Raw genomic sequence first — 54,802 nt, 5'->3', positions numbered from 1 at the left:
CAGCCCGCCTGCAGCTGACAACGCGGCCGCGGCGGTGAATTCGGCGTGCGGGTTCGCGCCGTCCCTGACCGGAGGGGGAAGCCGGATCTGGTTCGCGGGCGACCCGGCAGAGGGGGTGATGATCGATGCGGCCCGTGACGGCGCCGAGGGCGAGGACGGCGCGTTGACGCGGTACACCGCGCGCGCGGACGCCGTGCATGCCTTCGCCCAGGACGGCGAGCTGTTCGTGCAGGCCGGCCATGCCGACCGCGACGGCCTGGAGGGCCGGGTCTGGCTGCTGGACGCGGGCGGCGAGCCCACCTTCAGCGGACCGGTGATGGCGCGCGGGCGCGTCGCCCTGGCCTGCCAGGATGCCCAGGGCGCCGCCAACCTGCTGAACGCCGCGCTGGCGTCCGCCGGGGGACCGGCCGACCCGGTGCGCGCCGCGGTGCGCGCCTTCGAGATCGGCGACGGGGTGCCCGAATGGGATCATCCGCGCGTTGACGCCTTTGTCAGCGCCTGCACGCCGGACGCGGCGCTCGCCGATATGCCTGCCGCCGCGCCTTTCGTGTTGATGGCGCAGTACGATGCCGATGCGCGCTTTGGAGACTCCATCGTCCATGAGATGTCCGGCGAAAGCCTGGGCGGGACCCCCGAGCCGATGGTCTACGTCACGCTCGCGAACCTGACCGACGCGCCGAACTACGGGTATGTGCGCACGATGCGCATTCCGATCAGCTGGTCGGATCTGGTGCGAGGCGACGACGCAGTCACGCTGATCTTTCGCTTCGAGGCGATCGAGAGCCGCCAATGGTTGATCGAATCGAACGGCGCGCGCGCACACGGCATGGGCGCAGACGCGCTCTCCAGCGTACGCCTTGCCTGCGCCGACCCCGAGGCCGGCGCGGCGGCGCTGGAGGCGGTGCGCGATCAGGCGGAGACCGGCGCGCAGTGACGGGCCTCACCCGCCGGCGGGCGGGGAGGTTTGGGCCGCTCTGACGCCTGAGCGGCTGAGATGTATCGGGAAGGCAGGGGTGGGGAATGGCCTCCGGGCGGCCAGCCGGCGCCGCGCGTGTCCGCCGCTTGTCCGCCCCCGCCGCGGGCGGGGCTATGGTGGCGCGTCCCGGATATGTCCGGGCGGAAGGCGGACCATGGCCCAGGGCGGAGGATGAGACTGATGAGAGTCATAAGAACGGTAAGAGGACAGTGGCCCTGCGGAGTCTCACCGGAGACTCTCGCCCTCTCCCGCCCGGTGGGTCAGCGCGGGCGCGACGAAATCACAGCAGCCCTGCTGTTTTTGACGGAGGAAGGCGACGCCGGCCCGGGAGCCGCCGGCCAGTCCTGTCCCCCGCCGGGGCGGCTCAATGCTGGCGCAATGGGCCCCGGATATGGGCCAACGCCCAGACTGGGACAACAAACGGGCGCGGAGCCAGTGCTGCACCTGAGCCCAAACCAAAGCCGGAAACACAAGAGATGAGCGAGCCGTCAGGCCCCTATTTCTTCTTGTTGCCCAGATGCTCCAGCCCGCCGACCGATCCGGTTTTCTGGGACGGCTGGGAGGCGTTGGTTTTTTGCTTCTGATTCTTTTCGGCTTTGGGCTTTTTCGCCTCGCGGCCGGATTTTTGTTGGCCTTTGGCCATGGCGTGATCCTTTGCTGGAGGGCAAGGCCCTCAGCCACATTTATATGACGGATCGCCCCGTCCGGTCACGCGATTTTGCTGCAGGCTCAGCCGCCGTCGAGCGTGTTCCACGCCGCGTCATCGGCCAGCGTCGGGATGGCCTGGCAGTCGGGCGCGCAGACATAGCTGGCGCGGGTATTGTTGCGGAACACCTGCACCACGCCGCGGTCATTGCCGGTGACGGAGAGGTCGGCGGTATAGAGCACGCGGCCCGCGGCGTTCAGCGCGATCAGATTGGTGCGCCCGAATTGCTTGCCCGTGATGAAGATGGTGCGCGCGTCATAGAGATTGGCGTCGGCGATGGCCGGATTGCCCACCACAATGGCCGCCGCCTCGCCGGGCAGGCGGATCAGGGCGGCGTGATCGGCGGGCACGCGGAACACCTGGGCCATGGCGGGCGCGCCCGCGGCGGCCGTCAGGACGAGGGCGAGAGCGGCGATACGGGCGCACAGGCGCATGGCGTCATCCTCATTGGAGCAATAGCACTCTTTTCGCGCGCGCGTATGAAGGAAGTCTAAACGGGGCGGTCTGGCGCTGTGCTGTGTTTACCTAACAGAAACCATAATCCACGCAAACGCAATTAACCGAAAATAAAGCATGGATTTTTACCCGGCTTAAATCGTCCTCGTGTTTACTCACATCACGTTCAGAGCGGGTCGGGACGGACTTGAGCCTCTGGGCTGGAAAAAAGAGCAAACGGAGTGGATGGAAATGAAAAACCTGGTTTCGAAATTCTTCAAAGACGAGTCCGGCGCCACGGCCATTGAATATGGCCTGATCGCTGCCCTGATCGCCGTGGCGATCATCACCACGGTCGGCCTGGTCGGCACCAACCTGGAAACGACCTTCCAGTCGGTGGCTGACGGCATCGTCGCGCCGGAGTAATCGGCGCCGCCCCAAGGGGCGTATTTGTCGGCGAACAGAGCCGTCCCGTCACCGGGGCGGCTCTTTTGCGTTCGGGCGGGGTCCGGTGTTGGGGAAGCCTTAAGCCCTGCGGGTACAGGCTGGCGCTGACGCACAGACCTTGAACGGGACGCACAGCCATGATCGCCCATATCCTCATTCTCGCCCTGGCCGGCCTGATGCTCGCCGCGGCCTGGCATGATGCGGCGCGCTTCATCATTCCCAACTGGATTTCCGGCGTGCTGGTGCTGGCCTGGATCCCGGCGGCCTTCACGCTGGACTATGGCTGGCCCGGGGCGGGGCTGGCGCTGCTGACCGGGTTTGCAGTCCTGGCCGCCGGCATGGCGCTGTGGGCGCCGGGCTGGCTGGGCGGGGGCGATGTGAAGCTGCTGGCCGCCGGGGCTTTGTGGTTCGGCTGGCCGGACGTGGTGTCGTTTCTGGTGTGGTCCATGCTGGCGGGCGGGGTCGTGGCGCTGGTGCTGGTGCTGGCGCGGCGCATTGCGCCTGCGATCCCGCAAATGGCCGGACGCCTGACCGGGACAGCCCTGGCGCCGGGCGCGCCTGCGCCCTACGGGATCGCCATCGCGGCGGGCGCGCTCATCACCCTGCCGCGCAGCCAGATTTTCCTGGCGCTGGGGCTGTAGGTTTCAGCCTTTGAAATTGTCCTTGCGCGCGCGCACCGCGCCGTAAACTTCCCAGTCCTTGGCGGTCTCCAGACCCAGCCGGGCGCGCAGGCCCGCATCATCCCAGCGCAGAAACGGATTGGCCGCGCGCTCGCGCTCGATGGTGGTCGGCACCGTCGGCTCGCCCCGCGCGCGCAGGCGTTCCACCCCGGCGGCGTAGTCAATCAGCGCGGCGTTCTGCGGATCGACGCTCAGCGCAAACCTCGCATTCGCCTGCGTGTATTCATGGGCGCAATGGATGACGGTGTCCGGCGGCAAGTCGCGCAGGCGCGCCAGCCCCGCCTGCGCCTGTTGCGGCGTGCCTTCAAACAGGCGCCCGCAGCCCAGCGCGAACAGGGCGTCGCCGACAAACGCCACACCCTCGCTCTCGAACCAGTAGGCGATATGGCCCAGCGTATGGCCGCCCACATCCAGCACCTGCGCCTCCAGCGCGCCGAGCCTTACCCGGTCGCCCGGTCTGACCGCGGCGTCCACATGGCCGATCTTGTCCGCCTCGGCGGCGGGCGCGGTGATGCGCGCGCCATTGGCGGCGCGGACGGTGTCATTGCCGCCGGCATGGTCCCAGTGATGATGCGTGTTCCAGATCTCGCTCAGGCGCCAGCCTGCGGCGCGCGCCTCCTCCAGGATGCGGGCGGGTTCAGGCGTGTCGATGGCGGCGCAGGCGCCGGTCTCGCTGCACACGATCAGGAAGCCATAATTGTCCTGAAGGCAGGGGAATTGGCGGATCTGCAGGGCCATGACGACGCCCTCCTGTGCGCATGCCCTTACGCGGGCGGGATGCAGAGCCTATCATTATACACGACGCTATTGCGAGGCTGGCCTATGCGCACAGACGCGCTGGAAATCGACCGCTTCTACCGCTCCGTGCGCGGCCGCGCCGCACGCGACATGGCCGTGCGGCGGCTGACCGCGCTGTGGTCCCAGGCCAAGGGTCTGGACGTGCTGGGCTATGGCTTTGCGGGCGCGTATCTCGAACCCTACCGGGCCGAGGCGCGGCGCACCGTGGCCTATATGCCGGCAGCGCAGGGCGCTGTGGGTTGGCCGAAGACCGGCCTCTCGCTGACGGCACTTGGCGAAGAGGCGCGCCTGCCCTTCAAGGAAGCCATGTTCGATCGGGTCGTGCTGGCCCACGCGCTGGAGGAGGCAGACGATCTTCGCCGGCTCCTGCGCGAGCTGTGGCGGGTTACGGCGCCGGAAGGGCGCATCGTGGTCATCGCCGCCCACCGCGCCGGGCTGTGGGCCCGGTCCGAGGCGACGCCGTTCGGCCACGGACGCCCGTTTTCGAAGCGCCAGTTGTCCGATCTTCTGACCGGCGCCCTGTTTGAACCCGTGGCCTGGTCGCGCGCGCTCTACGCCCCGCCCTGGCGCTGGGCGTGCGGACCGAAGACCGCATCGGCGTTCGAAAGCGCGGGCGAGCGGGTCGCGCCAGCCTTTGGCGGGTTGATCCTGGCCGAGGCGATCAAGCATGTGGGCGCGGTGCGTCCGGGCGGCTCGGCTGAACGCGTCCGGCGCCCCGCGCTTGAAGGCGCCGCGCGCCCCGCGCTATCTCCCAAGTCAACGCCCCCTGATCACGCCGCGAAAGACACAGCTTCATGACGCTTCAACCCCGCCCCGGCCTTCTGGACATCAAGCCTTACGTGCCCGGCGCCGCTGCGCCCGCCGGCGCGGTGAAGCTGTCGTCCAACGAAAACGCGCTGGGCGCCAGCCCGAAAGCGGCCGAAGCCTTCAAGGCGGCGGCAGGCCGGCTGCAGCTCTATCCCGATGGCGGGGCCACCAAGCTGCGCGAAGCCATCGGCAAGGCGGAAGGCCTTGAACCTGCGCGCATCGTTTGTGGCGCGGGCTCGGACGAGCTGTTGCAGCTGATCGGCCGGGCCTATCTGGCGCCGGGCGATACTGTGGTGCAGAGCCAGTACGGATTTCTCGTCTACCGGCTGGTGGCGCTGCAATCGGGCGCGCACTGCGTCAGCGCGCCCGAGCGCGACTATACCGCCGATGTGGACGCCCTGATCGCGGCGGCCAGGCCCGGCGCGCGCATTGTGTTTCTGGCCAATCCGAACAATCCCACCGGCACGTGGATTCCCGGCTCTGAAGTGCGCCGCCTGCGCGAGGGCCTGCCCGAGGATACGCTGCTGGTGCTGGACGGCGCCTATGCCGAGTTTGTCGATGCACCCGGCTGGGAAGACCCGATCAAGCTGGCGGATGAGTATTCCAACGTGGTGGTGACGCGGACCTTCTCGAAAATCCATGGCCTCGCGGCCCTGCGCTTGGGCTGGATGTATGGCCCGCAGGAAGTGGTCGACGTGATCCACCGCGTGCGCGGGCCGTTCAACGTCAATCTGCCGGCTATAGAGGCGGGCGTGGCCGCCATCTCCGATCCCGATTTCGTGCGCCGCTCCAAGGCCCACAATGACCAGTGGCTGGCCTATCTGGCTCAGCAGCTGGGCGGGCTGGGCTTTGAAGTCACCCCGTCTGTATGCAATTTCGTGCTGGTGCATTTCGAGGATGCGCCCGGCCGCACAGCGGCGGAGGCTGACCGTTTCCTGACCGAGCGCGGCCTGGTGGTGCGGGCGCTGGCGCCGTATGGCCTGCCCAATGCGTTGCGCATCACCGTGGGTCTGGAGGCGCATAACCGCGCCGTAGTCGACGCGCTGACCGCCTTCCGGGAAAGCTGGGGTTAAGCGATCTCCAGCTCTTCCATCGCCGTTTCATAGGCCCAGTCGAGCCAGGGACCGAGCGCTGCGACGTCGTCCGTGTCCACCGTGGGGCCGCACCAGATGCGCAGGCCCGCCGGGGCTTTGGGATGGGGGATGACGTCAAACGCCGCGCCTTCGCGGTCCAGCAAGAGCCCCATGCGCCGCGACACGGCCCAGTGCTCGGCGTCGGACTTGGCGGCCAGCTCGGGGCTTGTGAATGTCAGCGTCACCGAGGTGGTGGAGCGGGTCGCCGGGTCCTCGGCCAGGAAATCAATCCAGGACGCGCTGTCGACCCACGATGCAAGCGCTGCGAAATTGGCGTTGGTGCGCGCGATCAGCGCCGTGACGCCGCCTTCGCGCGCGGCCCATTTCAGGGCGTCCAGATAATCCTCCACGCACATCAGCGAGGGCGTGTTGATGGTGGAGCCGGCATAGATGGCGGCGTCTTCCGCGCCCGCTTCAAATAGCTGCAGCAAACGCGGCACGGGCCAGGACGGACGGTACTCACGAAGGCGCGCCCGGGCGCGCGGCGACAGGACGGCGACGCCATGCTGGGCCTCGCCGCCTAAGCATTTCTGCCAGCTGAACGTGGTGACGTCGAATTTCTCCCACGGCAGGTCCATGGCGAAGGCCGCCGACGTGGCGTCGCAGATCGTCACGCCCTCACGGTCGTCCTTGATCCAGCTGGCGTCCGGGATGCGCACGCCCGCGGCGGTGGCGTTCCAGGTGAAGACCTGATCATGGGCCGGGTTGGCGCGGCTGTAATCAGGCGCGCGGCCATAGGGAGTCTCGTAGACATTCAGCCCGGCGGGTTTCAGCTCGTCGCGCAAATCCACCAGCCAGCGCCGGCCGAACTCGTCGCAGGAAAACACGTCTACGGGCCGCGCGCCGGTCATGGACCACAGCGCGCCTTCCATGGCGCCGGTGTCTGAGGCGGGCAGGATCACCACCTTGTAATCAGACGGGATTTCCAGCACCGCCGCCGTGCGTTCCAGCGCTTCGGCCAGGCGCGCCTTGGGGGTGCCGGCGCGGTGATTGCGGCCCAGCGGCGCAGCCGCCAGCGCGCTCCATTCCCAGCCCGGGCGCTTCTTGGTGGGGCCGCACGAAAAGCGTGCATCGGACGGGCGCAGGCTGGGTTTGGAGCGGGCCATGACGATTCCCCCGGGCTGTCTGGTTTGCAGGCTATTGCGGTAGGCCTTCGCGCGCGCAGCGTCAAATCCTGTCTGGGGCGGCGGCTTGACGCGGGGGCAGCGCAAGCCTACCGGCACGGCCATGATCACCCTTGAAAGCCCCTCAACCGCCCACGCCGCCCAGGGCCTGGAGCGGTCCACGTGACGCCGGACAAGCCGGGTCTCAAGGGCTGGGGCGGGCTGATCGCGCTGGCGCTGCTATGGGGCGGGGCGTTCGCCTTCATCACGGTCGGGGTGGAGACCTTGCCGCCGTCTGTGGTCGCCTTCGGGCGCCTGGCGCTGGCGGCTGTGGTGCTGACCGTGTGGGCGGTGGCGCAGAAGCGCTATCTGCCGCCGCTCACAGACCGGCGCTGGCTGTGGTTTGCAGGCCTCGGCCTGTTCGGCAATGCGCTGCCCTTCACCCTGATCGCCATCGGCCAGCAGACCGTGCCGTCCGGCGTGGCGGGCATCCTCATGGGCATGACGCCGCTGGCCATCATCATGGCGGCGCATTTCGTTTTGCCGGGCGAGCGGATCAATGCCTGGAAGGGGGCCGGCTTCCTGATCGGGTTTTCCGGGATCGTCCTGCTGACAGGCCCGTCCGCGCTGGCGGGCATGCTGGAAACCGATTTTCTGGCCCAGATGCTGATTTTCGCGGCGACACTGGCCTACGCCACCAACGCCATCATGTACCAGCGCATGCCCGAAACCCCGCCCATCACCGTCGCCGCTGGATCGCTGATCTGCGCCTCCGTGCTGACCGTGCCGCTGGTGATCTGGGACGGGGCGACCGGCCCCGCCCTGCAGCCGAGCCTCAATTCAATTCTCGCCGTCATCGCACTTGGCATCCTGCCCACGGCGCTGGCGACCATTGTCTATATGGCCATTGCCCGCAAAGTGGGCGCGGCCTTCATCGCGCTCATCAATTACGCCGTACCGGTGGTGGCGGCGATGATCGGGCTGGTGCTGGGCGAGGCGATGGGCCTCACCGCCTGGCTGGCGCTGGGGATCATTCTATTGGGGATTTTCATCGCCCGGCGCGGCACACGGCGCAAAGACGTCTAGACCGCTTTCACAGCCTGGACCGCTACCGGTCTTGGCGCGGAGCGGGTCAGGCCCAGAAGGGTCTGGAGGCCCGGAATATCCAGCTGTTCAGGATTATTGTCCGAGGAATAGGACCAGCCATCGCGCACGGCCTCTGCGCCCGCTTCCTCCCAGGCCCGGCGCACGGCGTCGCGGCCCTGGGCCACCACCACATAGCGGTCGCCGGCGTCCAGCGTGGAGCGCGAATCGTCCGGCGTGATCATCACCTCGTGCAGCTTCTCGCCCGGGCGCGCGCCGACAATGCGGTGGGGCAGGGCCGGCGCGATAGCGCGGGCGAGATCAATGGTGCGCATGGAGGGCAGCTTGGGCACGAACACCTCGCCGCCCTGCATATCTGACAGGACGGAGAGGACGAAGTTCACCCCCTGATCCAGCGTGATCCAGAACCGCGTCATGCGCGGGTCGGTGATGGGCAGATCGCGCGCGCCTTCAGCCGCAAGGCGCTGGAAAAACGGCGCCACCGAGCCGCGCGATCCCACCACATTGCCGTAGCGCACGACTGAAAAGCGCGTGCCGCCGGCGCCGGCCATGGCGTTGGCCGCCAGAATGATCTTGTCGGACGCGAGCTTGGTCGCGCCATACAAATTCACCGGCGCCGCCGCCTTGTCCGAGGACAGCGCGACAACCCGCTCCACGCCGTTGGCGATGGCAGCGCGCACCACATGTTCGGCCCCGTGGATATTGGTCTGGACGCACTCGAACGGATTGGCCTCGGCGATAGGCACGTGCTTCATCGCGGCGGCGTGGATGACGATGTCGGCTCCGCGCATGGCTTCTGCCACCCGCGCGGCATCTCGCACATCGCCGATCATGAAGCGCAGAAAGGGATAAGCCTCGGGGCTGAAGCGCTGGGCGGTTTCGTACTGCTTGAGCTCGTCGCGCGAAAAGATCACCAGCTGGCGCGGCTTGAAGCGGCGCGTCACAGTGTCGAGAAACTGGTGTCCAAATGAGCCGGTGCCGCCGGTCAGGAAGATGGACCGCCCGGTCAGATCACAGGCTGTTCCGGCGAAGTCGCGCAAGGGCGAGCCGTGCGCATCGCGCGATGCTCCTGCTGATCCGGCCATGAAATGCGCCCCGCAAGTGATTCTCTTTCACGTCAGTCTAACGCTTGACGCCAGCGGGTTAACGCTCCGTTTGTGTTACGGTGCATCAGGGCCTTGGAGCCCGGCATCCTAACGAATTGTCAGCGCTTTGAGCGCCATATTGAACCCGGGCGGCGTGTGTTCGCCCGCTGGAAAGAATCAGACAGGACATGGCGTTTTCGGTCGAGTTGCTTGGCGCATGGTACGGGGCTCAGTCTGCCCGGCAGGTTGCCGGTCAGTCGAACGCTGCGCGCGCGCCGGGAACCGGGCAGGACGCCCAGAGCCGGAGCAGCGCGCAAACCCTGCCGCCCTGGGATGCCCGCGGGTCGATCACGGCGCTTGAAACCCTGCGCCGACAGGTGCTGGGCAATGGCCGCTTCTTCGACGCCTCGCTGACCAACGTCTCCAATCCCGGCGTCAGCCGGGATGAGCAACAATTATTCGCCATGTATCAGGGCCTGCGCGGCCTGCAGTCGCTGGCCGACGCCGCCATGCAGCGCGACGCCAGTGATCTGGACCGCAGCTTCTGGCAGCGCCGGTTCAACGAAGGCCTCGAACAGCTGGGCGGGTTCTTTCAGGATCTGGAGCTGGAAGGCGTGTCGGTGCTGCGCGGCAAGGAGCTGAGCAAGGCCGAGAGCGCACTGGCCATTTCGCGCGGCGCATCGGAATACGCCACCGCCGCAATCCATACCGGCGCGTTTGACGCAGAAGTCGCGGCGTTTCAGGGCGACGCCGCCTTCACTATAACTGTGCGCAAAAACGGCGGCGACACCGATGTGGCCATTGATCTGGCAGAGCTCGGCGGCGCGCCGCGCACGCTCGACAACGTCATTGGCCTGATCAATCAGAAGCTTGAAGACGCCGGTATGCTGACCCGCTTCGGCCGCCAGCGCGTGGGCACGCCCAATGAGTTCGGCGTGATTGCAGGCGATGACTGGGGCTTCAAGATTCAAGGCATATTGACCGAGCGTATCAGCTTTTCCGCGCCGGCGTCTGCGCCCACCGTCTGGCTCGCCGGGGTGAGCGGGACGAAGGAATCAGCCTCCGGCCAGCTCACGCGGATCAGCGGGCTGGACGCAGGCGGCCAGACGGATTTCACCCGCCGGATCGAGGCCGATCCGGATGTGGCCGAAACCACCAATGACAAGGGCGACAGCAAAACCACCCAGACCTCCAATCCGTTGCGCATCCTCGACACGGCGCAGGCGGCTGATGGCGGCATTTATGTGGTGGGTCATGGCGCGTCCGGCGTGGCGGGACAGGCGCTCAAGGGCGAGCAGGACCTGATCCTCCAGCGCTTTGACACCACCGGCAAGCTGGTCTGGACCCGCGCGCTGGGCGCCGCCGAAAGCGCCTCGGGCGCATCGCTGGCGGTGGACGGGCAGGGCAATGTCATCGTGGCAGGCTCGGTGACCGGCGCGCTCAGCGGAACCAACGCCGTGGGCGGCGAGGATTCGCTGGTGGTGAAATTCAACGCCGACGGCGTGGAGCAGTGGGCTCAGCGCTTTGGCGGGCAGGGCGATGACCGCGCGCTGGCCGTCACGGTGGATGATGCGGGCAATGCGTTTGTGGCCGGAGAGACCCGGTCCGGCTTTGGCGGCATGGCCCACCAGGGCATGGTGGACGGCTATGTGCGCGCCCTCGATGCGTCGGGCGCGACGCTCTACACGCGCTCGGTGGAGGCCGGCGCCGGGGTGGAGCGGGTGCGCGCTGTCGCCATGGCCGCCGATGGCGGGCTGCTGACTGCCACCGAGGTCGACGGCCGCGCGGTGTTGGCGAAGTTTGCGCCCGGCGATGACGGGACCGGCGCGCCGGTCTGGCGCCTGGACATGGGTGATCTCGATGGCGGGCGCATTGCGGGCCTGGCCGTGGACGAAGATGGCGCGATCTATCTGGCGGGCTCCGCCGGGGCCGGATTTGCGCCGGGCGCAGTGCTGAACGCCAATGCCGGCGGGCGGGACGCCATGCTGGTGAGCCTTGAAGACGGCGCGGCGCCGACCGTGAGCTATACGACATTCCTCGGGACCGACGGCGACAACAGCGCCGCGTCCGTGAAGACGGGGGGCGGTAAGGTTTATCTCGCCGGAACCACTTCCGGCGCGCTGCCGGGCTCCCAGCAGTCGGGCGAGCGCAACAGCTTCGCCGCCGGCTTTGACGCCGCCACGGGCGCGCTGGAGTGGACACAGCAGGTTTCAGGTCGCGGCGGCCTGTCTGAAGCGACAGGCCTCGTGGTGGATAAGGGCGGGGATTCTGTGCTGAACCGGCTTGGCCTGCCAAACGGCGCCATCGCCTATGCTGACAGCCGGGCGATCAATCAGCGCTCGTCGGTGCGCGCAGGCGATCACTTCTTCATCTCTGTGGATGGCGGGCGCCAGCGCCGCATCGAGATCGGCCCCAACGAGACCATGCGCTCGCTGACCTTCAAGCTGAACGCGGTCATGCTATTCAACGGCTCGGCCGATGTGCGCCGCTCCGGCGCGGGCGACATGCTGCGCCTGACGCCCAAACCCGGCGTCACCATTGAGCTGACCGCCGGCGCCGACGGGCGTGACGCCCTGTCCGGCCTCGGTCTGCCCTCGGGCGCCATCACAGGCAAGGCCTCGCTTCTGGCCCGCTCCGATGACGCCACCTCGGACGCCCCTGCCGTGTTTGCGCTGGAGCTGCCCGACTACATGTCCATCACCGACCGCGGCTCGGCGCAGGCCGCCTATGAGGCGCTGTCGGCGGCGCAGAGCAAAATCCAGCGCGCCTGGCGCGATCTGACCCAGGACCCGGCGCTGAAAGAGATGCTCAAAGGCCCCGCCAACGGCAAGCGCGGCGGAACGGTGCCGGGCTATCTCACCGCCCAGATCGCCAATTACCAGTCCGGCCTCGACAGGCTGATGGGCGGCGGCGGTGGAGAGACGCTGGGGTTATTCTAGGCCGGACCGAGCTTGCGCACCCGGGCCTCGAAACCCGCACGGGCGCGGGCGTAGGCGTCTTCGATCAAAGCCCGGTGCTGATCCAGCCGAGCCTGTTCCGGGCACAGCATGGCGCACCAGCCCATCCAGCCATAGACAGGATGGGGCGTCAGCCGGTTGAGCGCGGTGAAATCCCAGTCCCCGGCGATGATCCCGCCCTTGGCGGGGCGCGCCGGGAGCGGTCCGAACAGGGCCGCATAGCGCGCCTTCGACACCCCGAAGCTCAGCCGCCAGACGCCCTCGCGCGACAGGCCGGACGCTGTGTCGTTAGGGCCATCTGACAGCTTGATGGTGGCGAAATAGGCGCCGTTCGCAAACCGGCGACCCGGATTGTAGAAGTAGGATGTCTCGCCCCAGCTAGCCTTCGGGGCGACGCCCTCAAAGCTTTCCAGCAGCGCTGCGGCGAGCGCGGGACCCGTCATGGCTCAAGCCGTCTGATTGCACGCCAGCGCGCCCACGGCGCCGTAGCGGGCGGCGGACGGGCCGTATCCCGCCTGGGATTGTTTCTGGCGCGAAGCCTCCTCGGCGATGGCGCGCACCAGGCCTTCGGTGAGCACTTTGAGCGCTTCCACCGAGGCGTGATTGCGCGAGAGGGCAGCGTTGAAGTGCTCGGTCGCCGTGCGCAGCCGGCCTTTCAGGGCCGGCGCCAAGCCCGCAAGACGTTCGGGTTCGCGCGCGGCGCGCTGGGTTTCGGCGCGGTAGAGCGTGGCCAGGCGCATTTTCTCGGTCTGCAGATGAACCGCCTCATGGGGGCGGCGCGCCTCGAACAGGTCGGTTTCCTGTTCCAACAGGACTGTCAGGCGCGATGTCAGGCGGATCATCGCTTCGGCGCGTTCGGTCGGGGTCTGGGCGGCGAGCTCGGTGGTCACGATCCGGCCTCCTGATATCTGAGCATTTCACGCGCCAGGGAATCGGCCAGGCCAATACCGCCGGCCCGGGTGATCACCTTGGCGTATTCTTCATTGAGCATGGAGCTGAACGCCGCTTCGCCGGGCCCGCCGCCAAAGCTCGACTGGGTGGTCTCACCCATCATCGCTTCGAGCACCTGGGCCAGGAACACGGATTCGAAGTCTTCCGCCGTGGCGCGCAGCTGATCGGGCGTGCGGGCCTGACGGGCCTGAGCGCCGCCCGGCGCAGAGCGCGCCGACAGCATGGCCGCCTGCATCTGGGCGTCGAGCAGGCCGTCCATCACAGCACCTCGATATCAGCTTGCAGCGCGCCGGCGGCCTTGATGGTCTGCAGGATCGTGATCAGATCGCGCGGACTGACTCCCAGCGCATTGAGCCCGTCGACCAGTTCGCGCAGCGTCACCGTGCCTTGCAGCACGCCCATCTCGCGCATGTCTTCCTGCACCGACACATCGGTGCGCGGCAACACCACCGTTTCGCCGTCCGAGAAGGGGGCGGGCTGGCTGGCGATGGGGCTTTCCGAGACCGTGACCGTCAGACCACCCTGGGCGATGGCGACGGTGGAGACGCGCACATTATCGCCCATCACAATGGTGCCGGTGCTTTCGTCGATCACGACGCGGGCGCGCATGTCGGTCTGCACGCGCAGCTGCTCCACATCGGCGATCAGCGACACCATGTCCCCGCGAAAGCTCGCAGGCCGGGTCAGCGCCACGGTGGAGGGGTTCTGCGCCGAGGCCACGCCGGAGCCGAGATAGGCGTTGATGGTGTCGGCCATGCGCCGGGCGGTGGTGAAATCGGGATTGCGCAGCGACAGGCGGATCTCGTCGCGTCCGGCCAGATCAAATTCCATCTCGCGCTCGATCACGGCGCCGTTGGCGATACGCGCCGTGGTGGGCACGCCGCGCGTCACGGTCGCAGCCTGACCGCCCGCGGCGAAGCCGCCCGCCGCGACCGATCCTTGGGCCACCGCGAACACTTCGCCGTTGGCGCCCACCAGCGGGGTGGCGATCAACACGCCGCCCTGCAGGCTGCTGGCGTCGCCCAGCGCCGAGACGGTGACGTCGATGCGCGTGCCCTGCATGGAGAAGGGCGGCAGCTCGGCCGTCACCATGACGGCAGCGACATTGCCGGTGCGCAGATCGGCTTCGCGCACATTAATGTTGAAGCGCTCCAGCATGGAGTTCATGGCCTGACGGGTGAAGGCGGCATTGCGCAGCGTATCGCCCGACCCGTCCAGTCCCACCACAAGGCCGTACCCGACCAGCTGGTTGCTCCGCACGCCCTCCACATCGGCGATGTCCTTGATGCGCGGATTGGCGTGGGCCGCCGCCGACAGGCTGGCGCACAAGGCGAGGGCGGTCAGGATTTTGACTAGTCTCATCATGGCGCACGCAACTCCGGCAGGCTCCTGTACGCGGACCTGCGAAAAGCGTGCCAAGGTTAACGTCAGAAATACCGCATTAAATCAGTAGCTTGAATTTGCACGGGCCGGCGCTATCTGCCGGTCCGGCCGCGATTAGGCAAATTCTGCCCGGCATACGGGCCGGGCTTAATCGCGCGTTAACCCAGGTTAAGCCAGCTTCTGCCTGACGATTTGCGTCCGGGGTCCCGCCATGAAAGTCAACGCGCCGCGCAGCACTCAGCCTGCCTCGCCGGTTCGCCGCAAGCCGGGCGCCGGGTCCGGACAAGGCTTTGCGCCTGACAGCGCGGCGTCGTCGTCGGCGTCCGGCGCGGCCTCCGGCGTGAGCGGGGCCGGCCCGGTCAACTCCATCGAGGCGCTGATGGCGCTGCAGGGCGCGGGCGATTATCAGGGCGCGCGCAAGCGCGCCACCGAGCGCGCCTTCTCCATTCTGGACGTGCTCGACGATCTCAAGCTGGCGCTTCTGGACGGGTCTCTGCCCCGCGACACGCTGGTGCGCCTCATGGAGACGGTGAAGACCCAGCGCGACAATACCAGCGATCCGCGCCTTGAAGCCGTGCTTGACGAGGTCGAAATCCGCGCCGCGGTGGAGCTGGCCAAGCACGGCCGGCACGGGTGATCACTGTTCAAGCGCCTCTCCTGCCTTGCAAAATTCACACTGGCGCCAAACTTGCGCGCGAGGAGAGTTGGCCGATTGACTTGAAGGGCTTGCTGGATATGCTCCGGCGCGCTCAAGGCAGGGCATGCAGGGAGGTGCTGATATGGCTGTGACCGAGTCCTCGATCGAGCTGCCCAAGGGCTACGCACCCAGCGAAGCCGAGCCCTTCATGAATGCGCGCCAGAAGGAATACTTCCGGCGCAAGCTGTCGGCCTGGAAGGATGAGATCATCCGCGAGAGCCGCTCCACCTTGTCCGCGCTTCAGGAAGATATCGGCGCGCTGCCTGATCTGGCTGACCGAGCCTCCACCGAAACTGACCGCGCGCTCGAGCTGCGCGCCCGAGACCGCCAGCGCAAGCTGGTGGCCAAGATCGATGCGGCCCTGCGCCGGATCGAGGATGACACCTATGGCTATTGCGAAGAGACCGGCGAGCCCATCTCGCTGGCGCGTCTGGACGCACGCCCGGTGGCGACGCTCAGCCTGGAAGCCCAGGAGCGCCATGAGCGCTCCGAGCGCGTCCACCGCGACGATTGAGCCACGCCTCAGCTGAGCTGGGCGCGCATCCAGGCCTCGGCTTCACTCCAGTCGGCAAAGCACCGGGACCTAAAGCCTGCCTTGTGCAGCATTTTCGTCATCATCATCGCATGCATCATATTCGCCGTGCTGTAGACGTAGGCGATGACCACCTGCCTGGGCAGGTGCTCGGCGAAAATCTCCGCAATTGACGCGAACTGCGGCACGGTGTGCTCCAAAGCGCAGTCGCTGTAATCCAGCAACAGCCCGTCGCGCCCTTCCTCGGTCAGGCGCTGGCACAGGCGCGGCGCATTGGCCCGGCTTTCGGCCACGGAATTGCGTCCGCGCGTGCGGATGCACAGCACATTGGCGCCATCAAGGGCAAAGCGTTCAATCTGGAGGGCGCTGGTTGGCATGCCCCTAGAATGGCCAAAGAAGGTTATAAACTTCCTGACCAATCGGCGGGCGCTGCATTTCGGAGATGTGGCCGCGGCCGCCATAGGAGACGCGCGCTTCGGCGATCTTGCGATGCTCGATCGTATTGTCCGCCGCGATGTCCTGCGGGCGCACGATGCCGGAGATCAAAAGCTCGCGCACCTCGTTGTTGATGCGCACTTCCTGACGCCCGTGGATCACCAGATTGCCGTTCCACAACACGTCCACGACGATGGCCGCCGCCGTCATGGAGATGGTCTCCGACCGGTTGACGCTGCCGGACCCTTGCGTGGAGGAATCGGACCCGAAGCGGGTCAAATTCGCCGGATCGATGGCGTCGTTGAAGATGGCGTCCAGAGCGGCTTCGCCGCCGAGGAAATTGGTCAGGTTGGAGCGCTCCGAGGTCTGGCGCGCGCGCGAGGTCTGGTTCTGCACCTGGGCGCGGTCAGAGATTTCGATGGTCACCGTCAGAATATCGCCCACATGGGCGGCGCGCGGATCGCCAAAGAAGGTGGTCGTATTGGCGCTCCACAGCGAATTGACGTTGCGGCGCTGGTGGGCGCGCTCGGCCATCAGCTGCTGGATGCGCGCCGCGCGCGCTGCGTCGATCTGCGCCGGCGTCATGCCCGCACTGCTCACCGCGCCGGTCAGGACCGCCGTATTGTCCATCGGCGACAGGGGCGGCGGCTGGCCGACATAGGACAGCCGGTCGGTGGCCGCGCAGGCGGTTAACAGGACGCCGGCGAGCGTGACGGCGGCGGTGTTCATCAAGGTCGCGCGCATGGCGGCTGGCTCCTAGTTGGTGAAGGTGGGACCCGACGCGACCCGGGCCTGGCCTGGCGCCTCGGCGATCGCGTCGATGGTGCGGTTGGATTGAAGGTTCAAAAAGCGCGCCGTCTGGCCCTCGGACGCATTGTCCAGCGCCCGCGCGCGCGCGGTCAGCACCAGCCCGCCGGCCTGATAGACCAGCTGCACGGTGTCGCCGCGATTGATCAGGACCGGCGCCTGCAGGTCCAGGGCGCGCAGCGGCGTGTCGGCGCGCAGTGTGCGGCGGGCCTCCTGGCCGACCAGCGCGTCGGCGCTCATCAGCGTGTCGGGGCGGACCTGGCCTGCCGCCAGCCGCTCCCAGCGCACCATGTCGTCGGTGATGACATCGCCGCGGGCCACGGCGCGGGTCAGCACCGGGACATCACTGACCGGCTGGACCCGGCCGCCGACGCGCTCGGGCGCGGCGCCCGGCCAGGGTGCGATCTCGGCGCGGAACAGACCCGCGCGCGCATCATGCTCCAGGCTGACCAGCTCGGGCCCGCCCGCGCTGTCCAGCGGGGCGTGAAGCGTCTGGGTGCGGTTGGACAGCTCCACCAGATGGGCCTGGCCGCTTTCCACGTACAGGGCTTCCTCGATCAGGCGGGCGATATCGGTGGCGCTGACCGTGCGCGCGGCGCGCTCCACGGTCACCCGCATCACGCCGCCCGCATTGGCCCAGCTGAGGCCGTGGCGCGCGGCCTCGGCGCGGATAAAGGCCGGATCCAGCGACACGCGCTGACCGGGCGCTGGCGCGCGCGCCAGAATGGCGTCCGCCGCCTCGCCGGCGCCGTCGAACAGATCGCCCAGCGTGATCACGCCATCCAGAGTGGTCAGCCGGTCTTTCAGGATCACCGTGCGCGCCTCGTCCGCATCGGCGGCGGGCGGCGCGGCAAGGGAGAGGACGGCGAGCGCGGAGAGCAGGGCGAGGGTGCGGGTCATGGCGTGCCTTTCCTAATCCTCAGCGCAGGTTCGACGAGGCGGCGAGCATCTCGTCGGCGGCGCTGATGACGCGGGCGTTCATTTCGTAGGCGCGCTGGGCCTGGATGAGGGCGGTCACCTCGGTGACGGCGTCCACATTGGAGCTTTCGATGAAGCCCTGACGCACCACGCCGAAGCCGGGATCGCCCGGCACGCCGGGCTGCGGCGCGCCGGAGGCTGCGCTCTCCAGCAGCAGATTGCCGCCAATCTGTTCGAGGCCTGCCTCGTTGGCGAAGATCACCAGCTCCAGCTGGCCCACCACTTGCGGCTCGGCCTCGCCGTCGAGCAGGGCCTGAACCTGGCCTTGCTGGTTGATCACCATCTGGCGCGCTTCCACCGGCACCACGATGCCGGGTTCCACCCGGTAACCGTCAGACGTCACCAGCTCGCCCTCAGGGCTGAGGGAGAAATTGCCCGCCCGCGTATACGCCTCGCCGCCATTGGGCAGCTGGATACGGAAATAGCCGTCGCCCGAAATGGCGACGTCATAGGGGTTGGCCGTCTGGGACAGGCTGCCCTGTTCGGTGATGCGGTAGACCGAGCCGGCATTGACCCCGAGGCCGACCTGCACCCCGGTGGGCACGATAGTTCCGGCGTCAGACGAGGCCGCGCCGGGCTGGCGCAGGGTCTGGTAGAGCAGATCCTGAAACTCGGCCCGCTGGCGCTTGAACGCCGTGGTGTTCATGTTCGCCAGATTGTGGGCGATCACTTCAACGGCCAGCTGCTGGGCTTCCATCCCGGTGGCGGCGGTGGACAGGGCGCGCATGATGCAGTCTCCAGCTTAAGGAAAATTACGGCCGGCCAAGGCGTTCGATCGCCTTGCGGCTCAGTTCGTCGGCGTCGCGGATCATGCGGGTCACCGACTGATACGCGCGGCTGACCTCCATCATCCGGCTCATTTCAAGGATGGCGCGGACATTCGAGCTCTCGCTGAAGCCCTGGCGCACAACCGGGCGTTCATCGAGGCGCGCGGCGTCTTCGGGCGCCGCATACCGGTTGTCGCCGATCTTGGAGAGCTGGCCCGGCGCTTCGAACACGGCCAGCGCCAGACGCGCGCCGGGATTGCCGTTCTGGATCAGCACGCCGTCTGTGCCGAACTGCACGGGGCCCGCGTTCGGGTCCAGCACGATGGGCGCGCCGCCTTCATCCAGCACACGCGCGCCGTCGGACGCCGTCAGCTCGCCCTGGGCATTGAGCGTGAACCGCCCGTCGCGGGTGAAGCGATCGCCGGCCTGGGTTTCCAGAACAAAGAAGCCCGGCCCGTCCAGCGCCAGATCCAGCGGGCGCCCGGTGGAGGTCAGCGCGCCCTGGGTGAAGTCGCGCGCCATGGCCCATTCGCCGACAAACTGCACCTGCGGCGGGCCGTCTTCGTGGCGCGCGCGGCGGGTCTCGCGCGATTCCAGCATCACGCGCTCGGCCTTGAAGCCGTCCGTGTTGATGTTCGCGATATTGTTGGCCGTGATGTCCATCTCGCGGCGCAGCGTGAGCTGGCGCGACAGACCGATGAGCATCGCATTGTCCATGGGGCGCCTCTCCTTCTGGCGTTGAGCCCCAGCCGCGGGTTCTTGGCGGCCGTTCCTGATCGCTGGCGCAAGCCTCGTGCCATGGTTAATGCATTGATTTCATTGAGGCAGGCCGTGGGCCGCCTTGATCAGATGGTGCAGGCTTGCCGCTCAGGTGTGCACAAGGCGGCAATAACTGCCGGGTGAACGCGCTTTCCCAACGAATCGTTAACCGCAGCGGCGGTTAATGCCCGTTGATCGCAATTGCGCCGCGACAGGAGCAGGCCATGGCCGAGGATGTGGAAAAAGAGGGCGAGGCGGACGGCGCTGAAGGCGAAGCCGGCAAGTCCAAGCCTGATATCAAGAAGCTGGCCCTGTTTATCGGCCTGCCGGCGGTGATCCTCATTCTCGCGGGCGTCGCGGGCGCCTTGCTGTTGCTGGGCGGCGGCGAGGACGAGGTGGATGTGGCCGCGGCCGAAGCCGCTGAAACCGCCGCGCTTGAGCAGCAAACCTATATGGACCGGATGGCCACCGCCTCGCCCCTGGACGAGCCGATCACCGTCTCTCTGGTCGGGACCGGGCGGCGCACCACCATCATCGTATCCTTCCAGGTGGCGTACCAGGATGCCCGCGTGGCCGAGCAGCTGGCCGATCCGATGCGCCGCCAGGTGCTCAGAGACAGCTACCTGGAATTTCTGCGCACGCTGCGCCCTGAAGACCTGGACGGCTCCATGGGGCATTTCCGCTTCAAGGCCGAGCTGGTGCGCCGCACGAACCTGATCATCGCCCCGCTCGAGGTGGACGATGTCCTGTTCGACGAATTCATGATGCAATAGCGGGGAAACGGGCTGTGAGCGACGTCGATCAGGAAGCCATGGCCGCCGAATGGGAGGCGGACGCTGCGGGCGATCAGCCCGACGCCGGCGCATCCGGCGGCGCGCCTGAAGACGGCGACGCGCTGGCGTCTGAATGGGAGGCGATGGTCGGGGACGAGTCCCAGACCTCCCTGCCGGCCCAGAACGGTCAGAGCCAGGAGCGCATCCTCAATCAGGACGAGATAGACTCCCTGCTCGGCTTCTCGGTTTCGGACGACGAAACCAATGAGCGCTCGGGCATCCGCGCCATCATCAACTCGGCGCTGGTGTCCTACGAGCGCCTGCCCATGCTGGAGATCGTCTTCGACCGCCTGGTGCGGCTGATGACGACGAGCTTGCGCAATTTCACCTCGGACAATGTGGAGGTGAGCCTTGATAATATCTCCTCCATCCGGTTTGGCGACTACCTCAACTCCATCCCGCTGCCCGCGATCCTGGCGGTGTTCCGGGCGCGCCAGCTCGACAATTTCGGCCTGCTGACAGTGGATTCCAATCTCATTTATTCCATCGTGGACGTGCTGCTGGGCGGACGGCGCGGCACCTCGGCCATGCGTGTGGAGGGACGGCCCTACACCACCATCGAGCGCACGCTCGTGCAGCGCATGATCGAAGTGGTGCTCAATGATGCGCGCGCCGCTTTTGCGCCGCTGACCGAGGTGGATTTCGATCTCGACCGGGTCGAGACCAATCCGCGCTTCGCCGCCATCGCCCGCCCGGCCAACGCCGCCATCCTGGTCAAGCTGCGCATCGACATGGAAGACCGCGGCGGCCGCATCGAGATGCTGCTGCCCTACGCCACGCTGGAGCCGATCCGCAAAATGCTGCTGCAGCAGTTCATGGGCGAGAAGTTCGGGCGCGACAATATCTGGGAAAGCCATTTGGCGACCGAGCTGTGGTCCACCAAGGTCGAAGTCGCCGCCGTGCTGGACGAGATGCAAAAGCCTCTCGGCGAGGTGATGAAGCTGAAAGTGGGCGACACGCTCCTGCTCGATACCGGCCCGGACGGCGCGATTGAATTGCGGTGTGGCCCGATTCAGCTGACCCACGGGCGTATGGGCCGCATTGGCCACAATATCGGCGTGCGGCTCGACGCCCCGCTCTCGTCCGCCGCCCGCAAATCGGTAATGAGGTTCACATGACGCTCGCAGCTTTCGCTTTTGAAGGACTGGTCTGTCTCCTGCTGGCGGCGGCCGCGATCATGTGCTGGCGCGTGGATCGCCGGCTGCGCACGCTGCGCGAGGGGCAGGACGGCCTCAAGGAGACCATCGCCAGCCTCAATGACGCCGTGGACCGCGCCCGCGCCAGCCTGGCCGCGCTGGACCGGGCCGCGCGCGAGCAGGGCGCAAGCCTGAAGGGCGATGTCGAACAGGCCCGGCGCCTGTGTGACGAGCTTCGCTTCCTGGGCGCCGGGGCTGACGAGCAGGCCTCGCGCCTGTCCGAGCGGTCGCAACGCACCTGTGCCCCGCGCGCCGCCGCTGCGCCGCAAGCCGATGACGCGCGCCGCCGTCTCGAGACGCTCAAGGCGATGAGGTAAGATCAATGCGCGCCGCCCGTCCGCTCCTCCTCCTGTCGGTCGTTCTGGCCGGGCTGCTGGCCCTGAAAGGCCTGTCGCTCGCCGACGGCGCGATCACCTGGCTGGGCGAGGCGTCCGCCTATGCCGTCGAAGATCCCGCGCCCGCAGACGACGAACCCGCGCCGCCTGACGAGTCCGCTGAAGCGCCGCCACCTCTGCCGCCTCTGCCAGACGAGTCCGCGCCCATGGCGTTGCCCTCCCAGGCCGAGCTGGACCTGCAAAGCCGCGTCGCCCAGCGCATGCGCGCCCTGGACCGCCGCGCCGCCGAGCTCGACACGCGCGAGCAATTGATCACCGTCGCCGAGCGCCGCCTGGACGAGCGCGAGGTGCAGCTGCTCGCTCTGCGCGACGATATCCAGACGCTGGTCGATACCCTCAACGCGGCGCGTGACAATCAGCTCGGCGCCATCGTGCAGGTCTACGCCACCATGGAGCCCGAAGCGGCGGCCCCGGTGCTGGAGACCTTGATGGTCACCGATCGTGACACGCTGATCCAGATCGCCGCGGCGCTGCAGGAGATGAATGCGCGTCGCTATTCGCAGATCATGGAGGCCGCCAATCCGCGCTTCGTCGCCGACCTGACGACCCTGCTGGCAGCGCGCGCCCAGCCGCCTCTGACCCGTGCAGAAATGGAGGCGCGACGTGTCGCGGCGGTGGACTGACCTGCGCGCCCTGATCGCCGCAGCCCTGGCGGCGCTGGCGGCGGGGGCCGCGACAGCGCAGGTCCCGGCCAGCGTGTCGGTGGAGCGCACCGGCGCCACCGCGCGCCTGTTGATCACCTTGCCTGAAAGTTCCGGCGGCGCATTGACAGCCGAGGCCGATGTGGCCGCCGGCGCGGTTCTGGTCGCGCGCCTGTCCGAGCCGGTGATTCTGGATGCGGACGCGGTGCGAGATGCGCTGCCGGACATCGTGGCCATGGCCCGGCTGGACGCGGACGGGCGCACGCTGCGCCTGGCGCTGAACCGTGCCGTCGAGCCGCGCGTTTCGGTTTCTCACAATGTCATCGCGCTGGATCTGGCCGCGCCCGGCGCTCCGGCGCTGGCCCCCTTCGTCAGCGATTTCGTCATTCGCCAGCGCGAGGCGCAAGCCGCTCGCGAGGCCGCCGCAGCAGAGGCTGCCGAGGCCGCCGCCGCCCCCCTGCCGCCTCTGGCCGCCAGCGTGCGTGTGGGCGAGGCGAGCGACTGGTCGAGGCTCATCTTCACCTGGCCCGAGCCCGTTGAGTGGACGCTGGAGCAAAGCGCGCAGGAGATGCGCCTGCGCTTTGCCCGCGAGGCGGAGATTGATCTCTCCGACCTTTTGGGCGCGCCGCCGCGCTTCATCCAATCGGTGCGCCGCGAGCGCGATGGCGGTCAGAGCTTCATCCTGGTCTTCCGTCTGGAAGACGGCGCGACCCTGCGCGCCTGGTCCGATGCGCCGGGCGAGCTGACCGTGGATGCAGCGCGCACCCAGTCCGCCGCGAATGCGGCGCTGGCCGCCTTGCAGGCGTTCGCTGACGCCAACGGCGCCGCGCCTGAGGCGCCAGGCGTCGCCGTGCCGGAGCCTGTGGAGCTCCAGCCTGACCTGCAGTCCGAACAAACGCCTGATCCGGAGCCTGCGGACGTGACGCCGGACGCAGTTGAGCCGGACCGGGCGGATATGGATTTGCCTGCCATCGAGGTGCGGACCAATCCGGTGCCTGACGATGGCGTCGTGCAGGTGCGCGTGCAGCCTGCGCCAGGCAGCGTGGTGAGCCTGCACTTCCCCTGGGCGGCGCTCCCGGGCGCAGCAGTATTCCGGCGCGCCGGCGCGATCTGGATCGTGTTTGACGCGGCCGCCGAGCTGGATTTGAGTGCTCTGGACGCCGCGCCGTCGACACGCGTGCGCAGCCCGCGCGTCGTGTCCGGCCCGAACCATACCGCTCTGCGTTTTGAAACCGCGCCGGCGACGCTGGCCGAGGTACGCGCCGCCGGCGCGGGCTGGACGATCACGCTCGCCGATTCCCTGTCCGAGGCGCCGCATTCGGTGCGCCTGGCGCGCGATACCGGCGCCGGACGCCCGTCCGTCTTGCGCATGGCGATGTCCGGGGCGCGCTCCGTGGTCGAGTTGGCCGATCCGGTGGTCGGCGACCGGCTGTTCGTCCTGACCGCGGACGGGCGGATGACCGGCCTGCCCGAAGAGCGCCGTTTCGCCGATGCGGTTATCCTTGCGTCCACCCATGGCGCGGCGGTTCAACCCCTGTCCGACGGCCTGTCGCTGGTCGCGCGGCCCGGCGGGGCAGAGCTGATGCGTCCGGGCGGGCTGACCCTGTCGCGCGCCTCCGATCCGGCCCTGACCGCGGGCTCGGACGCCCCTGTGTCGCCAGGCTTCCTCGATTTCGAGCGCTGGCGCGGTGATCAGCCCTTCATGGAAGGCCGGCGCCATCATGAGCGTCAGGCGCGCGCGCAGGATCCCGAGAGCGTACTGGCGCTGGCGCGCTTTCTTCTCGGCTGGGAGCTGGCGACGGAGGCCGCCGGGGTCGTCCAGCTCGCGGTTCAGCTGCGGCCCGAATACGAAACCACACCCGAGATCGCCGCCATGCACGGCGCGGCGGCCTATATGGCGGGGCGCCTGGGCGAGGCCGAGCGCTATTTCGCCCACCCGGCGCTGGTCAATGATGCCGCGGCGCGGCCCTGGCAGGGCCTGCTGGCGGTGGAGCGCGGCGACTGGCCCCGGGCGCGCCGCCTGTTCGAGGAAGGGCGTGACGCGCTGTTCTTCATGGACCCGGTCTGGCGGGCGCGCATGTCTTCTGCGGCGGCCATCGCGGCGCTTAACAGCCGGGATCTGGCGGGCGCAAACGCCTGGATCGACCGCGCTCTGGCCGAACCGGCCGATCCGCGCGCCCGCGCCGAGGCGGCGGTCGCGCTGGCGGGACTGGCGGCGGCGCAAGGCGATATCGATCTGGCGCTGTCGCGCTATGCGGCGCTGGACAGTGATCCCTGGACGCCCATTCAGGCGCGCGCCCTGCTGGAGAAGACCCGCCTTGAGATGGCCCATGACCGCATCAGCGCGGATGCCGCCGCCGTGCAGCTGGAGGGGCTCCTCTATCGCTGGCGCGGCGACGAGGTGGAGCAGGCGGTGGCCGGCATGCTGGGCACAGCCTATGCGCAGGCCGGGCGGTATGAGGAAGCCTTCGCGATCATGAGCTCAGCCCAGGAACGCTTCCCGGGCAGCCGCGTGGCGCGCCAGCTGGGCGTCGACATGCAGGAGGAGTTCCGCCGCCTGTTCGAAGGCGAGCGGTTTGACCGCATGGACCCCATGCAGGCGCTGGCGCTCTGGTACGACAATCATGCGCTGACGCCGCAGGGCCCGTCCGGTCACCGCATCGTGCGCCGCATCGCGCGCCGGCTGGTGGAGATCGGCCTGTTCGACCGGGCGGCGCAATTGCTGGACCACCAGCTCAGCCCCGACGTGACCATGACGAGCCTGGCGCGCGCCCAGATCGCCGAGGAGCTGGCGCAGGTCCATCTTATGGACGGCAATCCGGAAGCGGCCCTGAACGCCATCGAACGCACCCGCATCGCGGGCCTGCCAGGTGATCTGGTCGCCTCGCGGCGCATGCTCCAGGCGCGCGCGCTGGCGGGCCTCAACCGCCCCGATCAGGCGTTGGAGCTGATCAGTTCCGACCGCTCGCCCGAAGCCGACCGCCTGCGCGCCGACATCGCCTGGGACACCCGGCGCTGGGATGAAGCGGGCCGGCGCCTGGAGGCAATGCTGGGCGAGCGCTGGCGCGATGACGCGCCGCTGGCCGATTCCGAAACCCACGACGTGTTGCGCGCGGCGCTGGCCTATGCGCTGGCCGAGGAGCGTCCGGGGCTGGAGCGTGTGGAGGCGCGCTATGGCGCGGCCATGGCCGCCAGCCGCCACGCCGACGCCTTCGCCCTGGTGTCTGACAGCACGGGCCGGTCCAGTGATCCGCGCCTGTCGGCGCTGGCCAGCACATTGTCCGATGTCGGCGGCGCACGCGCCTGGCGCGGCGGGTTCGGGGCCGGGCGCTAGGTTCGACGCTGGCGGACGCTACATCTTCCTGGCGTCTTCTCGTTCGGTGATCTGGTGGGCCAGCAGCGCCGCCATCAGGCTCATGGAGCGCTTGGGCGTCTTGCCGTCCCCCAGCCGCAATATGTTGCGGTAGAAAAACGCCATCAATGCCAGGCCCTCCACCACGCGGCGCAACTCGTCAGGAAAGGCGGCGGTGAAGACCGGATGGACTTTCAGCTGCGTCTCCCAGGCGGGCAGCCAGTCCCACACTCCACGCAGCAGTTTGGCCGGCGCGTCCGGATCGACGCAGAGCGGCCGGCCCAAACCGATCACCGCCACGCCATCCTCCAGCGCTTCGGTCATCGCTTTGGCGGTGCGGAACCCGCCGGTGACCATGACCGGCGTTCTGGCCGCCGCGATCACCTCGCGGGCATAGGTCATGAAATAGGCTTCGCGCGCCCGTGTGCTGTCGCGCGCCCCGGGGTCAAACACCGGCTCCAGACCCTCCAGCCCCATCATGCTGGGTTGTTCGTAATTGCCGCCGGAAATCTCGATCAGGTCGACGCCTTCCTCATCGAGCAAGGCCACCACGGCCAGACAGTCTTCAAAGCTGAAGCCGCCCTTCTGAAAGTCGGACGAATTCAGCTTCACACTCACCACTTTGTATGGCCCGACAGCCTGCCGCACTGCGCGCACGGTCTCGATCAGCAGGCGGGCGCGGTTCTCCAGCGCGCCGCCCCAGCGGTCATCGCGCTGATTGACGCGCGGATTGAGGAACTCGCTGATCAGATAGCCGTGGGCGCCATGAACCTGCACACCGTCAAACCCGGCATCGGTCAGACAGCGCGCCGTGTGGGCGAAGCGCGCGATGATGTCGGTGATCTCGTCCTCGGTCAGACCGCGCGGCGCCGCGAAGACGCCGCCGGGCAGCTTAACCGCCACGGCGGACGGCCCCACCGGCTCTGGCGCAATGATTTTCGGGCTCTGGCGCCCGGCATGGGAGATCTGCGCGATGGCTGCGCCGCCGCCTGACTTGGCAGCGTCGGCGAAGGCGGTGAGGCCTGCCATCGCTTCAGCGCTTTGTTCACCCTGCACCACGATATTGGCTGGACGCTCGCGAAACCGCCGGTCGATCATGACATTGCCGGTGATCTGCAGCCCGGCCCCGCCAGCGGCCCAGGTGCGATAGGCGCGCGCGATGCGCACTCCCGCCCGGCCCCCCGGCTCGGCCAGGCCCTCGGTCATCGCCGCTTTTGCCAACCGGTTCTCGATTGTCACGCCGCATGGCAGGGTGAAGGGTGTGGCCATCAGGGTCATGACAGGAGACTTTCATGCTGGAACGGATCGGCAAGCAGGGCGGGCTGGGACTGCGCCGCTATTTCGGCCGGCGCATGGCGCGCAAGGTAGGGCGCAGCTCGCTGTCGCGCGACTCCTCTGTCGAAGTGCAGCGCGCGCGCATGGATCATGCCGGCGACCGGCTGCCCGCGGCCAAAGGGGTTGCGATCGAGCGCATCAGCTATGCCGGATTGTCCGCTCTGGCCTTCACGCCGCGCCAGCCGGAGCCGGGATTGATCCTGTTCTTTCATGGCGGCGGGTATTCGCGCGGCTCGGCCCAGAGCCACAAGCCGCTGGTGGCCCGCCTGTCGGCCCTGTTCAACGTGCGCGCCGTGTCGGTGGATTACCGCATGGCGCCTGAGCATGCCTGCCCGGCGGCGGTGGAAGATGGGGCGGCCGCTCTGGCGCTCGCCTGCACTGAAGAAGACGGCCCGCTTCTGCTGGCCGGGGACAGCGCGGGCGGCGGACTGGCGCTGGCCAGCCTCATCCGTCAGCGTGATGCGGGCGGGGGCTTGCCGGACGCGCTGTATCTCATCTCGCCCTGGACCGATCTGTCCCTGTCCGGCGACAGCGTGAAAACCCGCGCCGGCGCCGATCCCATGCTGACGCCGGGCAATCTCAAGGCCGGGGCGGAGCTGTATCTGCGCCGCCTCGACGCGCGCGATCCCGACGCCTCGCCGCTCTATGCTGACCTCACAGACCTGCCGCCGGTCTTCATTCAGGTGGGCGAGGACGAGATCCTGCTCGACGATTCGGTGCGCCTGCACGCGGCGCTGGAGGCTGCGGGCGTGGAGGCGCATTGCGAGGTCTGGGCCGGGATGTGGCATGATTTCCAGCTGTTTGCGCCGCTGATCAGCGAAGCCGATGCGTCCCTCAAGCGCGCCAGAGACTGGCTCAAGCCTCATCTCTCCGCCGACCAGGCCTGAGCATCGCCGCCCGCCAGCGCCAGCGCAAAGCCGGTGGCGAGGCCAGACCAGTTATTGGTGATCACCCCATCGCGCGTCTTGTACCAGCTGGGGCAATCCTCCGCCCAGACCGTGCGGGCGAGGCGCGCCTGCATGCGCGAGTTGAAGCGCGCCTCGGCCTGCGCGGTGACTTCCAGCGTGCGCCAATCCTCGCCGATCAGGCGGCGCACCTGCCGGGCGGCGTATTCGCTTTGGCGCTCCAGCATGAAGATGATGGAGTTGTGGCCCAGATTGGTGTTCGGGCCGTAGAGGATGAACAAGTTGGGAAAGCCGTGAACCGCCACGCCGCGATAGGCGCGCGGGCTGTCGCCCCACACGGCGCGCAGATCCCGCCCGTCCCGGCCCGTCACTGAAATCGTGGGCAGAAATTCCGTCGCCTTGAACCCCGTCGCGAACACCAGCGTGTCGGCGGCGACGTGGTCGCCCCGGCCATTAATGATCTCGCGCGGGCCGATGCTCGCCACACCGCTATCGTCCAGCGTGACATTGGGCTGCTGCAGGGTGGGATAGAACTCGCTGGTCAGCAGGATGCGCTTGCAGCCCGGCGCAAAATCCGGTGTCAGCCTGGCGCGTAAGGCCGGATCGCGGACCTCGCGCTTCAGCCGCGCCAGCATGCGCCAGCGGGTAAACGCATTTGCCAGCGTGCCCGACAGAAAGGCGGCAAAGCGGGTTTCGTGGATCAGGAAGCTGGCGGTGCGGTAAAGCCAATGCCAGCCGGGCACGTGGCGGAAGGCGGCCTTCTCCAGCGCGGTGAACTGGCGATCAAGCTTGTCGATGATCCAGTTGGGCGTCCGCTGAAACACGGTCAGGTGCGCCGCACGCTCCGCCATCTCGGGCAGGAGCTGCACGGCGCTTGCCGCGGCGCCGATGACGGCGACGTTCTGCCCGGTCACGTCGAGGTCCTCGGGCCACTCAGCCGAGTGCACGACTTGACCTTCGAACGTCTCGAGGCCGGGAATGGCCGGGATCACCGGCTCGGACAGCTGGCCCACGGCGCTGATCACGGTTCGGGTGGAGAGCGTGCGTCCGTCGGACAGCGTGACGCGCCAGCGGCCTTCGTCCTGATCAAAGGCGAGGCTGGTGACCGCGCACCCGAACCGCATGCGGCGGCGCAGATCGAAGGCGTCGGCGGCGCGGTCCAGATAGGCGAGGATTTCGGCCTGGGGCGAGAATTTCCGGCTCCAGTCCGGGTTGGGAAAGAAGCTGAAGGAATACAGATGGCTCGGCACGTCGCACGCCGCGCCGGGATAGCGGTTGGCGCGCCAGACGCCGCCGGCGCCGTCAGCACGTTCGAGAATCACGAAATCACTCACCCCCGCACGATCCAGCTGGCGGCCCATGGCGATGCCGGCGAAACCGGCGCCAATGATGACGGCGTCGCAGCGGTCAGGCAGCGGGGCGTCAGATATCGGCGCCGGCATGGCCTTCAGCGTACATCGCCTCGATCAGCGCGCTGTTGCGCGCCGTCACCACATTGCGCCGCACCTTCATGGTGGGGGTCAGCTCTCCGGTTTCCACGGTCAGGGCGGCGGGCAGGACCCGGAATTTGCGCACATTCTCCACCCGGGCGTAGCGCTTGTTGACGCCATCCACCGCCGTCTGCAGCGCGGCGGTGAGGGCGTCGCTGACGCGCGCCGCGCCCGCATCCATCCCCTTGGCCTTGGCGAATTTGGCCAGCCCGTCCTCGCTCAGCGTCACCAGCGCGGTGAGGTAGGGCTTGGCGTCACCCACCACCACCGCATGCTCGATCAGCGGGTCATTCATCAGATCGGTCTCGATATTGGCCGGCGTGATGTTCTTGCCGCCCGACGTGATGATGATGTCCTTGATCCGGCCGGTGATGAAGACGAAGCCGTCCTCGTCCATGCGCACCACGTCGCCGGTGCGCATCCAGCCATCCCGGGTGAAGCTGTTCTCGGTGGCTTCGTTATTCTTCATGTATCCGGCGAAGACATTGGGGCCCCTGACCTGCAGCTCGCCCTCTTCGGAGATGCGCGCCTCCATATGGTCGATCATGCGCCCCACCGACCCCAGACGCACCGCGCCGGGCTGGTTGAAGGCGGTGGGCGCGCTGGTTTCCGACTGGCCGTAGCCTTCGTAGATGACGAGATCCAGGCTGGTGAAGAAGACCAGCACCTCCTTGGAAATCGGCGCCGCGCCGGAGATCAGCATGCGCGCCCGGTCGAGCCCCAGCGCCGCCTTGATCTTGCCCAGCACCAGCTTGCGCGCCAGACCCATCTGCAAGCTGAGGAGGGGGCCTGGATTGCCGCCATTGATGTCCGCCTCGTGATAGCGTTTGGCCACGCCCATGGCCCAGGCGGCAATTTTGGCCTTGGCGCCCGTCGCTTCGGCGAGGCGCCCGCGCAGGGCCTCTTGGAATTTCTCCCACACCCGCGGCACGCCAAAGAACACGGTCGGCCGGGCGGCCTTGAGGTCTTCAGCCAGTGTCTCCATGGAGCGGGCGAAATAGAGATTGGAGCCGGACGCCACGTGATTGTGGACGCTCGCCTGCTGCTCGGCGATATGGGCGATGGGCAGGTAGGACAGGCCGGTATCGCCCTCGCGGTGCTTGAACATCTCCGACAGCATGCCCGCGCTCCACGAGATATTGCCGTGGCTGAGCATCACCGCCTTGGGCGGACCGGTGGTGCCCGAGGTGTAGATCAGTGCGCCGATGGTCGCTTCATTGATCGCCTTGAGCCGGGCGCTGACTTCGTCGTCATATTGCGCCTCGCCCCTGGCCATGAAGGCCTCCCAGCTCAGCACGCCATCGGGCGCGGGCTCTGGCCCCTGCATCATGATGATGTGGGTGAGGCTCGGGCATTCGGCCTTGAGCGCCAAGGCGTTGCGCGCCTGTTCGGCGGTTTCCACCAGATAGACCGGGCTTTCCGAATGCTGGAGGATATAGGCGATCTCCGGTTCAGAGCTGGTCCAGTAGACGCCCGCCGGGCGCCCGCCCGCCATCATGGCGGCGATGGCGGCGATGGTCCATTCAGGCCTGTTGAAGCCGAGGATGGCGCAGGCATCATCGGCCTTGAAGCCCAGCGCGATCAGAGCGCGCGCCGCCTGCCGGGTCTGATCGGCATAGTCGCGCCAGCTGGTCGAGACCCAGTTCGCGCCGTCATAGGCGGTATAGGCCGGCGCGTCCCCCCGCCGCTGCGCCTGATCGAGCATCCGCGCCGGCGTGGAGGGAAACAGCCCGTCCAGAATTCGCGGCAAGTCCTTCGCCGTCGCCTGCATGCCAACCTCCCGTTATCGCGCCCCGTCCGATGACGGCGGGGTCTAGTGCGTCAGTCCCATGATCTTACGGGCTTCCTGCGGCGACGCCACCTCGCGTCCGGCGTTTTTCGCGCATTGCGCCAGCGCCTCGATGAGGGCGCCATTGCCGGGCGCGCGCTCGCCATCGGGCAGGTAGAATGTGTCTTCCAGCCCGGTGCGCAGCATCCCGCCCAGCTCCGCCACGCGCTGGTGAACCGGCCAGATCTCCGCGCGCCCGATCAGGGTCGCCTGCCAGGGATCGCCCGCGCGCTTGTATTTGATGAGCAATTTCAAGAGGTCAGGGTCGCACGGCATGCCCGAGGCGACGCCCATGACGAAGTTGTAGTGCGCCGCCGGGGCCATGCCGTTCTCGATGAACATGCCCACGCTGCGCACGATGCCGACATCGAAGCACTCAAACTCGGGGTGGGCGCCGACTTCCGCCATGGCGTCGAGCATGGTCTGAATCTTGTCCACCGGATTGTCGAACACCATGGGCGGCCAGGCCCAGCTGCCGTCGCTGCGCAGTTTGAGATAGTTGAGCGAGCCGGCATTGCAGGCGGCGATCTCCGGTCTGACTCGCTTTATGCACGCGACGGGGCCCGACACGTCCGGGCCGACAATGCCGGTGGTCTGGTTGATGATCACGTCCGGGCAGGCGCTGCGGATGGCGTCGATGATGGCCGCGGCCACATCCGGGTCCCAGCTGGGGAAATGGCCGACGCCGTCTTCCTGCATGCGGAAATGGACATGCATGACGCTGGCGCCCGCGTCATAGGCCTCGCGCGCGCTGGCGGCCATCTGCTCCGGGGTCACCGGCACAGGATGGGTCTTGGGATTGGTCAGCACGCCATTGAGCGCGCAGGTCAAAACCGCTTTGTCAGTCATGGCTTTACCTCAAGCTTGAGTTCGATCAGCAGCGCGCCGCCATTCGCCTGCTGGCCCGGCGCGGTGTGCACGGCGGCCACCACGCCATCGGCGGCGGCGGTCAGGCGCATTTCCATCTTCATGGCTTCGATCACCGCCAGCACATCGCCCGCCTTCACGCTGTCGCCGGGTTTCACGTTGACTGCCACCACCGCGCCGCTCACGGGCGCCGTCACGCGCGAGGGATCGGCCGCGCCCGCGCCGGCCAGCAAGGCTGGCTCACGCACCACGGCGATGCGGTTGTTCAGCGCCACATGCACCGCGCCGTCGACGTCCTGCAGCGCCAGGCAGCGCCGGTCCACGCCATCAAGGCGGTAGCGCAGGCGCGGGCCGTCACGCTCCAGAAGAAGGATATCGTGGCGGCTATCCCCCATCGTGACGGTCAGCGCGCCGGGTCCGGCCTGCTCCACCATGGGCTCAACGCGTGTTCCATCCGCGTCAAGCGGCAGGGCGAAACGTGTCACCGAACCGGACCGGATCACCCCTTCGTCGTGTCGCGCCAGGAGCAGAGCGGTGACAAGAACGGCCTCTGTGGAGACATCAGCGGGCGCAAAGGGTCCCGCGCCTGCGCCCGCCCACTCGTCGAGGTCGGAAATGGTGATGGCGCCGGCGCGAAAGGCCGCGCTGTCGATCAGGCGCATCAGGAAGTCGCGATTGGTCTTCACCCCCAGAAGCGGCGCCTTGGCGAGCCCCAGGAGCAGCCGGTCGATCGCTTCGTCGCGGTTCATCGAGAAGGCGATGACTTTGGCGACCATGGCGTCATAGGCGGTGGAGATCACATCCCCGGTTTCGAAACCGGTATCGATGCGCACCTCGCGCTCGGCGTCTTTGGTTTCGAACCAGGCGATGTCGCCGGCTTGCGGCGTGAAGCCGTTGAGCGGGTCTTCGGCGTAGAGGCGCACCTCGATGGAATGGCCGTAAGGCTCCATCTGGTCCTGGGTGGCGGGCAGCGCGCCGCCGGTCGCCACGAGGAATTGCCAGCCCACCAGATCCATTCCGTAGACCTCTTCGGTCACGGGATGCTCCACCTGCAGGCGGGTATTCATTTCCAGGAAATAGAAGGCGCCGTCTGCGTCCAGCAGGAACTCGACGGTGCCGGCCCCGACATAGCCCACCGCCTGCGCCACCCGGACGGCTTCCTGACCCATTGCGTGGCGCAGCGTGGGGCTCACGGCGGGCGAGGGGGCTTCCTCCACCACTTTCTGGCGGCGGCGCTGGGCCGAGCAGTCACGCTCGCCGATGTGCAGCACATTGCCATGGGTGTCGGCGAAGACCTGCACCTCTACATGCCGGCCCCGCTCGATGAGCTTCTCCAGCAGCACGGCGTCATCGCCAAAGGCTGATTTCGCCTCGCGCCGGGCCGAAGCCAGCGCCTCGGCGAACTCACCGGCGCCATGCACGGCGCGCATGCCGCGCCCGCCGCCGCCCGCCACCGCCTTGATCAGCAGGGGATAGCCGATGGCGTCAGCTTGTTTGGCCAGATTGGCGTCAGACTGGTCCTCGCCCTGCCAGCCGGGCGCCATGGGAATACCGGACTGGGCCAGCAGCGCCTTGGCGCGGGCCTTGTCGCCCATGGCCTCGATGGCGCCGGCCGGCGGGCCGATGAAGATGATCCCCGCCGCCTCGCAGGCGCGGGCAAACGCGGCGTTCTCTGACAGAAACCCATAGCCGGGATGGATGGCGTCGGCGCCGGTGGCCTTGGCTGCCGAGATGATCGCCTCGATATCAAGATAGCTCTGCGCCGGCGGAGCCGGACCGATGCGCACGGCGATATCGGCCTCGCGCACATGCATCGCGCCGGCGTCAGCGTCGGAATAGACCGCGATGGTGCGCATCTGATTGGCTCTGGCGTGGCGCAGCACGCGCACCGCGATCTCGCCGCGATTGGCCACCAGCACAGAGCGGATAAGGCGGGGGGTCATGGTGTGGGGGCTCCTGGCGCTGTCATCTCCCCCCGCTTGCGGGGGGAGTGGCCCGAAGGGCCGAGGGGGGCGGACGCGGCGTYCCCCCNTCCGTCCGCTTCGCGGACACCTCCCCCGCAAGCGGGGGAGGACAAGTATGCCGTCGCCGTCCGTCCACTCATCCCTGCACCCATGACGCAGGCCGCTTCTCCAGAAACGCCGTCAGGCCTTCAGCGCCTTCTTCACTTTTCACGGCGGCGGCAAACACCGCCGCGGCCTCGTCGATCAGATCACCCGCATCGTGCAGGCGCGCCTTGCGCATCAGGCGTTTGGTGGCGGCGATGGCGTTGGGGGCGCCCTTGCGAATATCGGAGAGCACGCCGTCCAGCGACTCAGTGAGCGCGTCCTCGCCGTCACACACGCCATGCACCAGTCCCAGTGCCAGCGCGGCGCGCGCATCGATCTTGCCGCCAGTGACCGCCAGGCGGCGCGCTTGCGAATAGCCCAGGCGCTCCACCAGGAAAGGCGCGATCTGGGCGGGCACGAGGCCGAGACCCGTTTCGGGCAGTCGGAACAGCGCCGTCTCGCGCGCCAGCGCCACGTCGGCGACGCAGGCCAGGCCAAATCCCCCGCCCATCACCGCCCCGTCGAGGACCACGACCACCGGCAGGCCGGTCTCTGCATAGGCTTTGCACAGATGGCCAAAGCGCGCGTTCACCCGCGCCGCCGGATCCACGCCGTCTGCGCCCGCAGCGCTCTGCGCCGCGCCCATATCCTTGATGTCGCCGCCCGAGCAGAAATGTCCGCCTGCGCCGCGTAGCACGATGGCGCGGGCGCCCGAGCCTTCAGCCGCCTCAAGCGCGGCCAGCAGTTCGTCCACCATGGCGAGCGACATGGCGTTGCGCAGCTCGGGCCGGTTCAGCGTGATATGAACCACGCCGGCGCGGGTCTCGACGCTGAGGGTGTCCCAGGTCTCAGGCATTGCCTTCCACCGGTTTCTTGCGCCGGGGCAATGTGCCTTCCAGCTTGGCGATAATGCCCAGCATGATCTCGTCCGCGCCGCCGCCGATGGAGACCAGGCGCCCGTCACGGAAGGCGCGCGCGATGGGGTTGTCAGCCGTGTAGCCCATGCCGCCCCAGTATTGCAGGCACGCGTCGGACACCTCGCGCGACAGCCGGCCTGTCTTCAGCTTGGCCATGGAGGCGAGCTTGGTGACGTCCTTGCCGGCGATGAAATCCTCCACCGCGCGGTAGGTCAGCGAGCGCAGCGCCTCGACCTCGGTGCGCAGCTCGGCCAGGCGGAAATGGACCACCTGATTGTCCAGGATCGGCGTGCCGAAGGTCTTGCGCTCCCGCGTGTATTCGATGGTCAGGTCGATCTGGCGGTCCAGTGCCTTGAGAGAAGACGCCGCGCCATAGATGCGCTCCTCCTGGAATTGCAGCATCTGATAAAGGAAGCCCGCGCCCTCATCGCCGATGCGATTGCGCTTGGGCACGCGCACTTCATCAAAGAAGAGCTGCGCGGTATCGGACGAGTGCATGCCGATCTTGTGGATTTTCTGCCGCGTGATGCCCTTTTCATTCATCGGCACGATGATCAGGGACTTGTTCTCGTGGGCCTTGCCGTCCGACGTGTTGGCCAGCAGGCAGCACCAGTCGGCCTTCATGCCGTTGGTGATCCACATCTTGGCGCCGGTGATGACATAGTCATCGCCGTCGGAGACCGCTTTCGTGGTCACCGCCGCCACGTCCGAGCCGCCGCCTGGTTCCGACACGCCCAGACAGCCGACATAATCGCCGGTGATGGAGGGGGTCAGGAATTCCCGGCACAGCTCTTCGGACCCGAAATTGGCCAGCGCCGGCGTGCACATATCGGTGTGCACCCCAATGGCCATGGGCACGCCGCCGCAATTGATCAGGCCGAGCTCCTCGGCCATCACCATGGAGTAGGACATGTCCAGCCCCGCGCCGCCATATTTCTCTGGCCAGCGCAGGCCGAGCAGGCCCAGATCACCCATTTTCTTGAAGACCTCATGGGAGGGAAACTCGCCCGCCTTCTCCCATTCCTCCACATGCGGATTGATTTCCTGGGTGATGAATTTCGCGACCGTGTCGCGCAGCTGGTCGTGCTGTTCGGTGAACTGCATGTCTGGTCTCCTTCGGGACGATCCCTGTCCGGTTCGTTGAGCGGCGGCGCGTCAAAACCGCGCCACGCCGAATGTGTTGGGCCGCAAGCTCCGCGCTTCGGCCTCGGCGCAGATATTGAGGCATTCCATGAGGATGGCGCGGGTGTCGCGCGGGTCGATGATGCCGTCATCCCAGAGCCGGGCCGAGCCGAACAGCGCCTGGGACTGCTCGTTCAGCCCCTGCTCGATCATGGCGCTCATCTGGGCCAGACCCGCTTCGTCCGTCTCCTGACCATCGCGGGCATTCTTGGTACGGGTGACGATCTCCATCACCTTGGCCGCTTGCGCGCCGCCCATCACGGCGGTGCGCGCGGTGGGCCAGGCGAAGATGAAGCGCGGATCGAAGCCGCGCCCACACATGCCGTAATTGCCCGCCCCGAAACTGCCGCCCAGCACGATCGTCAGCTTGGGCACGCGGGCATTGGCCACGGCCTGGATCATTTTCGAACCATGCTTGATAGCGCCCTCGCGCTCGGCGCGCGTGCCGACCATGTAGCCGGTGGTATTCTGCAGGAAGACCAGCGGCGTGCCCGACTGGTCGCATAGCTGGATGAACTGGCCCGCCTTCATGGAGCCTTCAGGCTGAATCGGACCGTTATTGCCGATAATCCCCACCAGCCGCCCGCCGATACGGGCGTGGCCGCACACCGTCTCGGCGCCATAGCGCTCCTTGAAGGCCAGGAAGTCTGATCCGTCCACGATGCGCGCGATCACCTCGCGCACATCCCAGGGCGTGCGGTCATCAGGCGGGATGATGCCCAGCAGCTCGTCAGCGTCATGGCGCGGCGGCGCGCCGGCGCCGGGCGCGGTGGCGGCGTCCCAGTTGAGCTTGTCCATGATCTCGCGCGCGCAGGCGAGCGCTTGCGCGTCATCATCGACGATGTATTCGCCCAGCCCCGTCACCTCGGCATGCAGATCCGCGCCGCCCAGCGATTCATCGTCGGCATCCTCGCCAATGGCGGCTTTGACCAGCGGCGGACCGGCCAGGAAGATTTTCGACTTGTTGCGCACCAGCACGACATAGTCCGACAGGCCCGGCAGATAGGCCCCGCCCGCGGTGGACGATCCGTGCACCACGGCGATCTGGGGAATGCCCGCCGCGCTCAGGCGCGCCTGATTGGCGAAGCTGCGTCCGCCATCGACGAAAATCTCGGCCTGATAGAGAAGGTTGGCGCCGCCCGATTCCACCAGATGGATCATGGGCAGCTTGTTTTCCAGCGCGATCTCCTGCGCCCGCAAAGCTTTCTTCAGGCCCATGGGCGCCACCGTGCCGCCCTTGATGGCGCTGTCGGAGGCGGACACCAAGCAGCGCTTGCCGGCCACCACGCCAATCCCGATGATCGACCCGCCGCCCGAGGCGCCGCGCCCGCCATCATCATCATGCATTTTCAGCCCGGCCAGCGCCGACAGCTCCAGAAACGGCGCCCCGCGATCGACCAGGAGCGCCACGCGCTCGCGCGGCAGGATCTGTCCGCGTTCGGTGAAGCGCTCGCGCTTTGAGGCGGAGTTGGCGCGCACCTTGTCTTCGAGGCCGCGCGCCTCGGCCAGCTTCTCCATCATAGCATCGCGTGCGGCGCTGAAATCATCCGAGGCCGGATTGAGGCGTGAGACGATCTGAGGCATCAGCCCTCTCCACGCAGGACGGCCGGGTCCACCGCCCGGTGAAATCCGTTATACACCGGCGCCGCCTCATGGGCTTCCAGCGGCCAGTGGCGTCCGCCCAGAGGCGCGCCGCCATCCACGCGCAGCATGGCGCCAGTGATGAAGGCGGCGGCGGGGCTGAGCAGGAAGGTCACGGCGGCCGCGATCTCGGCTTCCGAGCCCAGGCGCTGGGCAGGCAAATGCTGCTTGAGATAGGGGATCATGGCGCGCACCGCGCCGCCATAGGTGTCCATGCCCGACGAGGCGACCCAGCCTGGCGCGACGGCATTGACGCGCACGCCGTGCTTCGCCCACTCCACCGCCGCGGTCATGGTCAGATTTTCCATACCCGCCCGCGCGGCGCCCGAATGCGCCATGCCGGGCATGCCGTTATGCATGTCGGCGGTGATGTTCACCACTGCGCCGCCATGGTCTTTGAGGCTCGCCTCGAACACCGCCTTCATGACCAGAAATCCTCCGGTCAGATTAGTGGCGACGACGGCGTCCCAGCCTTTCTTGGAGATGTCCTTGATCTCAGCCGGGAACTGCCCGCCGGCATTATTGACAAGGCCGTGGATCGCGCCATGGCGCGCGACAATGTCCGCCACGCCCGCACGCACCGCCTCTTCGTCGCGAATGTCGAAGGCTTGTGTATCCGCCTGTCCGCCATCGGATGTAATCTCTGCTGCGACGGCGCTGAGTTTGTCCGGCTTGCGCCCGGCCAGCACGACATGCGCGCCTAGCGAGGCCAGCTCATGGGCGATACAGCGGCCAATGCCGGAGCCGCCGCCAGTGACCAGAATAACCTGGCCGTCAAACAGGCCGGGCCGGAACACGCTGTCATAGCGGGCTGGCGTGTCGGTCATGCGGCCCCGTCTCCTCCCTGACTGGTCCGGCGATACATGCCGCCACGATCCAGACCGCCAGCCTCTCCCAAGCTAACGTATACGTCAAGGGTCTCTTGTTTGCGTCAGCTGCCTTGGCTAGGCTCCCGGTCAAGGGAGAGAGGCCATGGGCTCAAACATCAGGGACGGCGCAGCACGCGAGACGCTGTACGGCATCGCTGAATTGGCTGAGGCCCATGGCGTCAGCCAGCGCACCATCCGCTTCTATGAGGACAAGGGGCTGATCAGCCCGCGCCGGGTGGGCGGTCAGCGCGTCTATAGCGAGGCGGATTCAAAACGCCTGTCGCTGATCCTGCGCGCCAAATCCATCGGCACGAAGCTGTCCGACATCCGCACCTTTCTGGAGCTCTATGGCCGCGAGGGCGAGGGCCGGGCGCGCCAGCTGGCGTTTGTCATCGAGAAGACCGCCGCCGAGATCGAAGCGCTGGAGGCCAAGAAGCGCCAGATCGACCAGACTCTCGCGGAACTCAAACTCATCCATGACGGCGCGCGCGAGCGGCTTGACCGCCGGCGCGGCTAGAGGGCTCGCCACTGCGCACCGGCGCCGCTAGGGTGCGCCGCAACACATCTCAAACAAAACACCATCGGGAGGAATTCCATGTCCGAACAGGATCTGTCGCTCAAGGGCAAGGTCGCGCTGATCGCTGGCGCCAGCCGCGGGATTGGCGAGGCTGCGGCCAAGCGCCTGGCGCGCAATGGCGCCATGGTCATCTGCTCCAGCCGCAAGCTGGACGATTGCCAGCGCGTGGCCGACGAGATCAAGGCCGAAGGCGGGCAGGCCCGCGCCATGGTGCTGCATCTGGGCGAGGCCGAGCACCGCGAAGCGGCCATTGAGTCCATCCAGAAGACCGAAGGCCGGCTGGATATTCTGGTCAATAACGGCGCCACCAGCCCCTATTTCGGCGAGGCCGCCAAGACCCCGGACGGGGCCTGGGACAAGACCATGGAGGTCAATGTCAAAGGCCCGTTCTTCCTGTCCTCGCTGGCCATTCCGATGATGTCCGCCCAGGGCGGCGGCTCCATCATCAATGTCGCCTCGATCAACGGGATCCGTCCGGGCTTCTTCCAGGGCGTCTACTCGGTCTCCAAGGCGGCCGTGATCTCCATGACCCAGGTGCTGGCCCAGGAATACGGCGCCCACAATATCCGCGTGAACGCGCTCTGCCCGGGCCTGACCGAGACCAAGCTCGCCTCGGCGCTGACCGCCGATCCGTCCCTGGCCGACCTGATGAAGCGCAATTTCTCCATCCAGCGCGTGGGCCAGCCAGAGGACATGGCCGCGGCCATTCACTTCCTGGCCAGCGATGCGTCAAGCTACATGACCGGCCAGTGCCTGATCATTGATGCGGGCATCACCGCGCGCGGGCCGCTCTAGCCCCATGCGCACGCGCGAGGCCTGCGCGGCGCTCGACGCCGCCGATCCGCTTAAAAGCCGCCGGTCGCTGTTCGCACTGCCCCAGGGCGACATCTATCTCGACGGCAACTCCCTGGGGCCGCCGCCCAAAAGCGCACTCAAGCGTCTCGACGCGGCGGCGCGTGAGGAGTGGGGCCAGGGCCTGATCGGGTCTTGGAATACCGCCGGCTGGATGGATTTGCCGCTGACGCTGGGCGCGCGCCTCGCCCGACTGATCGGAGTGGAGGGTGACGAGGTCATCGCCATCGACACCGTCACCATCAATATCTTCAAGCTGGCCGCCGCCCTGATCGCGCGCGAGGGCGGGGCGCTGGCGGCAGAGGCGGGCGAGTTTCCCACTGACGGCCATGTGGTGGAGGGATTGTCGCGCATCTCCGGCGCGCCCTTCCACCGCGTGGCGCCGGATACTCCGCCCTCTGACCTGCCCGACGATGTACGCGTGCTGGTCAAAAGCGCGGTGCACTACAAGAGCGCGCGCATCGCCGATTTTGAAGGCTGGGAGCGCGAGGCGGCGCAGCGGGGCCTGTCCATCATCTGGGACCTCAGCCACGCCACGGGTCTTGTGGACCTGAAGCTCAAGGCCTGGGGCGCGCGATACGCCGTGGGCTGCGGGTATAAATTCCTCAATGGCGGCCCCGGCGCGCCGGCCTTCCTCTATTGCGCACGGGGTGAGACGCCAAAGCTGGAGCATCCGGTGACGGGCTGGCTCGGCCATGCCCGGCCGTTTGAATTTGAAGACCCGTACGCCCCGGCGGACGGCATGGCCCGCTGGCGCACCAGCTCGCCCTCCATCCTGGCGCTGTCCACACTCGACGGCGCGCTGGACGCTTATGACGGCGTGGACATGGCGCAGGTGGAGGCCAAGGCCGGCGTGCTGGGCGATATCCTTCTGGAGCGCGCCGACGCGCTGGGGCTCGAGACCGCGTGTCCGGGCATTGGCGAGCGGCGCGGCGGCCATGTGGTCATCCGCCATGAGGCCGGCTACGCCATCGTCCAGGCGATGATCGCGCGCGGCATCACCGGGGATTTCCGCGCGCCGGACCTGATGCGCTTCGGCTTCAACCCGCTCTACCTCTCCCATGTGGAGGTGTTTGATGCAGGCGCGGCGCTGGCCGAAGTGATCAACACGCGCGAGTGGGACCGGCCGGAATTCACCGCCCGCAAGGCCGTGACCTGATCGCGCTTGCGCCGCCGGTCCGCCTCGCGCACGGTTGATCCTCAAGCTTGGGAGGGCTGTCATGACGCGCTGGATTGTCTCGATCATCGCCACGCTGGTGCTGCTGGTGGTGCTGGCGGCCTACGGGCCGGGATCGCTCAATGCCGTGAAGTTCGAACCCACGCCGCCCGATCCGGCGCTGGCGGCCCTGTTCGATATTCCAACCGTGGACCCGGAAATTCGTGAATCCGACCTGATCGGCGCTGAAGATATAGAGCCCGGCCCGGACGGGCGGCTCTATGCCGGTCTGCAGGACGGGCGCATCATGGCGCGCGATGCGGATGGCGGCTGGAGCGAGTTCGCCCACACGGGCGGGCGCCCGCTGGGGCTGGGCTTTGGTCCTGATGGCACGCTGTTCGTCGCCGACGCCCTGCGCGGCCTCCTCAGGCATGGCGGCGGCGATGACTGGGAGGTCTGGCTGGCGCAGGAACCTGAAGGCCCGCTGGTCTTCACCGATGACATCACCGTGCTTGCCGACGGTTCGGTGATCCTGTCGGACGCCTCCAAGCGCTATGGCTACGGGAACTACATGACCTCCTATCTCGAAGGCGAGGCGACGGGCGTGATCTACCGCGTGCGCGGGCCGGATGATTTCGATGTGCTGGCAGACGGGCTCGCCTTCGCCAATGGCGTCACCCACGATCCGGCGACGGGCCTCATCTATATCAACGAGACGTGGGCGGCGCGGGTCTGGACGCTGGACCCGGACACCGGCGCGCGGGAGCCCTTCCTCGACGGCCTGCCGGGCTATCCCGACAACATGCATTTTGATCCCGAAACGGGCCTGTTGTGGATCGCCATGCCGTCCTTGCGCGCCGCCGACATCGAGGCGCTGCATCCGCGCCCCTTCCTCAAGCGCCTGATCTGGCGCTGGATTCAGGTGGCCGGCCTGCCGCCCTTGCCGCCGCGCCCGGTGATGATCCTGGCTGTGGATCGCGACGGAACGCCCGTTCACGTCATCCACGGACCGGATGACCAGCCCTATGGCGCCACCGGCATGGCGTCCTGGCAGGGCCGTATCTGGGTGGGCGGGCTGGAGCGCGAAAGCGTGGACGCGTTTGCGTATCCTGAGACCCTGCCATGACCCAGACGGCCCTGATCACCGGCGGATCGAGCGGTATCGGGCTGGACGTCTCGCGCCGGCTCGCCGGGCGAGGCTGGCGGCTTTTGTGGGTGTCACTCAGCGAGAACGAGATCGCGGCGGCGCGCGAGGACGTGTTGGCCGCCCATCCCGGCGCGCTGATTGACGGGATGGCGCTTGATCTCGCCGCACCGGACGCGCCCGCACGCGTGTTCGAGTGGGCTGAAGGGCAGGGCGGGTGCGAGCTTCTGGTCAATAATGCCGGGTTCGGCGTCTATGGCCCGTCCGCCAGCCTGGCGCTGGAGGCCGAGCAGGCGATGATCGCGGTCAATATCGGCGCCCTGCACGCCCTGACCCGACTCTTCCTGCCCGCGATGACGGCGCGCGGCGGCGGAACCATTGTCAATATCGCGTCCAACTCCGCCTTCGTGCCCGCGCCGGACCTCGCCGTCTATGCCGCCACCAAGGCCTTCGTGAAGCACTACTCCGAAGCGCTCACCGCCGAGCTGGAAGAAGCCAAAAGCCCGGTACGGGTCATGACGGTGTGCCCGGCCGCCATCTCCGACACGCCCTTCCTCAAACGCGCCGGGATGGAGGGCGTGCGCACCTTCACCAGCTTCACCGCCACCACCGCCGAAGAGGTTGCCAGCGACATCCTCGACGGGCTCGACCAGAACCGCCGCTTCGTCCTCACCGGCGCCGCCATGCGCTGCGCGATGTGGCTGATGAAGCTCGCGCCCGCGCCGGTGCTGCGGTGGATGACGCGGCGGGAGACGCGGAAGGTTTGAGGGGGGGTCAGGAGGCGAACAGGGCCGCCTGATCGCGTGCGCCGTGGGCGACCCGCACGACAAGCACCTCAGCGGCGTCAAACGTGTAGTATATCACATAGCGCCTGACGAAGGTCGCCCTCAGCCCGGGGGCGAAGACGGATCGGTCGCTTCCTGTTTCCGGGTAGTCCGCCATGGCCCGCATGTGGTCGGCCAGAGTATCGACAAAACGGTCAGCCGCGATCTCGTTGTCCTCGGCGATGAACGCCCAAATCTCCGCCAGATCGGCTTCGGCCGTCTGAGTCAGCCTCAGCCGGCGCGCCGCGATGACCGCCTCCCGCGCGCCTTGATCGCTTCGGGATCGAAATCCGCCACCCGGCCGTCAGCCTGATCGGCCAGGCCCCGGGCGATGAATGTCTGCATCTCCACCAACGCCCGCTGGGACTCCAGCCGGCTCGTGCGCCAGCCGCGAAGGGCCTCGCGCACCGCCTCGCTGGCCGAGGCATAATCGCCGGACGCCACCGCCTCACGGATCATCTCCGCCATTTCTGGCGTCACGGTGATGGTCAGGCGTTCCAGATCGCTCATAATCATACTTTATCATACTTTTGGAGAATGCACAGCCCGCCCGCAGCTTTAGCGAGGAAGGACACAGTTACCGGGGCGAAGCCCAGCAAGGGCGACCGCCCGCCCGCAGCGTCAGCGAGGACCGACCGAGCGGAGCGAGGGAGGACTAAACAGGCACACTCCGAACCCGCAGGGTTCGCAAGGGCGACCGCCCGCCCGCAGCGTCAGCGAGGACCGACCGAGCGGAGCGAGGGAGGACCAGGAAAAATGGTGGGCCCGGAGGGACTCGAACCCCCAACCAAGCGGTTATGAGCCGCCGACTCTAACCAATTGAGCTACAGGCCCGGCGCGATTGCGCGAGGGCGGTGTCATAGCGCGGACGCGCGCGCGCGCCAAGCGCGCATCGCCACGCGCATCTCGCTGCACCCATCTCCGTCCGCGCATCGCCGCGCGCGCCGTGGTATGGTGCGTCATCTCCCAGACGCCGCCGCGCGGGCGCCCCATTGGCGCCGTGATCGGGGGCTGGTCTGGGGCGCGCGGTCCATAGGGCCGCCATAACAGGAGAACTCCCCATGCGCCGTCTCGCCCTTCTCTTTGCTCTGCCGGTATTTCTGGCCGCCGCGCCGGCCGCCTTCGCCCAGATCGCTTCGCCCGAACCGGCGCGACTCGATCTGTCCGCCACGGGCAGCGTCACGGTCACGCCGGACCAGGCCCAGGTCTCGTCGGGCGTCGTGACGCGCGCTGACACGGCCGCCGACGCCTTGCGCGCCAACAGCCAGGCCATGACGCGCGTGTTCGCCGAGTTGCGCCGCGCCGGCGTCGCCGAGCGCGACATGCAGACCCGTCAACTCACCGTCTCGCCGGTCTATACCCAACCGGGGCGCGACACGAACCAGTCGCCCCAGATCACCGGCTATGAGGCGCGCAACACCGTCACCGCCCTGATCCGCGATCTGGACCGCACCGGCCCGGTGATCGACGCGCTGGTCACAGCCGGCGCCAATCAGCTGGAAGGCGTGCGTTTCGGATATTCGGGCGAGGACGAGGCGCGCAACGAGGCCCGCCGCGCGGCGGTGACCGAGCTGCACGCCCGGCGCGACCTTTATGCAGACGCGGCGGGCTTTCGCATTGTGCGGCTGGTCAGCTTCACCGAGAGCGGCGGCTACCGTCCCGAATCGGGCATGTACGCCATGTCCATGCGCGCCGACAGCAGCTCCACCCCCGTGGCCGCTGGCGAAATGACCATCGAAGTCACGGTCAATGCCGGCTGGGAGATTGAAGGCTAGCTGGCCGAGCCAACCGGCTTGACCAGGAAATGGCCATGGAGCGTCGCGACCGGAGCGGCGCGGCGCTCCTGCCAGGCTTCCACACGCACATTGGCTACGCGCGATCCCTGCCGGGTAATCGCCGCGCGCGCATACACATCCGCCGGGCGCACCGGGCGCAGATAGTCGATGGAGACATCGATGGGCTTGGGCAGGGCGGCCAGATCGCTGGCCGCCAGCAGGCCGGCCGCGGCGGTGATCTCCATGAAGGCGCCAATCGCGCCGCCATGCAGGGCGGGGATCAGCGGATTGCCCACCAGCGCCTCGGCGTAGGGCAAAATGCCGGTCAGCTCGTCGCCATGATCATCAAAGCGCACGCCCAGGCGGCGCACATAGGGGCTGTTCATCAACAGGGACAGACGCGCGCTCATCGGGCGCCTCCCGCCTGGCCGGGTCCTGGCGTGCGGGTGTAGGGGCCGGCGCGCCCCGCCTCGATATCGGCGCGCACCCGGTCGGCGGCTTCCTGGCTGACGCGCGACACCATGAAGGCGGCGTGGGACGTGGCCACCGGATCATTGCGGTCGCCGTCATGGGCGATGGCGCTGACAAAGGCGATCAGACCCGAGACCTTGGCCGTGTGCGCCTCGGCGATGATTGCGCGGCCCGGCGCGGCGGGCCGCATATAGTCAATGCGCAGATCCAGCGTCGCCAGCGCCTTGTCGCCGCCCAGCCCGGCGAACGCGGCCGTGCCCGAGGCATGGTCCAGCAGCGCCGTCACGACGCCGCCATGGGTCACGCCGGTGTCGGGATCGCCCACCAGGTCTTCGCGATAAGGGGCGCGCACCACCGCTTCGCCGGGACGCACCGCGTCCAGCACAAAGCCGAGATCGGCGGCGTGGGGACTGCCGGCCACCAGAAGCGGCGCCAGCTGGTCGAGCCTCGATTGAAGATCATCTGTCATGAGCGCCTAGTTAGGCGCGCGCAGGCCTTTGCGCCAGTGCGTCAGGCGGCGCGGCGCCGGGCGGTCAGGCGCTCAAGGCTGTCCACGATCTCCGCGCGCACGTCGCCGGGCGCGCCATGCAGCGCCTCCAGCTTGGCCAGCGTGGCGCGGTGCAGCGCGGTGATTTCGGCTTCTTTCGGGCCCAGCGCCTGGGCGTTCTCCAGGCTGCGCGCCAGCGACTTTCCCACGCGCTCGGCCAGCGGGTCCTTGCGCCGGCGCATCCGTGTGATCATGGCGTAGGCCTGGGCGCGGGCCGCCTCGATGGGCGTGGTCAGGCCCGCCGTCACGTCCACATTGCGCTTGAAAGCGGCGTCCGAGCCCGGGCGGATGCGCCGGTCGGGACCGGCGAAATGCTCGCTGCGCACAAACGGGCGGCGGCGCCGCACCAGCTGGTCCAGCCGGACAATGATGTCATTGGGGGCGACAGGGCGCAGCACGAGTGCATCGACCCCCGCGTCGCGGGCGCGCTCCATGTCTGCAAATTCCCGGCGCGACGACACGATCAGCGAGGGCGCAAGGCCGGCCGGACTGGCGTCCTGACGCAGGCGGCGCACCAGATCGGCGGCGTCGCCCGCCTCGGGATTTTCCTGCCAGCCTGCCACCAGAATGGCGCGCCGCGTCTGACGCATGAACCACAAAGCGCCGTCAGCGTCGTCCACTGCGGTGACCCGGGTGGCGCCTGCATTGCGCAGAATATCGACGGTCAGCCGGCGCAGATACCCACCCGGCTCGCACAGCACCAGGGGGCGCGTGCGCCAGTCTGTGCGCGCGCTCACGGCGGCTGCGGGCGATGGCGTCAATTGGGTCAAGGTGGAGCTCCGATCCGTACGGCCCCGTTCTAACGCTTTGCGCGCCCGCGCGCCGCTGGAAACCGGAAACAGGGTAAAGGGCGGGTTTACGCTGACCCGCCTTCACCGTGCCCGTCCCCTCAGTCCTCGATGCGGAAATACAGCCCGGCCTTGCCGGTCAGGCGGGCAATCCCGGCTTCGCGCAGGGCCGGGGCGGGCGTCCACACGCCGCCGGGCGTGTCATCACGGCTGACATCGTTCGCCAGAGCCAGCGCGCACTCGGAAATCATGCGCGAAGTGGAGCCATAGCCCGGATCCAGATCCCCGCCGGCCACGGCGGTCAGGCGCTTTCCGTCAGCCATCTGCCCGGTGAACATGATCTGGTAATGGCCAGCCTCGCGTTCGGCGCGCGACGGACCTTCGCCGGGCTTGGGCGGGTTCTCGGCCATGGACCGGTCCTTGGCCACATGGTTGGCGATCGCCTCGCCCTGCTCGCCCGGCCCGGTCAGCAGCATCTCGTCATAGACAAAGTCGGTCCCGTAGAGATGGCCGAGCAACAGGTTGGAGCGGTGGATGTTCTTGGTATTGATGGCCGCCATCATGAAGGGCGCCGACCAGCTGCCCAGGTCTTCCTCATAGAGCGGTTTGGCTCCGTGGGGCTGGTCCGGGCCGCGGAAATCCGGGGTCAGGGAGAAGGGGTCCTTGAGCCAGTTGATCACGTCTGGCTCGCGCGCGGCGCGGGCCATGGTCTGCGCAAAGCTCGCCGCCGTGCCGCCCGAAAACGTGCCTTTCATCTTGCGCACCCGGCCCTTGACCCGGGTGATGGGCTTTCCGCTGCGCGCAATCGCCTCGCGCTGCAGGACATAGACGCCGAGATCAAAGGGCACCGAATCAAAGCCGCATGACAGCACGATGCGGGCGCCGGACGCCTTGGCCGGGGCGTCATAGCGGTGGATGATATCGTGCATCCAGGCCGGCTCGCCGCACAGATCGACATAATCGGTCCCGGCTTCGGCGCAGGCGGCGACCAGCGGCTCGCCGAAATTCTGGTACGGGCCGACCGTCGTGATCACGACCTTGGTGCGTTCCGCCAGGGCTTTGAGCGAGGCCCGGTCCGCGCTGTCAGCTGTGATGAGCGGCGTATCGGCCGGCGCGCCGATTTCATCGCGCACCGCTGCCAGCTTGTCCGCCGACCGCCCAGCCATCGCCCAGCGCACGGAAGGTCCGTATTGCTGGCTCAGGTATTCGGCGACAAGGCGGCCGGTAAACCCGGTGGCGCCGAAAACGATCACGTCAAACTCGCGCTGGCTCATGAAGTCTCTCTGGCTGTTGGGATGGGTGCGGTGTGTGAGGGTTGATCCCATGGTTTCACACCTGACGTGCTGCGAACAGCCTGTATTGCGGCCCGCGCGCGTCAAACAAAAACCCCCGGATCAGGCTGATCCGGGGGCGAGGTTTCAGGCCGGGTTGGGTCCGGGTCTTCAGTTCGGCGGGCGGGTGGCGAAGGTCGCCGCATTGCCCACCGCCGTGGCCGAGCTGGAGATGAAGGGCCTGTAGCCGGGCGAGTTGACCTGCGCGCGGGCGGTCACCGCGCCGGAATTGGTCTGGTTCATGAAGGTGGTCAGGCCCACCGGGCATTCCGAACAGATATAGCCCGACTGGGCGTTGCCGATGGCCGAGGCCGAGGCGACGATGCCCCCGCCCACGCCCGATCCGCCATTATGCCCGCCATTGAACTGGGCCTCGCCCGTCACGGCGCCGGTATTGACCTGGCCGATCCCGCTATAGGCGTCCGCGCCGATATTGGAGACCAGCGCGTTATTGCCCACGCCATGGGCGCTGATCGCCGCGACGCCGTTGGAGAACTCGCCGAGATTCACCACCGTGCGGGCGGTGATGTCGCCGGTATTGGTTTGCTCGCCCTGCAGATGGGCATAGCCCCAGTCATTGGTGATGACGGCGGTATTGCCCGCAGCTTCGGTGGCGGCGGTCAGGCCCCAGTGTACATCGCGCGCGGTGATATCGGCTTCGGCGGTGACTGTGCCGGACTGGGACTGGTTGATCTGCGCGTTCGGATTGGCCTCGTAGCCCGACACCTGCAGGCTGTTGCCCGACGCCTGCACGGCGGCGGCCACATCCTCGATGCGCGCGTCTTCAGCGTCCAGCCGTGCGCCGGCATAGGTGTCGCCCGCTGCTGTCTGGGTCAGGTTGATGGCCTGGCTGCCATAGGCCGCGTTGACCTCGACGGCATTGGCTGCCGCGACCGAAGTCTGAATTACGTGCGCCGTGTAGTCGGCGACACGCAGCTCGGACAGGGCGCTGACGCGCGAACCGGCCGCCGCGTTCTGGGTCAGGTCCACGTCCAGATCGCTCAGGCTCTGAACCGTCATGCCGTTGCCCTGGGCCACCGCGCCGGAAATGATCCACGACCAGATATCGTCCGCCTCGACGCGCGAGACCGCGTCGGCCGAAGCGGTAAAGGTCTGCTGGCCGGTGACCGAGGTCCAGTCTGTGACGAAGCCGGTGGCGCCGTTGGCCTGCACCATGGCGGTGGAGTTCACCGATTCGCCGACCCCGACCGTGACCGCGTCCGAGGCCGCATTGGCCCCGGAATTGGTCTGGTCCAGCGTGACCCTATTGGTAGGTTCCGCGAAGCTGGCTGCGGAGATCAGCATCGCGGCGGTCGTGCCCGCGATCAATGCTTGTGCGTGCCTGGACATAGGGAGCCTCCGTGGGGGCGTAACGGGTTTGAAGCTGGACGCCGCCGGTCGCATTGGACGCGCCGAGCGGATCGTCAAAGGCGCAGACCTGATCGGGGCTGACGCCGTAGAGCGTAGAGGTCATTTCCAGCACCGCGCGCTCGACCACCGAGCGGACGGCCAGCTGGATCGGCTCCAGCGAGCGGCCGCCGGCGGACACGTCCACCACGGCGTCGCCGAAGAAAGCGAACACGCCGGCCGACAGTTCGCGGCCGATGATCTGCTTCTGGTAGGAGACCACATCGACAACCTCGAGCGTGCGCGAGTCGATCAGGCGCAGATCAAGGCCGACATTCATCACGTAGACGCGGCGCGAGAATACGCCCGAGGGGCTGGAGTCGACGCTGTCGCCGGCGAACAAATCCTGGCCGTTGGAGCGGATATTGGCGTTCAGCTCCGTGACGCCGCCCACCAGATAATAGTCCGAGCCCGGGATCGAGCCGGCATAGATCTGACGGAAGCCCTGTTCTTCGCCCTCGTCGGTGATCAGCTGGTTGTTGGCGTAGCGAAGCTCCAGCTCGGCCACCGAGGTGTCGAACCGCTCCACCAGGCGCACGCCGGCCTTGGCCAGCGCGCTGATCGCCATCAGCGAGGCGCCCTGGGTGACGCGGGTGCCGCCTTCGGGCGCCATCTGGCCGGTATAGTCGGCAATGCGTCCCACAGCGATACGCGGCGCGGCGCGTCCGGCCTGACGGGCGTGGGACGACATGCACACCAGCGCCTGCGAATAGGGCGTCGGGTTGGGGGTGACCGGCGCGCTGCCGGTCGGCGTAGCGTACAGTCCGTCCGAGCCCGGCGTGCTGGTGGCGCAAGCGGTGACGCTCAGGGCGGAGACCGCCGCAGCGAGAAGGGTGCGCAGCTTAGTCATTGTCGCTGTCTCCCGTGGCTTGCGCCGGACCGGCGTCGGCGGTGACCGGGCCGGCATTGGCCGTGACCGGGCCGGAATTGATCTGGCGGCTGTTGACCACGACGGTGTTGTAATTGCCGTTCACCACGACATTGAGCTGGTTGGCGATGGCGGTGGCCTGGTGAAAGGCGAAACCCGCGCCTGCGCCGTCGCCGTTCTGGACGCCGCCACTGAGGCTGGCGGACCCTTGAGCGAAGGCGCTGGCCTGGGCCGAGACACCGACGCCGGTCTGGATGATGCCGTTGATCACCACCCGGTTGCCGGCCCGCGAACGCGCCCCGGCAAAGGGCTGGGCGCCGTCCTGGTGGGACTGGCCGTAAGGACGGTTCCACTCCGACGGATTGGTCTGCGCCGATTGGGCGCTGACGCCAGGAGCCATGAACGCAATGGCGGCCAAAGCGGCGGGGAGGGCTTTGAGGGGGCTACGCATGGTATATGTGTCCTCTTTGAAGACTCGATTGACCGGTCTGCTGCAACCCTCGTGCCACGCCGCTGTGTCAGACTGAGGCCACATCCAAGGCCGCTCACCGGAAGGAAACGCCATGACCGGTCCGGATCCGGACTCGCGACCGACCCCGCCGCCGCCCCCCTTGCAGGCGCCGCGCCAGCCGATTCTGACGGGCCTGCCCCCGGTGATCGCCCTTCTGCTGGCGGTCATGGTCGGCGTGCACGCGCTGGACTGGTGGTCGGTCAATCAGGGTGACGGCGCCTTTCACGGCTGGCTGGTCGATACCGCCGCCGTGCGCACCGGCGAGACGGCCGCCCGGTTCGGGCCTGGCCCGCTGGGCGGGTTCGCGCCTTATCTCGCCCACGTCTTCTTGCATTTCGGCTGGGCGCATCTGCTGCTCAACGCCGGGGCCCTGCTGGCGTTCGGGGCCGCAGCGGCAAGGCCCTTCGGTACAGGTCCGGCCGGATCGGCGGGCTTTCTCGCCTTCTTCTTTGCCTGCGCGCTGGCCGGGGCGGGCCTGCATGCGCTGGTGCATATGAACGACGCCAGCGTCATGGCCGGGTCATCCACCGCCGTCATGGGATTGCTGGCCGCAGCCGGCTGGGCCCAGGGCGGACGCCGGGGGATGTTGCGCCTGGCGGTTCCGCTGCTGGGCCTGCACGTGGTGATGATTCTGGCCGACCCCTGGCTCAACCTGCCCATCGCCTGGACCGGCCATGTGGGCGGACTGCTGGTGGGGATGATCGCCTATCCGGCCTTTGTGCGGCTGTTTGGCCGGCGCTAAAACAGCCGGTCCAGCCGGTCCACGCCGTCAATTTCCAGCCCCTTGATGACGGCGTCACCCGAGGCGCTCACCGACACGATCAGGCGCAGCCGAGCGCCTTCGCGCAGGCGTTCCAGCTCAAGGGCCTCGTCCCGGCTGGCATAGTAGCGTTCGAGGTTGTAGCGCATGCGCAGCCGTTCGTGCCGGCTGTCCGGATCGTTCACCCAGTCGCCATCTTCGGTCTCCATCCGGTCAAAGCGCAGGAGGACGCGCTCCACCTTGCCCCGGATCACGACCCCCTCGCCGGGGCGCTGGCGATGCATGCTGGCAGGGCTCCACGCGCCGGTCTGTTCATCGTGGCGCAGGATGACGAAGATATCGTCGCCGCTCGAAAACCCGGTCTGGACGGGGCCGAAATCTTCAGGGTCCAGCACATGCAGCGGCGTTTCGATCACCACATAATGCCCCAGCAGCGGATCGCGCGGATCCACGGCGAGCATGTCGAGCCGTATTTCGGTTCCGCCCGCGCGCTGGGCGGCGTGCAGTCCGGCCATGGCGATCAGCACGGCGCTCATCGCCAGCGCCATCATGATCAGGCGGAGGGGCGCGGTCATGGCTGGTCTCCCGATCGTGCGGCGGGTGCAGGACCGCGCCTGCGCGCCCAGCGCCCGATGCCGACGGACAGGGCCATAAGCAAAAGCCCGCCGACAAAGAAGAACGCGGCGGTGTCCAAAAGACCTCCAAACAGGTTCGCATACACATAAAGAGACTGCAGGGCGAAAACCGTCACCCCCAGCGCCCCGGCGAATCGCCGCCCGGGCGCGGATCCGGTCAGCACCAGCGCAGCAGCCCCGGCAAAGATCACCGCGCCAAGCGTCATTTCGGCAGCGGTTTCGTTCAGCGTGATGGCCGGCCAGGCCAGCACGAACGCCGCCGCGACCAGCAGCGCCACCGCCGGCCCGCGCTCCAGCGTCCGCCTTTGCGTGCGCCAGACGCTCAAGGCCGCGAACGCCGCAAACGCGACCCCGGCGATGATCGCGTAGGCGATGGCCGGCCCGGCCCGGTCGCTGCCGACAAAGTCTGCGCCTTGCAGCGCCAGCGCGCCCAGCGCCGCAGCCCAGGCCATCCACCCCGCCAGCACGCCCGCCCCCTCGATGCGCCGGTCCAGCGCCAGCGAGGCCGCCATCGCCAGGGCGCCCGACACAAGGATGAAAGCGCACAGCCAGTAGCGCGTATCACTGCCGAAACGGCCCAACGTCTCGAACAGCGTGTGTCCGATCCACACCACCAGCCCGGCTGCCAGAAGGTGCAGCGTGATTGATGATTTCAGACGCAAAGCGGCGGCGGCCGTCACCGCCCACAGCGCCAGATAGGTCCAGACCGGGCCCGGCGCGAAGGGATTGCCCGCCTCCAGCCCGGCCCAGAGCGCGCCCACGCCGGCGGCCAGCACCAGAACCGGTCTTGAGGGGATGACCAGAGCTGTGGCCAGCGCGCCCGCCGCCCAGATCAGCACGCCGGTATTGCGGAACGCGCTCATATTGAAGGTCTGGGCGGTCAGCATGATGGCCGCGCCGAACAAAGCCGCGCCCAGAAGGGCCAGCGCATGGCCCAGCGCCGGAGCGCCGCGCGCGAACGCAGCCGCTGCGCCGCCCAGGCTCGCCCACAACGCCGCGAGGATCAGGATGAAGCGGGCGAGTTTGGGCAGCTCGCTCCAGTTGGCGGCGACAAAGCTCAGCGCGGCCAGCGCCAGCAGGATCGCGCCCAGAGTCGCGGCGGCGCCCGCCGCGCTCCAGCGGCGGGGCGAGGGCGCGGCGCTGTCGAGAATCGCCTGGCGGTTCTGGGCCGGCACCAGCCCGTCGGCGATCCACCGGTCGAGATCGCGCGCCAGCCGTTTGAGATATCCGTCTCCCATGCCGTCCCCGCCTCCCCGGACGCCTGTTTGCGCAGCACGCCGCCTTGAGGCATGATCATAGCCGATATCGCCACATCGAAGGAGGCGAATATGACGGCAGGCAAAATCCTGTCCCACAAAGGTTCGGACGTGGTCACGATCCGGCCTGAGGACACGCTGGAAGCGGCGGTCCGGGTCTTGCGCGACAAGCGGATCGGCGCGGCCGTGGTGCTCGGCGATGACGGCCAGCCGGCCGGTGTCTTCTCGGAGCGCGATCTGGTGCGCATGGTGGCCGACCACGGCGCGGCGGCCCTGTCCATGCCCGTATCGTCCGCCATGACCCGCGGGCTCATCACCGCAGAGCCGGGCGCGCACGTGGACGATCTCATGGCGATGATGACCGACCGGCGCGTGCGCCACATCATCATCCTCGAATCCGGGCGCATGACCGGGGTGGTGTCCATCGGCGACGTGGTCAAACGCAAGATCGCCGAGGCCCAGGCGGAAGCCGAGACGCTCAAGGCGTATATCGAAACAGCCTGACTCCGCTTGTCAGGCTTGGCTATCGCCCCAGGCTGCCGAAGCGGAATGCAAAAAAACCGTCATGAGGGGTTGCTCCGGCCAGGGCAGGGGGATAGAACCCCCTTCCTCGGCGGCGGACTGCTTCGGCTCCGAACGCAAACGGGAACGCGCCTCACGGCAAATTCCTCTTGCGGACAGCATCGAAGCGCTTCATACTGCTGAGCCTCTCCGCTTCGGACGGGAGTTCATCGACGGCGTGTCAGCCGCGCCGAGGAAGAGCTTTTTGCTCTTTTTCGCCCGGCAGATACCGCTGACAGGAATTTCTTTCGGGGCGGTTGACACGGGGAGCGTCAGTCAATAGACACCGCGCTCCTCGCC

At 67.8% G+C, this 54,802-nt stretch carries 57 protein-coding genes and 1 tRNA gene (1 of these 58 cut by a window edge); 23 read left to right on the top strand and 35 right to left on the bottom strand.

Features of this window, described 5'->3' with window-relative positions:
• Positions 1-934, top strand: partial view of a hypothetical protein gene (locus tag L2D01_12385; protein ID WBQ09680.1) — the 3' portion only. The gene continues 176 nt to the left of window position 1, outside the view; the window shows 934 of its 1,110 coding nt (coding positions 177-1,110); its start codon lies beyond the left edge, outside the window; the stop codon is at positions 932-934.
• Positions 935-1,472: 538 nt separating this feature from the next.
• Here the strand turns inward: L2D01_12385 and L2D01_12380 are convergent.
• Entirely contained in the window at positions 1,473-1,619 is a 147-nt protein-coding gene (locus L2D01_12380; protein WBQ09679.1) for a hypothetical protein, read from the bottom strand.
• Positions 1,620-1,705: 86 nt separating this feature from the next.
• Entirely contained in the window at positions 1,706-2,116 is a 411-nt protein-coding gene (locus L2D01_12375; GenBank protein ID WBQ09678.1) for a pilus assembly protein N-terminal domain-containing protein, read from the bottom strand.
• 253 nt (positions 2,117-2,369) lie between these two features.
• Here L2D01_12375 and L2D01_12370 point away from each other — a divergent pair, with 253 nt between their 5' ends.
• Positions 2,370-2,543 carry a Flp family type IVb pilin gene (locus L2D01_12370; GenBank protein WBQ09677.1) on the top strand — a complete coding sequence of 58 codons (174 nt, stop codon included), beginning with the start codon at positions 2,370-2,372 and terminating at the stop codon, positions 2,541-2,543.
• 158 nt (positions 2,544-2,701) lie between these two features.
• Positions 2,702-3,205 carry a prepilin peptidase gene (locus L2D01_12365; protein WBQ09676.1) on the top strand — a complete coding sequence of 168 codons (504 nt, stop codon included), beginning with the start codon at positions 2,702-2,704 and terminating at the stop codon, positions 3,203-3,205.
• Positions 3,206-3,208: 3 nt separating this feature from the next.
• On the opposite strand, the gene gloB is transcribed toward L2D01_12365, so the two are convergent.
• Positions 3,209-3,982, bottom strand: coding sequence for a hydroxyacylglutathione hydrolase (gene gloB, locus L2D01_12360; protein WBQ09675.1), 774 nt, complete (start codon positions 3,980-3,982; stop codon positions 3,209-3,211).
• An 84-nt stretch (positions 3,983-4,066) separates the two neighbouring features.
• On the opposite strand from gloB, the gene L2D01_12355 reads away from it, so the two are divergent.
• Positions 4,067-4,840, top strand: coding sequence for a methyltransferase domain-containing protein (locus L2D01_12355; protein ID WBQ09674.1), 774 nt, complete (start codon positions 4,067-4,069; stop codon positions 4,838-4,840).
• Positions 4,837-5,922: a histidinol-phosphate transaminase gene (gene hisC, locus L2D01_12350; GenBank protein ID WBQ09673.1), complete on the top strand. Its 1,086-nt coding sequence runs from the start codon at positions 4,837-4,839 to the stop codon at positions 5,920-5,922. Before L2D01_12355 ends, hisC begins: the two co-directional genes overlap by 4 nt.
• On the opposite strand, the gene L2D01_12345 is transcribed toward hisC, so the two are convergent.
• On the bottom strand, positions 5,919-7,088 hold the full coding sequence (locus L2D01_12345) for a phosphoserine transaminase (protein WBQ09672.1): 1,170 nt from the start codon (positions 7,086-7,088) through the stop codon (positions 5,919-5,921). The two genes, hisC and L2D01_12345, sit on opposite strands and share 4 nt — an antisense overlap.
• 180 nt (positions 7,089-7,268) lie before the next feature.
• On the opposite strand from L2D01_12345, the gene L2D01_12340 reads away from it, so the two are divergent.
• Positions 7,269-8,171, top strand: a complete 903-nt coding sequence (locus L2D01_12340; GenBank protein ID WBQ09671.1) for an EamA family transporter — start codon at positions 7,269-7,271, stop codon at positions 8,169-8,171.
• Here L2D01_12340 and pseB read toward each other — a convergent pair.
• Positions 8,168-9,274, bottom strand: a complete 1,107-nt coding sequence (gene pseB, locus L2D01_12335; protein ID WBQ09670.1) for a UDP-N-acetylglucosamine 4,6-dehydratase (inverting) — start codon at positions 9,272-9,274, stop codon at positions 8,168-8,170. The two genes, L2D01_12340 and pseB, sit on opposite strands and share 4 nt — an antisense overlap.
• 188 nt (positions 9,275-9,462) lie before the next feature.
• Here pseB and L2D01_12330 point away from each other — a divergent pair, with 188 nt between their 5' ends.
• Complete coding sequence (locus L2D01_12330) at positions 9,463-12,213, top strand: SBBP repeat-containing protein (protein WBQ09669.1); 2,751 nt, start codon at positions 9,463-9,465, stop codon at positions 12,211-12,213.
• On the opposite strand, the gene L2D01_12325 is transcribed toward L2D01_12330, so the two are convergent.
• From L2D01_12325 to L2D01_12310, 4 genes are read right to left on the bottom strand one after another with little or no spacing between them, the layout of a single operon-like run.
• Positions 12,210-12,674, bottom strand: coding sequence for a DUF6194 family protein (locus L2D01_12325; protein ID WBQ09668.1), 465 nt, complete (start codon positions 12,672-12,674; stop codon positions 12,210-12,212). The genes L2D01_12330 and L2D01_12325 overlap by 4 nt on opposite strands.
• A gap of 3 nt (positions 12,675-12,677) precedes the next feature.
• Positions 12,678-13,121, bottom strand: coding sequence for a hypothetical protein (locus tag L2D01_12320; GenBank protein WBQ09667.1), 444 nt, complete (start codon positions 13,119-13,121; stop codon positions 12,678-12,680).
• Complete coding sequence (locus tag L2D01_12315) at positions 13,118-13,441, bottom strand: rod-binding protein (protein ID WBQ09666.1); 324 nt, start codon at positions 13,439-13,441, stop codon at positions 13,118-13,120. Before L2D01_12315 ends, L2D01_12320 begins: the two co-directional genes overlap by 4 nt.
• A complete protein-coding gene (locus tag L2D01_12310) occupies positions 13,441-14,547 on the bottom strand; it encodes a flagellar basal body P-ring protein FlgI (protein ID WBQ09665.1) in 1,107 nt (368 codons plus the stop codon). The genes L2D01_12315 and L2D01_12310 overlap by 1 nt, the downstream gene beginning before the upstream one ends.
• 229 nt (positions 14,548-14,776) lie before the next feature.
• Between L2D01_12310 and L2D01_12305 the strand changes: the two genes are divergently transcribed.
• Both L2D01_12305 and dksA read left to right on the top strand, forming a co-directional pair.
• Positions 14,777-15,202 (top strand): flagellar assembly protein FliX, encoded by a 426-nt coding sequence (locus L2D01_12305; protein ID WBQ09664.1) that lies wholly within the window; start codon positions 14,777-14,779, stop codon positions 15,200-15,202.
• Positions 15,203-15,344: 142 nt separating this feature from the next.
• The gene (gene dksA, locus L2D01_12300; GenBank protein WBQ09663.1) at positions 15,345-15,776 is read left to right on the top strand and encodes an RNA polymerase-binding protein DksA; all 432 of its coding nucleotides are present in this window, start codon (positions 15,345-15,347) and stop codon (positions 15,774-15,776) included.
• Positions 15,777-15,784: 8 nt separating this feature from the next.
• Here dksA and L2D01_12295 read toward each other — a convergent pair whose 3' ends face one another.
• The 5 genes from L2D01_12295 to flgF are packed head-to-tail and all read right to left on the bottom strand — an operon-like array spanning position 15,785 to position 19,498.
• Positions 15,785-16,171 carry a hypothetical protein gene (locus L2D01_12295; GenBank protein WBQ09662.1) on the bottom strand — a complete coding sequence of 129 codons (387 nt, stop codon included), beginning with the start codon at positions 16,169-16,171 and terminating at the stop codon, positions 15,785-15,787.
• A gap of 4 nt (positions 16,172-16,175) precedes the next feature.
• The gene (locus tag L2D01_12290; protein ID WBQ09661.1) at positions 16,176-16,973 is read right to left on the bottom strand and encodes a flagellar basal body L-ring protein FlgH; all 798 of its coding nucleotides are present in this window, start codon (positions 16,971-16,973) and stop codon (positions 16,176-16,178) included.
• A gap of 12 nt (positions 16,974-16,985) precedes the next feature.
• Positions 16,986-17,936, bottom strand: a complete 951-nt coding sequence (flgA, locus tag L2D01_12285; GenBank protein WBQ09660.1) for a flagellar basal body P-ring formation chaperone FlgA — start codon at positions 17,934-17,936, stop codon at positions 16,986-16,988.
• Positions 17,937-17,955: 19 nt separating this feature from the next.
• Positions 17,956-18,741: a flagellar basal-body rod protein FlgG gene (gene flgG / locus L2D01_12280; protein ID WBQ09659.1), complete on the bottom strand. Its 786-nt coding sequence runs from the start codon at positions 18,739-18,741 to the stop codon at positions 17,956-17,958.
• Between the two features lie 25 nt (positions 18,742-18,766).
• Positions 18,767-19,498 (bottom strand): flagellar basal-body rod protein FlgF, encoded by a 732-nt coding sequence (gene flgF, locus L2D01_12275; GenBank protein WBQ09658.1) that lies wholly within the window; start codon positions 19,496-19,498, stop codon positions 18,767-18,769.
• A 266-nt stretch (positions 19,499-19,764) separates the two neighbouring features.
• Between flgF and L2D01_12270 the strand changes: the two genes are divergently transcribed.
• Genes L2D01_12270 through L2D01_12250 form a run of 5 tightly spaced genes read left to right on the top strand, consistent with a single transcriptional unit; the run spans position 19,765 to position 25,939 of the window.
• Positions 19,765-20,313, top strand: coding sequence for a flagellar basal body-associated FliL family protein (locus L2D01_12270; GenBank protein WBQ09657.1), 549 nt, complete (start codon positions 19,765-19,767; stop codon positions 20,311-20,313).
• A gap of 14 nt (positions 20,314-20,327) precedes the next feature.
• Positions 20,328-21,491: a flagellar motor switch protein FliM gene (gene fliM, locus L2D01_12265; GenBank protein ID WBQ09656.1), complete on the top strand. Its 1,164-nt coding sequence runs from the start codon at positions 20,328-20,330 to the stop codon at positions 21,489-21,491.
• Entirely contained in the window at positions 21,488-21,886 is a 399-nt protein-coding gene (locus L2D01_12260) for a DUF6468 domain-containing protein (GenBank protein WBQ09655.1), read from the top strand. Before fliM ends, L2D01_12260 begins: the two co-directional genes overlap by 4 nt.
• A gap of 5 nt (positions 21,887-21,891) precedes the next feature.
• Entirely contained in the window at positions 21,892-22,587 is a 696-nt protein-coding gene (locus L2D01_12255) for a hypothetical protein (GenBank protein WBQ09654.1), read from the top strand.
• Complete coding sequence (locus L2D01_12250) at positions 22,568-25,939, top strand: hypothetical protein (GenBank protein ID WBQ09653.1); 3,372 nt, start codon at positions 22,568-22,570, stop codon at positions 25,937-25,939. The genes L2D01_12255 and L2D01_12250 overlap by 20 nt, the downstream gene beginning before the upstream one ends.
• A gap of 18 nt (positions 25,940-25,957) precedes the next feature.
• Here L2D01_12250 and L2D01_12245 read toward each other — a convergent pair whose 3' ends face one another.
• Positions 25,958-27,235 carry an NADH:flavin oxidoreductase/NADH oxidase family protein gene (locus tag L2D01_12245; protein ID WBQ09652.1) on the bottom strand — a complete coding sequence of 426 codons (1,278 nt, stop codon included), beginning with the start codon at positions 27,233-27,235 and terminating at the stop codon, positions 25,958-25,960.
• Positions 27,236-27,249: 14 nt separating this feature from the next.
• On the opposite strand from L2D01_12245, the gene L2D01_12240 reads away from it, so the two are divergent.
• Complete coding sequence (locus L2D01_12240) at positions 27,250-28,179, top strand: alpha/beta hydrolase (protein WBQ09651.1); 930 nt, start codon at positions 27,250-27,252, stop codon at positions 28,177-28,179.
• Here L2D01_12240 and L2D01_12235 read toward each other — a convergent pair.
• The 8 genes from L2D01_12235 to L2D01_12200 all read right to left on the bottom strand — a co-directional run bounded on the left by L2D01_12235 (position 28,155) and on the right by L2D01_12200 (position 38,997).
• A complete protein-coding gene (locus tag L2D01_12235) occupies positions 28,155-29,639 on the bottom strand; it encodes an NAD(P)/FAD-dependent oxidoreductase (GenBank protein ID WBQ09650.1) in 1,485 nt (494 codons plus the stop codon). The genes L2D01_12240 and L2D01_12235 overlap by 25 nt on opposite strands.
• Positions 29,620-31,458 (bottom strand): long-chain fatty acid--CoA ligase, encoded by a 1,839-nt coding sequence (locus L2D01_12230; protein ID WBQ09649.1) that lies wholly within the window; start codon positions 31,456-31,458, stop codon positions 29,620-29,622. The genes L2D01_12235 and L2D01_12230 overlap by 20 nt, the downstream gene beginning before the upstream one ends.
• A gap of 42 nt (positions 31,459-31,500) precedes the next feature.
• Positions 31,501-32,364 (bottom strand): 3-keto-5-aminohexanoate cleavage protein, encoded by an 864-nt coding sequence (locus L2D01_12225; GenBank protein WBQ09648.1) that lies wholly within the window; start codon positions 32,362-32,364, stop codon positions 31,501-31,503.
• On the bottom strand, positions 32,361-34,325 hold the full coding sequence (locus L2D01_12220; GenBank protein WBQ09647.1) for a DUF2118 domain-containing protein: 1,965 nt from the start codon (positions 34,323-34,325) through the stop codon (positions 32,361-32,363). Before L2D01_12220 ends, L2D01_12225 begins: the two co-directional genes overlap by 4 nt.
• Before the next feature lie 157 nt (positions 34,326-34,482).
• Positions 34,483-35,286 carry an enoyl-CoA hydratase-related protein gene (locus tag L2D01_12215; GenBank protein WBQ09646.1) on the bottom strand — a complete coding sequence of 268 codons (804 nt, stop codon included), beginning with the start codon at positions 35,284-35,286 and terminating at the stop codon, positions 34,483-34,485.
• Positions 35,279-36,451, bottom strand: coding sequence for an acyl-CoA dehydrogenase family protein (locus tag L2D01_12210; protein ID WBQ09645.1), 1,173 nt, complete (start codon positions 36,449-36,451; stop codon positions 35,279-35,281). Before L2D01_12210 ends, L2D01_12215 begins: the two co-directional genes overlap by 8 nt.
• Positions 36,452-36,502: 51 nt before the next feature.
• A complete protein-coding gene (locus L2D01_12205) occupies positions 36,503-38,113 on the bottom strand; it encodes a hypothetical protein (protein WBQ09644.1) in 1,611 nt (536 codons plus the stop codon).
• Positions 38,113-38,997 (bottom strand): SDR family oxidoreductase, encoded by an 885-nt coding sequence (locus tag L2D01_12200; protein ID WBQ09643.1) that lies wholly within the window; start codon positions 38,995-38,997, stop codon positions 38,113-38,115. Before L2D01_12200 ends, L2D01_12205 begins: the two co-directional genes overlap by 1 nt.
• 145 nt (positions 38,998-39,142) lie before the next feature.
• On the opposite strand from L2D01_12200, the gene L2D01_12195 reads away from it, so the two are divergent.
• The 5 genes from L2D01_12195 to L2D01_12175 all read left to right on the top strand — a co-directional run bounded on the left by L2D01_12195 (position 39,143) and on the right by L2D01_12175 (position 43,535).
• Positions 39,143-39,556, top strand: coding sequence for a MerR family DNA-binding transcriptional regulator (locus L2D01_12195; protein ID WBQ09642.1), 414 nt, complete (start codon positions 39,143-39,145; stop codon positions 39,554-39,556).
• Between the two features lie 78 nt (positions 39,557-39,634).
• Positions 39,635-40,411 carry a glucose 1-dehydrogenase gene (locus tag L2D01_12190; protein WBQ09641.1) on the top strand — a complete coding sequence of 259 codons (777 nt, stop codon included), beginning with the start codon at positions 39,635-39,637 and terminating at the stop codon, positions 40,409-40,411.
• A 4-nt stretch (positions 40,412-40,415) separates the two neighbouring features.
• Positions 40,416-41,627, top strand: a complete 1,212-nt coding sequence (locus L2D01_12185) for a hypothetical protein (protein ID WBQ09640.1) — start codon at positions 40,416-40,418, stop codon at positions 41,625-41,627.
• 61 nt (positions 41,628-41,688) lie between these two features.
• Positions 41,689-42,750 carry an SMP-30/gluconolactonase/LRE family protein gene (locus L2D01_12180; GenBank protein WBQ09639.1) on the top strand — a complete coding sequence of 354 codons (1,062 nt, stop codon included), beginning with the start codon at positions 41,689-41,691 and terminating at the stop codon, positions 42,748-42,750.
• Entirely contained in the window at positions 42,747-43,535 is a 789-nt protein-coding gene (locus L2D01_12175) for an SDR family NAD(P)-dependent oxidoreductase (GenBank protein WBQ09638.1), read from the top strand. The genes L2D01_12180 and L2D01_12175 overlap by 4 nt, the downstream gene beginning before the upstream one ends.
• A 7-nt stretch (positions 43,536-43,542) precedes the next feature.
• Here L2D01_12175 and L2D01_12170 read toward each other — a convergent pair whose 3' ends face one another.
• From L2D01_12170 to L2D01_12160, 3 genes are all read right to left on the bottom strand, one after another.
• Complete coding sequence (locus tag L2D01_12170; protein ID WBQ11642.1) at positions 43,543-43,776, bottom strand: type II toxin-antitoxin system RelE/ParE family toxin; 234 nt, start codon at positions 43,774-43,776, stop codon at positions 43,543-43,545.
• Positions 43,777-43,823: 47 nt separating this feature from the next.
• Complete coding sequence (locus tag L2D01_12165) at positions 43,824-44,102, bottom strand: ribbon-helix-helix protein, CopG family (protein ID WBQ09637.1); 279 nt, start codon at positions 44,100-44,102, stop codon at positions 43,824-43,826.
• A 247-nt stretch (positions 44,103-44,349) separates the two neighbouring features.
• A tRNA-Ile gene (locus L2D01_12160) sits at positions 44,350-44,426 on the bottom strand.
• A gap of 227 nt (positions 44,427-44,653) precedes the next feature.
• On the opposite strand from L2D01_12160, the gene L2D01_12155 reads away from it, so the two are divergent.
• Positions 44,654-45,367, top strand: coding sequence for an SIMPL domain-containing protein (locus tag L2D01_12155; protein WBQ09636.1), 714 nt, complete (start codon positions 44,654-44,656; stop codon positions 45,365-45,367).
• Here the strand turns inward: L2D01_12155 and L2D01_12150 are convergent.
• The 7 genes from L2D01_12150 to hfaA form a co-directional block, all read right to left on the bottom strand.
• Positions 45,364-45,777 carry a PaaI family thioesterase gene (locus L2D01_12150; protein ID WBQ09635.1) on the bottom strand — a complete coding sequence of 138 codons (414 nt, stop codon included), beginning with the start codon at positions 45,775-45,777 and terminating at the stop codon, positions 45,364-45,366. The two genes, L2D01_12155 and L2D01_12150, sit on opposite strands and share 4 nt — an antisense overlap.
• Positions 45,774-46,307 (bottom strand): PaaI family thioesterase, encoded by a 534-nt coding sequence (locus L2D01_12145; GenBank protein ID WBQ09634.1) that lies wholly within the window; start codon positions 46,305-46,307, stop codon positions 45,774-45,776. Before L2D01_12145 ends, L2D01_12150 begins: the two co-directional genes overlap by 4 nt.
• 41 nt (positions 46,308-46,348) lie before the next feature.
• Positions 46,349-47,122 (bottom strand): hypothetical protein, encoded by a 774-nt coding sequence (locus L2D01_12140; protein WBQ09633.1) that lies wholly within the window; start codon positions 47,120-47,122, stop codon positions 46,349-46,351.
• A 152-nt stretch (positions 47,123-47,274) separates the two neighbouring features.
• On the bottom strand, positions 47,275-48,498 hold the full coding sequence (locus L2D01_12135; protein ID WBQ09632.1) for a saccharopine dehydrogenase NADP-binding domain-containing protein: 1,224 nt from the start codon (positions 48,496-48,498) through the stop codon (positions 47,275-47,277).
• Positions 48,499-48,615: 117 nt separating this feature from the next.
• Positions 48,616-49,854 carry a holdfast anchor protein HfaD gene (gene hfaD, locus L2D01_12130; protein ID WBQ09631.1) on the bottom strand — a complete coding sequence of 413 codons (1,239 nt, stop codon included), beginning with the start codon at positions 49,852-49,854 and terminating at the stop codon, positions 48,616-48,618.
• Complete coding sequence (gene hfaB, locus L2D01_12125; protein WBQ09630.1) at positions 49,769-50,761, bottom strand: holdfast anchoring protein HfaB; 993 nt, start codon at positions 50,759-50,761, stop codon at positions 49,769-49,771. The genes hfaD and hfaB overlap by 86 nt, the downstream gene beginning before the upstream one ends.
• A complete protein-coding gene (hfaA, locus tag L2D01_12120) occupies positions 50,754-51,230 on the bottom strand; it encodes a holdfast anchoring protein HfaA (protein WBQ09629.1) in 477 nt (158 codons plus the stop codon). Before hfaA ends, hfaB begins: the two co-directional genes overlap by 8 nt.
• Before the next feature lie 112 nt (positions 51,231-51,342).
• On the opposite strand from hfaA, the gene L2D01_12115 reads away from it, so the two are divergent.
• Complete coding sequence (locus tag L2D01_12115) at positions 51,343-52,032, top strand: rhomboid family intramembrane serine protease (GenBank protein WBQ09628.1); 690 nt, start codon at positions 51,343-51,345, stop codon at positions 52,030-52,032.
• On the opposite strand, the gene L2D01_12110 is transcribed toward L2D01_12115, so the two are convergent.
• Positions 52,029-52,625, bottom strand: a complete 597-nt coding sequence (locus L2D01_12110; GenBank protein WBQ09627.1) for a GDYXXLXY domain-containing protein — start codon at positions 52,623-52,625, stop codon at positions 52,029-52,031. The two genes, L2D01_12115 and L2D01_12110, sit on opposite strands and share 4 nt — an antisense overlap.
• Positions 52,622-53,923, bottom strand: a complete 1,302-nt coding sequence (locus L2D01_12105; GenBank protein WBQ09626.1) for a DUF2157 domain-containing protein — start codon at positions 53,921-53,923, stop codon at positions 52,622-52,624. The genes L2D01_12110 and L2D01_12105 overlap by 4 nt, the downstream gene beginning before the upstream one ends.
• 90 nt (positions 53,924-54,013) lie before the next feature.
• On the opposite strand from L2D01_12105, the gene L2D01_12100 reads away from it, so the two are divergent.
• Positions 54,014-54,445 (top strand): CBS domain-containing protein, encoded by a 432-nt coding sequence (locus L2D01_12100; GenBank protein WBQ09625.1) that lies wholly within the window; start codon positions 54,014-54,016, stop codon positions 54,443-54,445.
• Positions 54,446-54,802: the final 357 nt, after the last annotated feature.

The organism is Hyphomonadaceae bacterium ML37, assembly GCA_027627685.1.
GTDB lineage: Bacteria > Pseudomonadota > Alphaproteobacteria > Caulobacterales > Maricaulaceae > Oceanicaulis.
The sequence above is the reverse complement of the archived record's forward strand: the minus strand, read 5'-3'. Positions and strand labels throughout refer to the sequence as shown.

Bases quoted from the DNA above. Each gene is read 5' to 3' on its own strand.
- L2D01_12105 (WBQ09626.1), bottom strand. From the start codon at position 53,923: ATGGGAGACGGATATCTCAAACGGCTGGCGCGCGATCTCGACCGGTGG.
- L2D01_12315 (WBQ09666.1), bottom strand. From the start codon at position 13,441: ATGGACGGCCTGCTCGACGCCCAGATGCAGGCGGCCATGCTGTCGGCG.
- L2D01_12230 (WBQ09649.1), bottom strand. From the start codon at position 31,458: ATGCAGGCGACGGCGAAGGACTTGCCGCGAATTCTGGACGGGCTGTTT.
- L2D01_12205 (WBQ09644.1), bottom strand. From the start codon at position 38,113: ATGCCTCAGATCGTCTCACGCCTCAATCCGGCCTCGGATGATTTCAGC.
- L2D01_12290 (WBQ09661.1), bottom strand. From the start codon at position 16,973: ATGCGCGCGACCTTGATGAACACCGCCGCCGTCACGCTCGCCGGCGTC.
- L2D01_12100 (WBQ09625.1), top strand. From the start codon at position 54,014: ATGACGGCAGGCAAAATCCTGTCCCACAAAGGTTCGGACGTGGTCACG.
- L2D01_12255 (WBQ09654.1), top strand. From the start codon at position 21,892: ATGCGCGCCGCCCGTCCGCTCCTCCTCCTGTCGGTCGTTCTGGCCGGG.
- L2D01_12135 (WBQ09632.1), bottom strand. From the start codon at position 48,498: ATGGGATCAACCCTCACACACCGCACCCATCCCAACAGCCAGAGAGAC.
- L2D01_12190 (WBQ09641.1), top strand. From the start codon at position 39,635: ATGTCCGAACAGGATCTGTCGCTCAAGGGCAAGGTCGCGCTGATCGCT.
- L2D01_12155 (WBQ09636.1), top strand. From the start codon at position 44,654: ATGCGCCGTCTCGCCCTTCTCTTTGCTCTGCCGGTATTTCTGGCCGCC.
- L2D01_12220 (WBQ09647.1), bottom strand. From the start codon at position 34,325: ATGACCCCCCGCCTTATCCGCTCTGTGCTGGTGGCCAATCGCGGCGAG.
- L2D01_12240 (WBQ09651.1), top strand. From the start codon at position 27,250: ATGCTGGAACGGATCGGCAAGCAGGGCGGGCTGGGACTGCGCCGCTAT.
- L2D01_12330 (WBQ09669.1), top strand. From the start codon at position 9,463: ATGGCGTTTTCGGTCGAGTTGCTTGGCGCATGGTACGGGGCTCAGTCT.
- L2D01_12115 (WBQ09628.1), top strand. From the start codon at position 51,343: ATGACCGGTCCGGATCCGGACTCGCGACCGACCCCGCCGCCGCCCCCC.
- L2D01_12380 (WBQ09679.1), bottom strand. From the start codon at position 1,619: ATGGCCAAAGGCCAACAAAAATCCGGCCGCGAGGCGAAAAAGCCCAAA.
- pseB (WBQ09670.1), bottom strand. From the start codon at position 9,274: ATGGCCGGATCAGCAGGAGCATCGCGCGATGCGCACGGCTCGCCCTTG.
- flgG (WBQ09659.1), bottom strand. From the start codon at position 18,741: ATGCGCGCCCTGTCCACCGCCGCCACCGGGATGGAAGCCCAGCAGCTG.
- L2D01_12195 (WBQ09642.1), top strand. From the start codon at position 39,143: ATGGGCTCAAACATCAGGGACGGCGCAGCACGCGAGACGCTGTACGGC.
- L2D01_12180 (WBQ09639.1), top strand. From the start codon at position 41,689: ATGACGCGCTGGATTGTCTCGATCATCGCCACGCTGGTGCTGCTGGTG.
- L2D01_12245 (WBQ09652.1), bottom strand. From the start codon at position 27,235: ATGACCCTGATGGCCACACCCTTCACCCTGCCATGCGGCGTGACAATC.
- hisC (WBQ09673.1), top strand. From the start codon at position 4,837: ATGACGCTTCAACCCCGCCCCGGCCTTCTGGACATCAAGCCTTACGTG.
- L2D01_12110 (WBQ09627.1), bottom strand. From the start codon at position 52,625: ATGACCGCGCCCCTCCGCCTGATCATGATGGCGCTGGCGATGAGCGCC.
- gloB (WBQ09675.1), bottom strand. From the start codon at position 3,982: ATGGCCCTGCAGATCCGCCAATTCCCCTGCCTTCAGGACAATTATGGC.
- hfaB (WBQ09630.1), bottom strand. From the start codon at position 50,761: ATGACTAAGCTGCGCACCCTTCTCGCTGCGGCGGTCTCCGCCCTGAGC.
- L2D01_12365 (WBQ09676.1), top strand. From the start codon at position 2,702: ATGATCGCCCATATCCTCATTCTCGCCCTGGCCGGCCTGATGCTCGCC.
- L2D01_12375 (WBQ09678.1), bottom strand. From the start codon at position 2,116: ATGCGCCTGTGCGCCCGTATCGCCGCTCTCGCCCTCGTCCTGACGGCC.
- L2D01_12175 (WBQ09638.1), top strand. From the start codon at position 42,747: ATGACCCAGACGGCCCTGATCACCGGCGGATCGAGCGGTATCGGGCTG.
- flgA (WBQ09660.1), bottom strand. From the start codon at position 17,936: ATGACCCGCACCCTCGCCCTGCTCTCCGCGCTCGCCGTCCTCTCCCTT.
- L2D01_12295 (WBQ09662.1), bottom strand. From the start codon at position 16,171: ATGCCAACCAGCGCCCTCCAGATTGAACGCTTTGCCCTTGATGGCGCC.
- L2D01_12310 (WBQ09665.1), bottom strand. From the start codon at position 14,547: ATGATGAGACTAGTCAAAATCCTGACCGCCCTCGCCTTGTGCGCCAGC.
- L2D01_12260 (WBQ09655.1), top strand. From the start codon at position 21,488: ATGACGCTCGCAGCTTTCGCTTTTGAAGGACTGGTCTGTCTCCTGCTG.
- L2D01_12235 (WBQ09650.1), bottom strand. From the start codon at position 29,639: ATGCCGGCGCCGATATCTGACGCCCCGCTGCCTGACCGCTGCGACGCC.
- hfaD (WBQ09631.1), bottom strand. From the start codon at position 49,854: ATGTCCAGGCACGCACAAGCATTGATCGCGGGCACGACCGCCGCGATG.
- L2D01_12215 (WBQ09646.1), bottom strand. From the start codon at position 35,286: ATGCCTGAGACCTGGGACACCCTCAGCGTCGAGACCCGCGCCGGCGTG.
- L2D01_12355 (WBQ09674.1), top strand. From the start codon at position 4,067: ATGCGCACAGACGCGCTGGAAATCGACCGCTTCTACCGCTCCGTGCGC.
- L2D01_12225 (WBQ09648.1), bottom strand. From the start codon at position 32,364: ATGACTGACAAAGCGGTTTTGACCTGCGCGCTCAATGGCGTGCTGACC.
- L2D01_12370 (WBQ09677.1), top strand. From the start codon at position 2,370: ATGAAAAACCTGGTTTCGAAATTCTTCAAAGACGAGTCCGGCGCCACG.
- L2D01_12210 (WBQ09645.1), bottom strand. From the start codon at position 36,451: ATGCAGTTCACCGAACAGCACGACCAGCTGCGCGACACGGTCGCGAAA.
- flgF (WBQ09658.1), bottom strand. From the start codon at position 19,498: ATGGACAATGCGATGCTCATCGGTCTGTCGCGCCAGCTCACGCTGCGC.
- L2D01_12150 (WBQ09635.1), bottom strand. From the start codon at position 45,777: ATGAGCGCGCGTCTGTCCCTGTTGATGAACAGCCCCTATGTGCGCCGC.
- L2D01_12185 (WBQ09640.1), top strand. From the start codon at position 40,416: ATGCGCACGCGCGAGGCCTGCGCGGCGCTCGACGCCGCCGATCCGCTT.
- L2D01_12345 (WBQ09672.1), bottom strand. From the start codon at position 7,088: ATGGCCCGCTCCAAACCCAGCCTGCGCCCGTCCGATGCACGCTTTTCG.
- L2D01_12325 (WBQ09668.1), bottom strand. From the start codon at position 12,674: ATGACGGGTCCCGCGCTCGCCGCAGCGCTGCTGGAAAGCTTTGAGGGC.
- L2D01_12145 (WBQ09634.1), bottom strand. From the start codon at position 46,307: ATGACAGATGATCTTCAATCGAGGCTCGACCAGCTGGCGCCGCTTCTG.
- dksA (WBQ09663.1), top strand. From the start codon at position 15,345: ATGGCTGTGACCGAGTCCTCGATCGAGCTGCCCAAGGGCTACGCACCC.
- hfaA (WBQ09629.1), bottom strand. From the start codon at position 51,230: ATGCGTAGCCCCCTCAAAGCCCTCCCCGCCGCTTTGGCCGCCATTGCG.
- L2D01_12305 (WBQ09664.1), top strand. From the start codon at position 14,777: ATGAAAGTCAACGCGCCGCGCAGCACTCAGCCTGCCTCGCCGGTTCGC.
- L2D01_12165 (WBQ09637.1), bottom strand. From the start codon at position 44,102: ATGAGCGATCTGGAACGCCTGACCATCACCGTGACGCCAGAAATGGCG.
- L2D01_12200 (WBQ09643.1), bottom strand. From the start codon at position 38,997: ATGACCGACACGCCAGCCCGCTATGACAGCGTGTTCCGGCCCGGCCTG.
- L2D01_12270 (WBQ09657.1), top strand. From the start codon at position 19,765: ATGGCCGAGGATGTGGAAAAAGAGGGCGAGGCGGACGGCGCTGAAGGC.